This window comes from Comamonas sp. UBA7528 (assembly GCF_002479375.1).
GTDB lineage: Bacteria > Pseudomonadota > Gammaproteobacteria > Burkholderiales > Burkholderiaceae_C > Comamonas.
The window spans coordinates 186,394-242,735 of record NZ_DLMU01000005.1 but is presented as its reverse complement, the minus strand read 5'-3'; the positions used below and the strand labels follow the sequence as shown (position 1 = coordinate 242,735).

The following is a 56,342-nucleotide window of genomic DNA, read 5'->3' as shown; positions in this document are numbered from 1 at the left end:
GGCCAAGCCCAACGCGTCGAAATCGGCAAGGAAAACACCACCATCATCGATGGTGCTGGCCAAGCTGCTGAAATCGAAGCCCGCGTCAAGCAAATCCGCCTGCAGATCGAAGAAGCGACCAGCGACTACGACCGTGAAAAGCTGCAAGAACGCGTGGCCAAGCTGGCCGGCGGCGTGGCCGTGATCAAGGTCGGCGCTGCCACCGAAGTCGAAATGAAGGAAAAGAAGGCCCGCGTGGAAGACGCCCTGCACGCCACCCGCGCTGCTGTGGAAGAAGGCATCGTGGCTGGTGGTGGCGTGGCCCTGCTGCGCGCCAAGCAAGCCGTGGGCGCTCTGTCCACCGGCAATGCCGAGCAAGACGCCGGTATCAAGCTGGTGCTGAAGGCCGTGGAAGCCCCTCTGCGCGAAATCGTGTCCAACGCCGGTGGCGAACCCTCGGTGGTGGTGGACTCGGTGCTGAAGGGCCAAGGCAACTTCGGTTTCAACGCTGCCAACGACACCTACGGCGACATGCTGGAAATGGGTATCCTGGATCCCACCAAGGTGACCCGTACCGCGCTGCAAAACGCTGCTTCCGTGGCTTCGCTGCTGCTGACCACCGAGTGCATGATCGCTGACGCCCCCAAGGCCGAAGGCGCTGGTGCTCCCGACATGGGTGGCATGGGCGGCATGGGCGGCATGGGTGGCATGGGCATGTAATTGCCTGTTGACCGCTGTGACAAGGGTGGGGCGCAGGCCCTGCCCGTCCCAGACCGACACAACCCGCACGCCGCAAGGCCTGCGGGTTTTTTCATGTCCGCAAGAGGCCATCGCCTCTGCCGTGGGTGTACCACCCGGTCCGCGATGCCTTGGCCTGCCGGCTGCCCTACACTTGGGCGCAGACCTTTCCCGATTTCTGACTTCCTGCCCGCATGACCTCCGCTGCCCCGCTTGTCCCTTTCGCCTCTGCCACGGCCGACCAGGCCACCGTGCACATTGATCTGGGAGAGCGCAGCTACCCGATCCGCATTGCCGCCGGTCTGTTGGGCGATGCCGCCACCTATGCCGCTTTGCCCAAGGCGGCCAGTGCGCTGATCGTGACCAACACCACCGTGGCGCCGCTGTACCTGCAGCAGGTGCGTGTCGCGCTGGCGGGGCGCTACCCGCAGGTGCATGTGGTGGAACTGCCGGATGGCGAGGCCTACAAGGACTGGCAGACGCTGAATCTGGTTTTTGACGCCCTGCTGCAGCATGGCTGCGACCGCAAGACCGTGCTGTTTGCGCTGGGGGGCGGTGTGATTGGCGACATGACGGGTTTTGCCGCCGCCAGCTATATGCGCGGCGTGCCCTTTGTGCAGCTGCCCACCACGTTGCTGTCGCAGGTGGATTCCAGCGTGGGCGGCAAAACCGCCATCAACCACCCGCTGGGCAAGAACATGGTCGGCGCTTTCTACCAGCCGCAGCTGGTGGTGTGCGATCTGGCTTCGCTCGACAGCCTGCCTGCGCGCGAGCTGTCGGCCGGGCTGGCCGAAGTCATCAAGTACGGCCCGATTGCCGATATGGCGTTCTTCGAGTGGCTGGAGTCGAACATTGACCGTCTGCGTGCCGGTGACCGCGCGGCCATGGCCCACGCCGTCAAGCGCAGCGTGGAGATCAAGGCCTGGGTGGTCAGCCAGGACGAGAAGGAAGCCGGTCTGCGCGCGGTGCTGAATTTTGGCCACACCTTTGGCCACGCCATCGAAGCGGGCATGGGCTACGGCAACTGGCTGCACGGCGAAGGCGTGGGGGCCGGCATGGTGATGGCGGCCCAGCTGTCGCAGGAACTGGGTATGGTGGACGCGGCCTTTGTGGCACGCCTGACCCGCTTGATCGAACGCGCCGGCCTGCCCACGCGGGGTGCCGTGCTGGACGCGCAGGATAACGCCGGCGCCTACCTGGAACATATGCGGGTGGACAAAAAGGCCGAGGCGGGCGAGATCCGCTTTGTGCTGATCGACGGCCCGGGCAAAGCCACCATGCGCGGCGCACCAGATGCCCTGGTGCGCCAGGTCATTGACCGGTGCTGCGCACCCGCCTGACACGCTGGCGGGGGAGGGGGCTGCGCGGCGGCTGGCAGTGCCGTGAGCGGCTGTGATGTCTCTGAACAGAGGAGTGGTGGATGGCGATGCAGGCACTGGCCCCTTGGGCATGCGACCCGGCTCATACACGGGGCAGGCGTTTTGCGGAGGTGGCGGCGCCCACGCGCAGCGACCACCAGCGTGACCGGGATCGCATCGTCCACTCTAGTGCCTTTCGCCGCCTGGTCTACAAGACCCAGGTGTTTCTGAACCACGAAGGGGATCTGTTCCGCACGCGGCTTACCCATTCGCTGGAGGTGGCGCAGCTGGGCCGCTCCATCGCCCGTCCGCTGGGCCTGAATGAAGACCTGGTGGAGGCCATCTGTCTGGCCCATGACCTGGGCCACACTCCCTTCGGCCATGCCGGCCAGGACATGCTCAACGCCTGCATGCGGCCCTGGGGCGGCTTTGAGCACAATCTGCAGAGCCTGCGCGTAGTGGACCAGCTCGAGGAGCGCTATCCCGACTTCGACGGGCTGAACCTGACCTTCGAGGCCCGCGAAGGCATCCTCAAGCACTGTTCACAGGCCAATGCCCAGAAGCTGGAGGCACAGGAGCCGGGTGGCGTGGCGGCGCGCTTTCTGCAGGGTGGCCAGCCTTCGCTGGAGGCCCAGCTGTGCAATCTGGCCGATGCCATTGCCTACAACGCACACGATGTGGACGACGGTCTGCGTTCCGGCTACATCACCTGGGAGCAACTGCTGACGGTCCCTCTGGTGGCCCGCTACCATGCCCAGGCGTTGGCCCAGCACCCGCAGCTGGCCCAGGCCGAGCACCAGCGCCGCCTGCTGTACGAAACCATCCGTCGCATGCTCAGCGACCAAGTGTATGACGTGATTGCCACCACCCGGCAGCGGATTGCCGCGGCGGGGGTAGGCAGTGTGGCTGCGGTGCGCGCCCATCCGGAAAAACTGGTGGCCTTCAGCGTGGACATGGCCAGGGAAAGCCACGCGCTGAAACAGTTTCTGTTCCGCAACCTCTACCGTCATGCCGAAGTCACACAGACCATGGACCATGCGCAGACGGTGGTCCAGGACCTGTTCTCCCTCTACCTGGCCCGCCCGCAGGAAATGAAGCCGCGCCATGCCACCAAGGCCCAGGCTGCTGCAAGTGAAGCCGGGCGTGCCCGTGCTGTGGCGGATTTCGTGGCGGGCATGACCGACCGCTATGCCGCCCACCAGCACGAACGGCTGACCGGAAAACGCCTGCTGGTCTGAAACGCTGCAAAGCGTTACGCTTGCAGCCGGAGGAGTCACAGATACGCTGCTGCCACCAGAATCAGGCAGCCGAACCGGGTGCCGTATACCGGTGTGCTCGGGCTTTGCGTCAGCGCAAAGTCCGCACCGTGCACGCAAGAGCGGCAGCCCGATAGAATTCGCGCCACAGAATCGATGAGAGAGAGGGGGCGTTGCGCCCCCATTTGCTTTTTGGGGCCCACATGACCGATACCACCATCCAGACCGACGCAGACCAGCCATCCTTTCCCGAAGACATGGTGATCGCCGACACCGTGCGCTGGCTGGAGCGGGCCGTGATCGGCCTGAACCTGTGTCCCTTTGCCAAGGGCGTGCATGTGAAGGGCCAGATCCACTACGTCGTCAGCCAGGCCACCGATGCCGAAGGTGTGGCCAATGACCTGCACCGCGAGCTGGAAGCCCTGGCCGAGACCAACCCCGAAAAGCGCGATACCACGCTCCTGATGCTGCCCGAGGCGCTGCAGGATTTCCTGGACTTCAACGACTTCCTGGAAATCGCCGATGCCATGGTGGAAGAACTGGATCTGGGGGGCATTTTGCAAGTGGCCTCGTTCCATCCGCGCTTTCAGTTCGAAGGCACGGATGTGGACGATGTGACCAACTGCACCAACCGTTCACCCTATCCCACGCTGCACCTGATCCGTGAGGAGAGCATCGACAAGGCCGTGGAGGCCTTCCCCGAGGCCGAGATGATTTTCGAGCGCAACATGGAAGTGCTGGAAGACATCGGCCTGGAAGGCTGGCTGGATCTGGACGTGGGCGCACGCTGCCCGGTGGCCGGCCACGGCGAACCCCAGAAGGCAGGCAACTGATGGCCAGGCACGACAAGAAAGGCCAGGGCGCCGCGAACACCGCCCCCTCGGCCAAGCCGGCGGCCCAGGACATTGCGGCCCAGCTGGAGCTGAAACCCGGCCAGAGCATCGCCTTGCTCAAGGCCTTGCACATCCTCACGCGCGACGGCAAGCTCAACCAGGATTCGCGCCGCAAGCTCAAGCAGGTCTACCACCTGTACCAGTTCATCGAGCCCCTCCTCAAGGAGCTGGGCGCAGACGATCACGCCGTGACGCTGGCGGACCATGGCGCGGGCAAGTCGTATCTCGGCTTCATCCTGTACGACCTCTACTTCAAGGCCCAGGGCCAGGGCCGCATCTACGGCATCGAGACCCGCGCACCGCTGGTCGAGGCGTCACAGAAGCTGGCGGCCGATCTGGGCTTCGAGCGCATGGAGTTTCTGAACATGTCGGTGGCCGAATCCACCCAGGCCGACTTCATGCCCGAGCGCTTTGACGTGGTCACGGCCCTGCATGCCTGCGACACCGCCACCGACGATGCCATTGCCTTCGGCCTGGAGAAAAAGGCCAAGGCCATGGTGCTGGTGCCCTGCTGCCAGGCCGAAGTCGCGGCCTGCCTGCGCCAGACCAAGGCATTGAGCCTGGCACGCACGCCGTTGGCCGAACTGTGGCGCCACCCCATCCACACGCGCGAGATCGGCAGCCAGGTCACCAATGTGCTGCGCTGCCTGTACCTGGAAGCCAGTGGCTACCAGGTGACGGTGACCGAGCTGGTAGGCTGGGAGCACAGCATGAAGAACGAGCTGATCGTGGCCCGCTACACCGGCCACAAGAAACGCGCGGCGGCCGAGCGCCTGCAACAGCTGCTGGCCGAGTTCGGGCTGGAGGCATTGGCGCAGAGCCGCTTCAAGCTGCCGCAACACCCGGTCGCGCAGGCCGCATCGGTGGCTGCCGTTGCTGCGGAAAATGCAGCCTGAGTTGGCGTTGTCCAGAGTGCTGATGGCCTGCGCCTGAACGCTGGCGGCTTCCAGCGCGGTTAGCCGTACTTCACGGCGTTGGCACTTGCGGTATGGGCAAGGGCGCCGATGTACGGGGCACGGGCAGAGATGCTGCAGCGCCCTGCTCCGCCAGCGGCAGGCAGGCTTCGATCACGGTGTTGCCGGGGCGGGAGCGGACATGCAGTGCGCCCCCCATGCGCTCCATGCGCGCCCGCATGCTGGACATGCCGATGCCCAGGCCGGCGCGCAGTGCGGTCGGGGCATCAAAACCGATGCCGTCATCCTCGATGCACAGCACCAGTTGGGTCGCATCCGGATACCGCAGGTTGACCCGCACCATGCGCGCCTGGCTGTGTTTGACGATATTCGTCAGCGCTTCCTCGGCCACCCGGGCCAGCAGCATGCACTGCAGGGCGCTGGGCGGGGTATCCCATACTGGCGGCGCCAGCCATTCGGAATGCATGTCCAGATCGTCGAACAGGGTGGCAAAGCGGTAGCGCAGCGGAATGGTCCATTCCTCGGGCGTGGTCGGTGCGTTGGCACCGATGCTGCCATCGCTGTCCACCACCTGGCGCAGGTCATCGCGCAGCAGCTTGAGCATGGACAGATAGCGCTCCTTGGACGGCGGCGCATCGCTTTGCTCCACCAGCATGATGGAGCGCACGATCTGCCCGCCCAGTCCATCGTGCAGGTCCTGTGCCAGCTGCAGGCGTTCCTGCAGATGGGCGTTGGCCAGTGCCAGCGCATGTTCCTGGGAGAGTGTGGTGTTCAGCTCGTCGCAGGCACGGGCCACGGTCTCGCTCAGCTCCTGGTTGAAGCGCTCGATGCGTTGCGCATCCTGCAGAATGCGCCGGCGCATCAGCACCGCCGACAGCAGCATGAACAGCAGGGCGGTGTAGGCGCTGTAGAAATCGCGGCTGGGCCAGATTTCCACTACCACCAGCAGATCGCGCACGCCCATCGAGACCATCAGCAGCAGATAGACGGCCACGAACCGGTGCTGCAACTCCCCTGTGCGCCACGCATGGCGGATCACCAGCACGGTATTGCCCAGGAAGATCAGGGTGTAGAGATCGGCAGCACGCTGCATGGGAAACCACCCCGGGCTGGCCACCACCACGGCGAAGGCCACCAGGGTCAGCGCGCCCAGGCGTTGCAGCTGGACCCGTGACAAAGGGCTGGCAATCAGCTGCCAGCAGAACACCGCGAAGCTGGCAATGAAACCGATATAGGCCAGGTGGTTGGCCCGGGCCATGGTCAGGCTGTCTGGAAAAGGCCAGGTCTCGGTCAGCAGCACATTGCTGCCGAACAGCACCCAGCACAGCGACACCAGCGCATACCAGCCCAGCAGAGCTTGCTTGCGCCGCGGCAGCCACACCACCAGCGCCATGATGCCCAGGGTGGCGGACAGGGTGAGGTTCAGCTGGAACAGGGTGCGGGTGTTCCATTCATGGTGGCGCTGGCTGGCGAGCATGGCGTCGGGGGAGCCCACGTCCACCACGCCCAGGCCAGGGCTGAGCTCCGGCACTCCGACCACGCGGACCCAGATGGTGTTGCTTCCCTGGGGCTGCAGGGAGGATTGGGGCAGTACCCAGGTACGGGCAGTGGTCCAGGAGCGGGATAGCGGCTCCTGCAGATGGTGGTCGCGCCAGATCAGATCCTGGTTGCTGTAGACCTCGCCGGCCATGTTGATGGAATCCACGATCATGGCAATGGGCTCGGTTGAGGGGCAGTCCGAGCGCCAGGTGATGCGGTACCAGACCGGGCTGCTGTGGCCGGGCCAGCGGCGCGACCAGTTGTCCGGCAAGGTGACGGTTTCCCAGCCCTGGCTGGGGGGGCGGGTGGCATCGGTATCCGCACGGGCTGCCATGATGCTGTCGACCCGGGCGTTGCATGCCATGGCGGCGGCACTGGCATGGGCCGCCGGCAGCCAACACAGCCAGGCAAGCAGCAGACTGCACAGCCACCAGGAGCTGCGCGCCAGGCAGTGCCCGCCGAAACCTGTCATCGCGTCAGCAGTCCCCGTGCGCGGGCTTCGCTTACGGCACGCATGCGCGAGCTGACTGCCAGTTTGCGGTAGATGTTGCGTACATGGGCTTCCACGGTGTGGCGCGAGATGAACATGCGCTCGGCAATCTCACGGTGGGTCAGGCCGCTGGCCACCTGGTTGAGGATGTCGATCTCGCGTGTGCTCAGCACGGCATCGGAGTCCGCGGCGGCTGGGGGCTCGGCCGGTGCTTGCTGTTGCTGGAATTCGGTGATGACGCGGCGCGCGATAAACGGGTCGATGGGCGCGCCACCGCGCAGCACGCTGCGGATGGAGAGGGTGACTTCCAGGTCGTCGCGTTCCTTGAGCACATAGCCGGTGGCACCGGCGCGCAGGGCGTTCAGGATGGCTTCCTTGGTGCTCCAGGCGGAGATCACCAGAATGCCCATGACAGGGTCGCTGCTGCGCAGCTCGCCAATCAGTTCCGTGCCATTGCCGTCCGGCAGACCCAGATCGACCAACGCGAGGGCAAAGTGCTGCTGCGCTGCCAGCTGGCGCGCCGGGCCCAGGGCACAGGCGAAGTGCAGCATGTCAGGCTGGTAGCCCAGGCTGCCCAGGATCTGTCGCAGCCGTTGCTGGATCAGGGCGTCGTCTTCCACCACCAGCACAGGGGTTGGCAAAGGGGCGGGTGTGGCGGGTGGAATGGCGGACATGGTGTTCAAAGAGTGCGTGCAGGGCGCGTTGCGCGCACTATCGCTGCTGGAGCCGATGTTGCCAATCCCGAAACATAGGTAATTGCAGGGCGGTGCCGGGTGCTCAATACCGGTAGCGCAGCGTGGCCTGCCAGCTGCGCGGCGGTCCATAGGCGGTGAACATGGGCGCTTCGATGCTGCGGTAATAGCGCTTGTCCAGCAGATTGTGCACGTTCAGCTGCAGCTGCCAGTGTGGCGTGATCTGGCGTGCCGCCATCAGCCCCACCAGGGTGTAGGAGGGCTGGCGGATGCGGTACTGGTAGCCGCTCAGGGTGTCCAGACCCGCGTTTGCGGTGCTGCTTTGGCGGTAGAGGCTGCCGCCCACACGCCAGGCGCTGTCCGGCAGGCGGTAGACCGTGCTCAGCTGCCACTGCAGGCGAGGCAGTTGCGGCTCGTAGCGCTGGCCTTGTTTCTGCGGGTCCTGGGTATGGCGGCTGCTGACCAGGGTGGTGCTGGCCGACAGCTGCCAGGCAGGGGTGACCTGCCCTTGCAGCTGCAGGGTCACGCCGCGGCTGCGCACCTGCTCGATGCTGCGAAAGCACGCCACACCAGGGTAGCTGGGGCAGGTGACTTGCTGGTATTCCTGCTCCAGCGCATGGCGCTGGGTGGCCTGGAACAGGTGGATGCCAGCCTGCAGGCGCTGGTCCAGGTAGCGGCCCTGCAGGCCGGCGCCGTAGGTGCGCCCGGTGGTCGATGGCAGCACCTGGCCCGTCATGTCGCGTTCGGTGCGGGGCTGGAAGATGTCCGACGTCTGCAGGTAGGCGCTGTGCCGGGCATCCAGCTCCCACACCAGACCGGCGTAGCGGCTGAAGTGCTGCAGGCGGTCCTGGTCGGTGCGCTGCAATGGCATCCGGAAATTGTCGGCCACCAGCCCGGTATGGCGGTAGCGGTCCCAGCGCCCGCCCAGGGTCAGCTGCAGCCGCTCGTGCAACTGCAGCTGTGTGGCCAGCCAGGCTCCGGTCTGCGTAGGGTCCAGCGTCTGGCGGTAGCGGTAGGCATAGGCCGACAACAGGCCCAGATTCGGCGCCGCCACGTTGGCCATGGGGGCGTAGACGTTCAAGCCGGTGATCCAGTTGGGCGCTGTCCAGCCCTGGCCGGAGGTGTCGCCCCGGCGGTGGCTCAGGCCCAGCGCCAGTTGGTGGGTGCGTCCGGCAAAACGCCACGGGCCGCGCAGCGATACGGCGTAGCTGTTTTCTTCCTGGCTGGAGTTGTACTGTCCCAGGCTTTGTCGCATGGCCGTGGGGGTGCCGCCGTTCAGGTAGGTGCCCAGGTATTCCAGCTGGGAGTGCAGTCGCAGCAGGTCGGCGCGCAGGCGCCAGCCGCTGTCCCATTCATGTTCCAGCTGGGCAAAGGCGGTGTCGGTCTGCTGTCGCCAGTATTCCCAGTCGTAGCCCAGGTAGGTGGAGCGGGGCAGGTGCAGGTCGCTGCCGTCGGGGGCGGTGGGGATTTCGCTGAGCGAGTCGCGGTGGATGTTGCGCTGCTGGCTGGCCCCCAGGCGCAGCGTGGTCTGGGCGGCAATGTCGGCTTCGACCACGCCGTAGTAGCTGCGCTTGCGGCTGGCCATGCTGTCCATGTAGCTGTGGTGGTTGTTCGCGTCCACCACCGCACGGGCACGCAGGCTGCCGGCGGCATTCAGCGGTCCGGAGGCGTCGACCATGGCTTCGTGCTGGTTCCAGCGGCCGGCACGCAGCTGCAGTTCCACGCGCGGCTGGGCCGTGGGCAGCTTGCGTACCAGATTCAGCGCGGCAGAGGGAGTGCCCATGCCACTCATCAGGCCCGAGGCGCCCTGAACCACTTCCACCCGGTCGTACAGGGCCAGGCTCTGGCTCAGATCGAAATTCTTGTCGGAGCTGACGCTCATGCCGTCCACCATCCAGTGGCTGAGCGCAAAACCCCGGGCGTACAGTTGCCCGCGTGACGCGCTCAGGCCGGCCGAAAGTGCCGCCAGGTCCCGCACCGACTGCGCGTCCTGGTCGTTGAGCAGGCTGCGGGTCAGCACCTGCACGGGCTGGGGGGTGGCCTGGCTGCGCAGTGCCAGCCCGGTGGCCGTGGCACTGGGGGCAGTGCTCAGGTAGTGGTCACTGCCTTCGGTGGTGGCAGGTGCCGGGGCGGTGATGTCGACCGTGCCCAGGGTGGCTGCGGCCGGTGCAGCGTCCTGCTCCGCCAGTGCGGGCAGGGCTGCGGCCAGGCATGCCAGTGCCAGGATGGTGCGTGCACACGCCGGGCGGTCCACGGCAGGGAAAGGCAAGGCAGAGGGCGAGGCGGGGCAGCAGGACACGGCAGGGGACGCAAGTACGCAGGGGCAGCAGCAAAGGTGGGATGTTAGGTGACGACTGATGACAATTCGTCACGTTGTGATGCAAAAAGCACGCCTGCACTTTTCTTTGGCGGGCTGAGCTGTCCGTGCTTGTCTTGTGCCCCTGTTTTGTATACAGAATTTGGGGTGCCCATAAAAAACGCGCCTGCACAGCCCGCTACAGGCTGTGACAGACGCGCAAAGGAGGAGATATGTCGACGTCGCGGGACGTCGACGGCAGCGCAACCCGGGCGCTGCCGCGTCGGCGATCAGACCTGAGCGCCAGACTCCTTGACGACCTTGCCCCACTTGGCGGCTTCGGACTTGATATAGGCATCGAACTGGGCCTGGGTGTCGATCACCACATCGCCGCCCTGGTCCTCGATCTTCTTGACCACGGCGGGGTTCTTCAGCACCTTGACCAGCGCGGCGTGGAGCTTTTGCTGCACATCGGCAGGGGTCTTGACCGGGGCCCACAGGCCGAACCAGGAAGTGGCCTCGTAGCCCGGCACGCCGGCTTCGGCGATGGTCGGCACGTCAGGCAGTTCACGCGAGCGCTTGGCCGTGGTCACGGCGATGGGGCGCAGCTTGCCGGAGCGCACATGCTGGATGGCGGAGGGCATGTTGTCGAACATCACCGAGATCTGGTTGCCCAGCAGGTCGGTCATGGCTGGGGCGCTGCCCTTGTAGGGCACGTGCACCATGTCCACCTTGGTCATGGACTTGAACAGTTCGCCCGACAGGTGCACGGAGGAGCCGCTGCCCGACGAGCCGAAGTTCACCTTGCCCGGATTGGCCTTGGCGTAGGCGATCAGTTCCTTCACGTTCTTGAACGGCTGGGCGGGGTTGGCCACCAGCAGGTTGGGCACGGTGGCCACGCGGCTCAGCGGCGCGAAGTCCTTGATCGGGTCAAAGGGCATCTTGCTGTAGAGCGACTGGTTGATGGCGTGGGTGCCCACGGTGCCCATGAACAGGGTGTAGCCGTCGGCGGACGCGCGGGCGGCGGCCATGCCGCCGATGTTGCCGCCGGCGCCGGGACGGTTGTCGATGATCACGGGCTGGCCCAGTTCTTCACCCAGGTACTGGCCGACGATGCGGGCCAGGATGTCGGTGGTACCACCGGCCGAGAAGGGGACGATGATGTTGATGGGCTTGCTGGGGAAGGCGCCCTGGGCAGCCGCACCGCCGGCCACGGCCAGGGTGGCCGCGGCGGCCAGCAGCTTCAGACCATGGCGGCGCGAGAAAGAGCGGGTGGATTCAAACATCAAAGTCTCCAGTACACGAGGAAAAGACCCCTGCGCACCCTGCTGGCCAGGGCCAGGCACGCACGCCGGGGGTGGTGGCCGTGCATGCGTGGCACGGCCATCCGGGGGAATCGGGAAAGCGAAACAGGTGGCGGCAGATGGTCAGACCGGGGCCACGCCCAGCGTGGTTCCGCCGCACACATACAGCACCTGGCCGGTGACAAAGCCGTTGTCGGGCGACAGGAAGAACAGTGCCGCGCGGGCCACGTCTTCGGGCGTGCCCATGCGGCCCACGGCGATGCTGTTCAGGATGCGCTGCGTCTGCGGCGCGCCATCCGGGTTGCTGTTCTTGAACAGCTCGGTGGCAATGGGGCCGGGGCCGATGGCGTTGACGGTGATGCGGTCGCGGCCCAGCTCCATGGCCAGGGTGCGCGTCATGCCGATCAGGCCGGCCTTGGTGGCCGAATACACAATGCGTTCGCCCTTGCCCAGTGCGGCACGCGACGACATGTTGACGATGCGGCCTTCGCCGCAGGCGCGCAGCGCGGGCAAAAAGGCCTGCACCAGCAGCATCGGGGCACGCAGGTGCAGACCCACCACATCATCGAGCTGGGCCGAGGTGGCCGTGTCGATGGTGCCGGGTCGGGTGGCGCCGGCGTTGTTCACCAGTGCGGTCACGTTGTGTGCGGCCGCAATCTTTTCGGCTGCGGCCTGGGTGGACTCGGCGTTGGTCAGGTCGGCCTGGTAGGACACCAGGCGTTCATGGCTCCAGCTAGGCAGCACATAGTCCAGGTTGACCACGGTGCGGCCCTGGGCCAGCAGGGCTTCGGCGATCGAACGGCCAATGCCGTTGCTGGCGCCGGTCACCACGGTGCAGGCGGTCGATTGGGGGGCTCGGCTCATGCAAGGTCTCCTGAGCGATAAACGTTGTTGCCTGGTTCCGGTTCGGGGAAAAGGCTCAGACCTTTTCCAGAATCACGGCAATGCCCTGGCCCACGCCGATGCACATGGTGCACAGCGCATAACGGCCGCCCAGCGTGTGCAGCTGGTTCACGGCGGTGGTGGCGAGGCGGGCACCGGATGCACCCAGGGGGTGGCCCAGAGCGATGGCGCCGCCCCACTGGTTGACGCGCTGGTCGTCATCGGCAATGCCCAGGTCGCGCAGCACGGCCAGACCTTGGGCGGCAAAGGCTTCGTTCAGCTCGATCACATCCATGTCGGCCAGTGTCAGGCCGGTCTGGGCCAGCACCTTGCGCACGGCAGGGGCGGGGCCGAAACCCATGATGCGGGGAGCGACACCGGCGGTGGCCATGCCCACCACGCGGGCGCGGGGCACCAGGTTGTATTGCTGGGCGGCTTCTTCGTTGGCCAGCAGCAGGGCGCAGGCGCCGTCGTTCACGCCGCTGGCATTGCCGGCGGACACCGTGCCGTCGGGACGGACCACGCCCTTCAGCTTGGCCAGCGCTTCCAGCGTGGTGGCACGGGGGTGTTCGTCCTGGCTCACCACAATGGCATCGCCCTTCTTCTGGGGGATGACCACGTTGACGATTTCCTTGGCCAGGTAGCCGGCAGCGATGGCCGCGGCAGCCTTTTGCTGGGAAGCCAGGGCCATGCGGTCCTGGGCTTCGCGTTCGATCTTGAAGTCGTCGGCCACGTTCTCGGCGGTTTCGGGCATGGAGTCCACGCCGTACTGCTGCTTCATCAGCTTGTTGATGAAGCGCCAGCCGATGGTGGTGTCATACACGGCATTGCTGCGGCTGAAGGCGCTTTCGGCCTTGGGCATGACGAACGGGGCGCGGCTCATGGATTCCACACCGCCGGCAATCATCAGGCGGGCTTCGCCGGACTTGATGGCGCGGGCGGCAGAACCCACGGCGTCCAGGCCGGAGCCGCACAGGCGGTTGATGGTGGAGCCGGGCACATCGATGGGCAGACCCGCCAGCAGGCTGGACATGCGGGCCACGTTGCGGTTGTCTTCACCGGCCTGGTTGGCATTGCCGTACAGCACATCGTCCACGGCCTTCCAGTCCACACCGGGGTTGCGCTCCATCAGCGCCTTGATGGGCAGGGCGCCCAGGTCGTCGGTGCGCACGCTGGACAGTGCACCGCCGTAGCGGCCGAAGGGGGTGCGGATGGCGTCGCAGATGAAGGCTTGGGGGGTGTTGCTCATGGTGTTGTCTCCGATGTGCGGTGGCCGGTGGGCCGGTCGATGTTCAAGAAATGGGGCGTCCTGCGCGCCAGTCGAGCGACGGGCGCAGAGGAGGGGCGTTCAGGCCGCGACGGCGGCGGCCGGTGCGGCGATGGGCAGGCCGACGATGCGTTCCAGTTCGGCGTGGCTGAGACCGTCCACGGTGTCCACCAGGCGCAGGCCGGAAGGCGTGCATTCCAGCGTGCACAGGTCGGTGTAGATGCGCTTGACGCAGCCCAGGCCGGTCAGCGGGTAGCTGCAGGCGGAAACGACCTTGCATTCGCCGGTCTTGGTCAGCAGGTCCATCATCACCCAGGTGGCCTTGGCGCCGACGGCCAGGTCCATGGCGCCGCCCACGGCGGGAATGGCGCCGGGCTCGCCCGTGCTCCAGTTGGCCAGGTCGCCCGTGGCCGAGACCTGGAAGGCCCCGAGCACGCAGATGTCCAGGTGGCCACCGCGCATCATGGCGAAGCTGTCGGCGTGGTGGAAGAAGCTGCCGCCTGCCAGCAGCGTGACGGGCTGCTTGCCGGCGTTGATCAGGTCATAGTCTTCCTGGCCTTCGGCCGGGGCAGGGCCCATGCCAAGGATGCCGTTTTCCGACTGCAGCACCACCTCGCGGTCGGCGGGGATGTAGTTGCCGACCAGCGTGGGCTGGCCGATGCCCAGGTTCACATAGGCACCGTCGAAGATGTCTTGGGCGACGCGGGCGGCGAGTTCGTTCTTGCTGCGCTTTTGGTAGCTGCTCATGAGGTATCTCCTTGATTCGCGGCTTAGGCGGCTTGTTTGAAACCACCGGCCTGGGTGGCCACGAACGGAATCTGGACGATGGAGTTCACATAGATGCCGGGGGTGACCACGGCTTCGGGATCCAGCTGGCCCAGCTCCACGATCTCGTGCACGGTGGCGATGGTGTGCTTGGCAGCCACGGCGCACACGGGGCCGAAGTTGCGTGCGGCCATGCGGTAGGTCAGATTGCCCCAGCGATCGCCCTTCTCGGCCTTGACCAGTGCCACATCACCGTAGATGGGGTACTCCAGCACATAGTGCTTGCCGTTGATTTCGCGGGCTTCCTTGCCGTTGGCCAGTTCGGTACCGTAGGCCGTGGGGCAGAAGAAGGCACCAATGCCGGCGCCGGCGGCGCGCATGCGCTCGGCCAGCGTGCCCTGGGGCACCAGTTCCAGCTCGATCTTGCCGGCACGGTACAGGTCGTTGAACACCCAGCTGTCCGCCGTGCGCGGGAAGCTGCAGATGATCTTCTGCACCAGACCGCTTTGCAGCAGGGCCGCCAGACCGGTGTAGCCGTTGCCGGCGTTGTTGTTGACCACGGTGAGATTGCGGGCGCCATGGGCAATCAGACCGTCGATCAGCTCGTTGGGGTTGCCAGCGGTGCCAAAGCCGCCGATGAGGACCACGTCCCCGTCTTTGACGACCGAAACGGCTTCGGCAATGGTGTCGGTGATTTTGTTGATCATGTGTTGTCTCCTGCTGACATGAACCCTTCGCGGTGCGGGCGAAGGCGTTAAAATGTTCGCATATAGAACAAAAGTTCGCTAAAAGAATTATAGGGAAGGGCTTTGCCTTTCCGCGCCTGTAGAAACCACATCAGGGAAAACCCTTGTAGCTATGGAAAACGAAGCACAAAAACCAAGCGACAGCTACGTTCAGTCGTTTGCGCGGGGGCTGGAGGTGATCCGCTCCTTCAGCGCTCTCTCGCCAGTGCAGACACTCAGCGAGGTCGCCGCGCGCACCGGCATGACGCGCGCCGGCGCCCGCCGCATCCTGCTGACCTTGCAGACCCTGGGCTATGTGCACAGCGACGGCAAACATTTCCGGCTGACGCCGCGCATCCTGGACCTGGGCTTTGCCTACCTCAGCTCCATGCCGCTGTGGAGCCTGGCTGGCCCGGCGATGGAAGGCCTGGTGGATGCGGTGGGTGAATCCTGCTCGGCCGCCGTGCTCGACGGGCTGGATGTGGTCTATGTGCTGCGCGTGCACACCCACAAGATCATGAGCACCAACCTGGGGGTGGGCTCGCGCCTGCCGGCGTTCTGGACCTCGCTGGGCCGCGTGCTGCTGGCGGCCCAGCCCGATGCGCAGGTGCAGGCGCTGATGGACCGCTGCCCGCGCAGCCAGTTCACCCAGCTGACGCAGACCAGTGACGAGGCGCTGTGGGCCGCCATCCGCCAGACGCGCAGCCAGGGCTGGTGCCTGCTGAACCAGGAGCTGGAGGAAGGGCTGATTTCCATCGCTGCGCCGGTGCGCAACAGCCTGGGCCAGACAGTGGCAGCGCTCAATATCAGCGGCCAGGCCAACCGCACCAGCGCCGAGATGATGCAGCACCAGTTGCTGCCGCAGTTGCTACGCACCTGCGACACCATCTCGCAACTGCTGCGGGCGGCGGGGCGCTGAACAGGAGGGGCACTAGGAGTTCTGTGCGGGTCTGCCGTGCAAGGACCTTCTGGCCCATTGTCTGACCCGCCTGTCGGCGTGACCGACGGGCCACCGATTCTGATTCTGCTGCTCCCGGTGGATGCACCGCTGGAGCGGTCCTTGCGCTGCGTGCGCGCTTGCCACCGGCATGCTCTGGAACCGGTGGCGCCTGCACGCCGATCCGGTGTGGAGGTTGTCCATGTAGCGCGTTGCCCGCGCAAGCGCGGCGATGCGGTGTCGACTGCCGCGCGGGCGTATGGGGAGTGCCGTGGCTGCGTGGCAGCGGCGGCCACGCTGCCCGCAGCGCAGAGGTACAGGATGCTCCTGTTTTGATAGAGTGCAGCCAGGCTGTGCCGTGCGCTGTGGAGGCCGGGCTGCCATCCAAACGATGGGCTTGTGCCAGCCACACGGTGTGTGGGCGTCGTGTGGAGACAGGAACTCCTCCGACAAATGGTCACCGTTACGCTGCGCATAATGTATTTCAACCTTGTGCACTGCTGTTGATAGCCAAAACCTATTCTGGTCGGCGCACAGCGATGTGGTGTGCCCCCTCTTCAACCTGTGACGCTCCATGGCCCGCTTGCCCCGACTGACACTGCCTGGAATGGCCCATTACGTGATCCAGCGTGGGAACAATCTGCAGCCCATTTTTGAGGACGTGCAGGACTACGAGACCATGAAGGATCTGATGCGCGAGATGGCGCGGCGCTTCCAGGTCGATCTGCATGCCTATGTGCTGCTGCCGGCGCAGTTCCATGTGCTGGCCACGCCCGAGACGGAAGAAGGTCTGCCGTTGTTCATGCAGTCGGTGGGACGCAGCTATGTGCGCTATTTCAACAACCGCCATGGCCGCAGCGGCACCTTGTGGGAAGGACGCTACCGCTCCACCGTGCTGGAAGCCTCGGCGTATCTGCTGCCCTGCATGGTGGTACTGGAAACCCAGCCGGTGGCCGAAGGCCTGGTGGGGCGGCCGCAGGACTACGTCTGGTCCAGCTATGCGCACAACGCAGGCGTGCAGCAGGACAGCCTGGTGCGCTCCCATGCCCAGTACTGGGCGCTGGCCAATACCCCGTTCGCCCGGGAAGCCGCTTACCAGCGCACGGTGGAGCATGGGGTGTCGGCGGCCGTGGCAGAAGAGGTGCTGGCGGCGGCCAGCAAAGGCTGGGCCCTGGGATCGCCGGATTTTGTGGCGCAACTGCAGCACCAGACCCAGCGGCGCCTGACCCGGCGGCGTCCGGGGCGGCCGGCGCAGCGGCCGGTTGATGCCAGCCCGCCACAGGGAGACGACGCCAGTTCGTCACCATCTGCAACGGCAGCAGAGGCGGTGTTTGCCCCATATCGGGGCGGTTGATCTTTACTGTGTATTGAATTTGCACTTTATTGGTGCATTTCGGCGTGTGAGTAGGTGCTTGCGTGCTGTGCGGCTTTCTTTTGGTGCATTCGATATGTCCCTAATTAAAATGGAAATGAAGATTTTTATTTTTAATTAGTATCTGACCCCAATTAAATTTTCTTGCATAGGTTTATGCGGTGTCGTACTCTCGCGTTCCCTGCGATAGATAAATAGAGGAAAACCCCATGACTACGGCTGCCGAAATTGCCCACTTGCAAGAGCACGGGCTGTACGCCAAGAGCAATGAACACGACGCCTGCGGTCTGGGCTTCGTGGCCCATATCAAGGGGCAGAAGCGCCATGACATCGTCCTGGGCGCGCTGAAGATCCTCGAGAACATCGACCACCGCGGCGCCGTGGGTGCCGACCCGCTGATGGGTGACGGTGCCGGTATCCTGATCCAGATTCCCGACCAGCTCTACCGCGAAGAGATGGCCAAGCAGGGCGTGGAACTGCCGCCCGCCGGCGAATACGGCGTGGGCATGATCTTCCTGCCCAAGGAACACGCTTCCCGTCTGGCTTGCGAACAAGAGATGGAGCGCGCCATCAAGGCCGAAGGCCAGGTGCTGCTGGGTTGGCGCGATGTGCCGGTGAACCGCGACATGCCCATGTCGCCCACCGTGCGCGAAAAGGAACCCATCCTGCGCCAGGTCTTCATCGGCCGTGGCTCCGACGTGATCGTCCAGGACGCGCTGGAACGCAAGCTGTATGTGATCCGCAAGACCGCATCGGCCGCCATCCAGAACCTGGGCCTCAAGCACAGCAAGGAATACTACGTTCCCAGCATGAGCAGCCGCACCGTGGTCTACAAGGGCCTGCTGCTGGCCGACCAGGTAGGCGTGTATTACAAGGACCTGGCCGATGAGCGCTGCGTCTCGGCCATCGGCCTGGTGCACCAGCGTTTTTCCACCAACACCTTCCCCGAATGGCCGCTTGCCCACCCCTACCGCTATGTGGCCCACAACGGTGAAATCAACACCGTGCGCGGCAACTACAACTGGATGGTGGCGCGCGAAGGCGTGATGGCCTCGCCCGTGCTGGCCGACGACCTGCAGAAGCTCTATCCCATCAGCTTTGCCGGCCAGTCCGACACCGCCACCTTCGACAACTGCCTGGAACTGCTGACCATGGCTGGCTACCCCATCAGCCAGGCCGTGATGATGATGATTCCCGAGCCCTGGGAACAGCACGAAGCCATGGACGAGCGCCGCCGCGCCTTCTATGAATACCACGCGGCGATGATGGAGCCCTGGGACGGTCCCGCTTCCATCGTGTTCACCGATGGCCGCCAGATCGGCGCCACGCTGGACCGCAACGGCCTGCGTCCTTCGCGCTATGTGGTGACCGAAGACGATCTGGTCATCCTGGCTTCCGAAGCCGGCGTGCTGCCCGTGCCCGACAGCAAGATCGTGCGCAAATGGCGCCTGCAGCCCGGCAAGATGCTGCTGATCGACCTGGAACAGGGCCGCATGATCGAGGACGACGAGCTCAAGGCCAACGTCGTCAACACCAAGCCCTACAAGCAGTGGATCGAGAACCTGCGCATCAAGCTTGACCAGGTGCAGGTGCCGGCCGACTTTGTCGCGCCCGCCAAGCCTGCGCTGACGCTGCTGGACCGCCAGCAGGCCTTCGGCTTCACCCAGGAAGACGTCAAGTTCCTGCTGACCCCCATGGCCAAGAACGGCGAAGAGGGTGTGGGCTCCATGGGCAACGACAGCCCGCTGGCCGTGCTGTCGGACAAGAACAAGCCGCTGTACAACTACTTCCGCCAGATGTTCGCGCAGGTGACCAACCCGCCGATCGACCCCATCCGCGAAGCCATCGTGATGTCGCTGGTGTCCTTTGTGGGCCCCAAGCCCAATCTGCTGGACATCAACCAAGTCAACCCGCCGATGCGTCTCGAGCTGCAGCAGCCCATCCTCGACTTCGAGGGCATGGCCAAGCTGCGCGAGATCGAGAAGTACACGCACGGCAAGTTCAAGAGCGCCACCATCGACATCACCTACCCGCTGTCGTGGGGCCGTGAAGGCGTGGAAGCCAAGCTGGCTTCGCTGTGCGCCCACGCCGTGGACGAGATCAAGGGCGGCGCCAACATCCTGATCATCAGCGACCGCAACGTGAGCGCCACGCAGGTGGCCATCCCCGCGCTGCTGGCACTGTCGGCCATCCACCAGCACCTGGTGCGGGAAGGCCTGCGCACCACCGCCGGTCTGGTGGTGGAAACCGGCTCGGCCCGTGAAATCCACCATTTCGCCGTGCTGGCCGGCTACGGTGCCGAAGCCGTGCACCCCTATCTGGCGCTGGAGACCCTGGCCGACCTGTACCAGGAACCCGTGGACGGTCTGGATGCCGACAAGGCCATCTATCACTACGTCAAGGCGATCGGCAAGGGCCTGTCCAAGATCATGTCCAAGATGGGCGTGTCCACCTACATGTCCTATTGCGGCGCGCAGCTGTTCGAGGCCGTGGGCCTGAACACCGCCACCGTGGACAAGTACTTCACCGGCACCGCCAGCCGTGTGGAAGGCATCGGCGTGTTCGAGATCGCCGAGGAAACCATCCGCAACCACGTGGCCGCCTTCAGCGACGACCCGGTGCTGGAAACCATGCTGGACGCCGGCGGCGAATACGCCTGGCGCGCCCGTGGCGAAGCCCACATGTGGACGCCCGACGCGATTGCCAAGCTGCAGCATTCCACCCGTGCCAACAACTTCAGCACCTACAAGGAATACGCCCAACTGATCAACGACCAGAGCAAGCAGCACATGACGCTGCGTGGCCTGTTCGAGTTCAAGTGCGATCCCGCCACGGCCATTCCGGTGGACGAAGTGGAGTCCGCAGCTGAAATCGTCAAGCGTTTTGCTACCGGCGCCATGTCGCTGGGCTCGATCTCCACCGAAGCCCACGCCACCCTGGCCGTGGCCATGAACCGCATTGGCGGCAAGAGCAACACCGGTGAAGGCGGCGAAGATCCCAAGCGCTACCGCAACGAGCTCAAGGGCATCCCCATCAAGCAGGGCGAAACCCTGGCGTCCATCATCGGCAAGGCCCAGGTCGAGTCCGATATCGAGCTGCGCGAAGGCGACAGCCTGCGCTCCAAGATCAAGCAGGTCGCTTCCGGCCGCTTTGGTGTGACGGCCGAGTACCTGGTGTCCTCCGACCAGATCCAGATCAAGATGGCCCAGGGCGCCAAGCCCGGTGAAGGCGGTCAGCTGCCGGGCGGCAAAGTGTCCGAATACATCGGCATGCAGCGTTACTCGGTGCCCGGCGTGGGCCTGATTTCGCCTCCGCCCCACCACGACATCTACTCCATCGAGGATCTGGCCCAGCTGATCCACGATCTGAAGAACGTGGCTCCGCACGCCGACATCTCGGTGAAGCTGGTGTCCGAAGTCGGTGTGGGCACGATTGCCGCCGGCGTTGCCAAGTGCAAGAGCGACCACGTGGTGATCGCCGGTCACGACGGCGGCACGGGCGCTTCGCCGCTGTCGTCCATCAAGCATGCCGGCGGTCCCTGGGAAATCGGCCTGGCCGAAACCCAGCAGACCCTGGTGCTGAACCGCCTGCGCGGCCGTATCCGCGTGCAGGCCGACGGCCAGATGAAGACCGGTCGCGACGTGGTCATCGGCGCGCTGCTGGGTGCCGACGAGTTCGGCTTCGCCACCGCTCCGCTGGTGGTGGAAGGCTGCATCATGATGCGCAAGTGCCACCTCAACACCTGCCCCGTGGGCGTGGCCACGCAAGACCCCGTGCTGCGCGCCAAGTTCACCGGCAAGCCCGAGCATGTGGTGAACTACTTCTTCTTCATCGCCGAAGAAGTGCGCCAGATCATGGCCCAGCTGGGTCTGCGCAAGTTCGACGAACTGATCGGCCGCTCCGACCTGCTGGATACCCGCAAGGGCGTGGAACACTGGAAGGCCCAGGGCCTGGACTTCAGCCGCCTGTTCTACCAGCCGAGCGTGCCCGCCGAAGTGGCGCGCTTCCATGTCGACAAGCAGGACCACCTGCTGGACAAGGCGCTGGACGTGAAGCTGATCGAGCGCTGCAAGCCCGCGATCGAGCACGGCGAGAAGGTGCGCATCATGGAAGTGGCGCGCAACGTGAACCGTTCCGTGGGGGCCATGCTCTCCGGCGCCGTCACCCGTGCGCATGCCGAAGGCCTGCCAGACGACACCATCCGCATCCACTTCGAAGGTACGGGCGGCCAGTCTTTCGGTGCCTTCCTGTGCAAGGGCGTGACGCTGAACCTGACCGGTGAAGCCAACGACTACACCGGCAAGGGCCTGTCCGGCGGCCGCGTGGTGGTGCGCCCCAGCCATGAATTCCGTGGCAGCTCGGTGAGCAACACCATCGTGGGCAACACCGTGATGTTCGGCGCCACCCGGGGTGAAGCCTTCTTCAGCGGCGTGGCCGGCGAGCGCTTTGCCGTGCGCCTGTCGGGTGCCACGGCGGTGGTCGAAGGCGTGGGTGACCACGGCTGCGAATACATGACTGGCGGTACCGTGGTGGTGCTGGGCAAGACCGGCCGCAACTTTGCCGCCGGCATGAGCGGCGGCGTGGCCTATGTCTACGACGAAGACGGCAAGTTCGCCGAGCGTTGCAACACCGCATCCGTCAAGCTGGACAAGGTGCTGCCGCACGAAGAATTCGTCAGCAGCATCGACCCCGGTGTGTGGCACAACGGCCAGAGCGACGAGCAACAACTGCGCGCCATGGTCGAAGCCCACAGCCGCTGGACCGGTTCGCAGCGCGCCCGTGACCTGCTGGACAACTGGGCCGCAGCGCGTGCCAAGTTCGTCAAGGTCTTCCCGACCGAGTACAAGCGTGCACTCGGCGAAATCTATGAACGCAAACAGAAGGAAAAGCAAGCTGCATCTGCGCAAGCCACTCCCAAAAAAGAAGCGGTAGCGGCCAAGTAAACACGGCCCGAACGCGGCGGCCCAGGCGGGCCGTCGCACCGCCAGCGAACACAGATTTCAAGGAATACACACCATGGGTAAGACCACCGGCTTTATGGAATACGACCGCATCGAAGAGGGCTACGCCTCGGTTGCGGAACGTCTGAAGAACTACAAGGAATTCGTCATTGCACTGACGCCCGAGCAGGCCAAGATCCAGGGCGCGCGCTGCATGGACTGCGGCACCCCGTTCTGCAACAACGGCTGCCCGGTCAACAACATCATTCCGGATTTCAACGATCTGGTGTACCGCGGCGACTGGGAGAACGCGATCAAGGTGCTGCACAGCACCAACAACTTTCCCGAGTTCACCGGACGCATCTGCCCGGCGCCTTGCGAAGCCGCCTGCGTGGCCAACATCAATGGCGATGCCATCGGCATCAAGTCCATCGAACATGCCATCATCGACCGCGCCTGGGATGAAGGCTGGGTCACGGCCCAGAAGCCCAAGCTGCTGACCGGCAAGAAGGTGGCAGTGGTCGGCGCCGGCCCTGCGGGCCTGGCTGCCGCCCAGCAACTGGTGCGTGCGGGCCACGATGTGACCCTGTTCGAGAAGAACGACCAGGTCGGTGGTCTGCTGCGCTACGGCATCCCCGACTTCAAGCTGAACAAGTCCAACATCGACCGCCGTGTCGAGCAACTGGTGGCCGAAGGCCTGAAGATCCGCACCGGCGTGCTGGTGGCGGGCAAGGATGGCCTGGGCAAGGACAGCAAGGTCACCAACTGGGCCAAGGAAACCATCGCACCCGAAACGCTGATGGCCGAATTCGACGCGGTGCTGCTGACCGGCGGTGCCGAGCAGTCGCGTGACCTGCCCGTGCCCGGCCGCGATCTGAAGGGCGTGCATTTCGCCATGGAGTTCCTGCCCCAGCAGAACAAGGCCACGGCCGAAGGCAAGTACAAGGGCCAGATCCGCGCCGACGGCAAGCACGTCGTGGTGATCGGCGGTGGTGACACCGGCTCCGATTGCGTCGGCACCTCCAACCGCCATGGCGCCACCAGCGTGACCCAGCTGGAGTTGATGCCCATGCCGCCCGAGCAGGAAAACAAGCCCCTGGTGTGGCCGTACTGGCCGCTGAAGCTGCGCACCAGCTCCAGCCACCAGGAAGGCTGCGAGCGCGAGTTCGCCATCGGCACCAAGGAATTCATCGGTGAAAAGGGCCAGCTGACGGCCGTGAAGACCGTGCGCCTGGAGTGGAAAGACGGCAAGATGGCCGAGGTCGCCGGCTCCGAGCAGATCATCAAGGCCGACCTGGTGTTCCTGGCCATGGGCTTTGTTTCGCCGGTGCAGACCGTGCTGGATGCCTTTGGTGTGGACAAGGACCAGCGCGGCAATGCCAAGGCCACGACCGATCTGATCGGCGGCTATGCCACCAGCGTGCCCAAGCTGTTCGCCGCAGGCGACATCCGCCGCGGCCAGTCGCTGGTCGTCTGGGCCATCCGTGAAGGTCGCCAGGCTGCCCGTGCCGTGGACGAGTTCCTGGTGGGCGCCAGCCAGCTGCCCCGCTGAGCGCCGGTCTGGCCTGTGTGGCGGCCCGAGGGCCGCTGTGCAGGCCGCTGCCGTACAGCCCTCAGCCTTTGCGATGTCTGTCGCAAAGGCTTTTTTGCATTTCGGGCCAGCACAGGAGGCGGGGAGGGGACGGTGGACTCAGGCCGCGCCCTGTGCTGTCAGCGCAGCAGCAACAACCGGGGCACGGCGTCGCGGTCCACCGTCAGCACGGCGTTCTGCTCCCAGCGCTGGCCCCAGGCGCGGGACTGGGCGGCGTCCATGTGCCAGACCAGCAGGCTGTCTTCACCCGGCCACTGACCCAGCGGGTCACGGCCCAGGGCGGGGGCCCAGCTCCAGCCGTCCTGCTGCAGTGCCGCACGCAGCGCCTGCATGCGGCGTTCGTTGTCTGCGGGCGACAGTGCGGCGCCCAGCGGGTTGCAGGCCGTCAGCAGACAGGTCTGCCGGGCGTCGCACTGCTGCATGGCGTGCTGCAGGGCAGGCGAGTGCACATCCACTTGCAGCCTGCAGGCGATGGCATGGGCGGGCAGCGCCACGTCGTACCAGGCCTGGCGGTAGGCCTGCACCAGGGCTGCGGGCAGCAGGGTGGGGCGGCCGTCGGCACACAGGTGCGTGGGCTGGGTGGTGGATGCAGGACGAAGTGGCATGGGCTTGCAGGAAATGGGATGCGCGCCATGGCGCTCTGGGCGACAATAGCGGATTCGTCCGGCAGCGGAACAGCCTGGGGGCGTACACCACGCTTCTTGCAGCCAGTTCCGGTCGCGCCGTTTGCAGGTCTTTCATCACCTTTTCTTTCGACACCATGAAGAAACGCACCCTCCTGGCCACGGTGGCCCTGACTGCTTTGCTGGCCGCCTGCGGCAAGAATGAACCTGTCTCCACGGCAGCGGCCCCCGAAGCCGCTCCCGCACCGGCTGCCGTGAGCAAGCTGGTCGTTGGTCTGGACGACAACTTCCCGCCCATGGGTTTCCGTGACGACAAGAACGAGCTGGTCGGTTTCGATATCGACATGGCCAAGGAAGTCGCCAAGCGCGCCAATATCGAAGTGGAATTCAAGCCCATCGACTGGAACGCCAAGGAAGCCGAGCTGCTGGGCAAGCGCGTGGACGCACTGTGGAACGGTCTGACCATTCTGGAAGAGCGCAAGGAAAAGATCCTGTTCTCCGATCCCTACATGGTGAACAAGCAGATCATCATCGTGAAGGCCGGCTCGGACATCAAGGGCAAGCCTGACATGGCTGGCAAGACCGTGGGCGCCCAGGAAGGCTCCAGCGCCGTGACCGCCATGTCCAAGGACAAGGAACTGTCGGACAAGTTCAAGGAAACCAAGCTGTTCGGCGACAACATCGCGGCCCTGATGGACCTGGAAGCCGGCCGCCTGGACGTGGTGGTGGTGGATGAGGTGGTGGGCCGTTACCTGGTCAACAAGAAGCCCGACAACTACACCGTGCTGGCCGACGACTTCGGTACCGAAGACTACGGTGTGGGCTTCCGCAAGGACGACGAAGCCACCCGCAACAAGGTCAACGACGTGATCGCCGAGATGAAGAAGGACGGCAAGGCCGCTGAAATCGCCAAGAAGTGGTTCGGCGCTGACGTCATCAAGCACTAAGTCTTACCGACGGTGCTGTACCGGCAATGCCTGGCATTGCCGGTTTTTTTTGCTTTGCGACGACAATCGCGTCCTGGCATGCGGGTTGCACCCGCCATGTCCGGCGCCTGTGCCTGTGGCAGCTGCCCTTCACCCAAGCGCCACCTTGAAGGCCATCGATGGATTATGTAATTTCGCTTTTGGGGCCCATGTCTGCCGGTGCCCTGGTTACGCTCAAGCTGTTTGTCATCACGCTGATCCTGTCCATCCCGCTGGGATTGGCATTGGCATTGATGCGTATTTCCCGTTTCAAGGTGCTCAGCAGCCTGGTGGGCGGCTATATCTGGCTGATGCGCGGCACGCCGCTGATGCTGCAGATGCTGTTTATCTACTTTGCCCTGCCCTTTGTGCCGGTGGTCGGCGTGCGCCTGCCGGACTTTCCGGCCGCCGTGGTGGCGTTCGCGCTGAACTACGCGGCCTACTTCGCTGAAATCTTCCGTGCCGGCATCCAGTCGGTGGACCGGGGCCAGTATGAAGGCGCCAAGGTGCTGGGCATGAGCTATGGCCAGACCATGCGCCGCATCGTGCTGCCGCAGATGTGGTCGCGCATTCTGCCGCCGGTCAGCAACGAGACCATCACCCTGGTGAAAGACACCTCGCTGATCTATGTGCTGGCGCTGAACGACCTGCTGCGCGTGGCGCGCGGCGTGGTGCAGCGCGACTTCACGTTCACGCCCTTCATTGTGGCGGCCTGTTTCTATCTGGTGATGACGCTGGTGCTGACCTGGATCTTCCAATACCTCGAAAACCGCCATGCCAAGTACGAAGCCTGAAGCCATGTCCGAAGTGATGATTTCTGCCCAGGGCATTCACAAAGGCTTTGGCGGCACGCCGGTGCTCAAGGGCGTGTCGCTGGAGCTGGCGCGTGGCGAGGTGGTGGCCATCATCGGACCGTCGGGCTCGGGCAAGAGCACATTCCTGCGCTGCCTGAACCACCTGGAGACCATCGACCGCGGCACCATCACCATCGAAGGCGAGGTGCTGGCGCGCTCGGACGGCGAGGCCAAGGCCCAGTATGTGAGCGAGGCCGAAATCCGCCAGATCGGTCGCAAGATGGGCATGGTGTTCCAGTCCTTCAATCTGTTCCCGCACCTGACTGTGCTGGAGAACATCATCGAAGCGCCGATCATCGTCAAAGGCATGAAGCGCGACGCCATCGTGCCCAAGGCCGAGGCGCTGCTGCAGAAGGTCGGCCTGCTGGAAAAGCGCGATGCCTATCCCAACCGCCTGTCGGGCGGGCAGAAGCAGCGCGTGGCCATTGCCCGTGCGCTGGCCATGGACCCGGACATTCTGTTGTTCGATGAACCCACTTCGGCCCTGGATCCGGAGCTGACCGGTGAAGTGCTGCGCACCATGCGCGAGCTGGCCGAAGAGCACATGACCATGCTGGTGGTCACCCACGAAATGGGCTTTGCCCGCGAAGTGGCCAACCGCGTGATCTTCATGGACGGCGGCCACATCGTGGAACAGGGGCCGGCGGCAGCGTTCTTCGCCAACCCGCAGCAGGCCCGTACCCGCGCCTTTCTGCACAATATGTTGTGATGCAGCAACACTCTGCTCCGTGGCTGTCACAGCGCAGCCACAGGGCTGATGCCGTTGGCTATGCTGCGCCGCAGCGTGACAGGGCGGCCATGTGCTGCAACTGTCGATGCGAATAAACATACACTGATGTATGTTTATTCGCCAAATTGCAGCCAAGCCGGGCGCTTGTTTGCACAATAAGCCCCTTTGGGCCGTGGAAAACTTCAATCCCCATGTCTGATTCCCCTTCACTGGTAGAGCTGCGCAATGTCACGTTCGGCTATGGCGAACGCGTGATCCTGCGCGACCTCTCGCTGTCCGTGCCACGTGGCAAGGTGACGGCGCTGATGGGGGCTTCCGGCGGTGGCAAGACCACGGTGCTGCGCCTGATCGGCGGACAAAACCGTGCCCAGCAGGGGCAGGTGCTGTTCGATGGCCAGGATGTGGGCACCATGGACCAGACCCAGCTGTACGCCGCACGCCGGCGCATGGGTATGCTGTTCCAGTTCGGGGCCTTGTTTACCGACATGAATGTGTTCGACAACGTGGCCTTTCCGCTGCGCGAGCACAGCCAGCTGCCGCCGTCCATGGTGCGCGACATCGTGCTGATGAAGCTGCAGGCCGTGGGCCTGCGTGGCGCGCGCGATCTGATGCCCAGCCAGATCTCCGGCGGCATGGCCCGCCGTGTGGCCCTGGCCCGTGCCATGGCCCTGGATCCTGAACTGATCATGTACGACGAGCCGTTTGCCGGGCTGGACCCGATTTCGCTGGGCACGTCGGCGCGCCTGATCCGCATCCTGAACGATGCCATGGGCCTGACGACAATTCTGGTTTCCCACGATGTGGAAGAAACTTTCCGCGTGGCGGACCATGTGGTGATTCTGGGCGCTGGCGGTGTGGCCGCACAGGGCACGCCGCAGGAAGTGATGGACTGCCCCGATCCACTGGTGCAGCAGTTTGTCCATGCCCGTCCCACGGGACCGGTACCTTTCCACTATGCCGCCCCCTCGCTGGAGGCCGATTTTGGCGCCGCACACGGTGACGGAGGTGCACGATGAACTGGCTGCATCCCGCGCGCATCGGCCTGGCCGTGCGTTCCAAGCTGGCCGACATGGGCTATGGCGCCCGCCTGTTCGGACGGCTGCTTGCCCTGCTGCCGGAAGCGCTGCGGCGCTTTCGCCTGACGGGTGACCAGATCCATTTTCTGGGCAATTATTCGCTGGCCATCATCGGGGTGTCCGGCCTGTTCGTGGGCTTTGTGTTGGGCCTGCAGGGCTATTACATCCTGCAGCGCTACGGCTCGGCCGAGGCCCTGGGCATGATGGTGACGCTCAGCCTGCTGCGCGAGCTGGGCCCGGTGGTGACGGCCTTGCTGTTCGCGGGCCGCGCTGGCACGGCGCTTACCGCAGAAATCGGCCTCATGAAGGCCGGCGAGCAGCTGTCGGCGATGGAAATGATGGCGGTGGACCCGATCAAACGCATTCTCGCGCCCCGTTTCTGGGCGGGGGTGGTGGCCATGCCCCTGCTGGCGGCGGTGTTCAGTGCCGTCGGCGTGCTGGGCGGCTGGATCGTGGGCGTGCTGCTGATCGGCGTGGATGCGGGGGCCTTCTGGGGCCAGATGCAGTCCGGCGTGGATTGGTGGAACGATCTGGGCAACGGCGTCATCAAGAGCACGGTATTTGGGGTGGCAGTGACCTTTGTGGCACTGCTGCAGGGCTATGTGGCTAAGCCCACGCCGGAAGGCGTGTCGCGCGCCACCACCCGCACGGTGGTGATGGCTTCACTGGCGGTGCTGGGACTGGACTTCCTGATGACCGCTTCGATGTTCAGCATCTGAGGCACGGCGCCCAGGCAAACAAGGAATAGATCAAAAATGCAGCAATCCAAAAATGACATCTGGGTCGGCATGTTCGTGCTGATCGGGGCTGCCGCGCTGGTGTTTCTGGCGTTGCAGGCAGCCAATCTGCTGAGCCTGAACTTTCAGAAGGGCTACCCGGTGACCGCCCGCTTCGACAACATCGGCGGGCTCAAGCCCAAGGCGGCGGTCAAGAGTGCCGGCGTGGTGGTGGGGCGCGTGGACTCCATCACGTTCGACGACCAGACCTTCCAGGCCAGCGTGAACCTGGTGATGGAAGAACGTTACAAATTTCCCAAAGACAGTTCGCTGAAGATCCTGACCAGCGGCCTGCTGGGAGACCAGTACATCGGCATCGAAGCCGGCGCCGACGAGGAAAACCTCAAGGCCGGTGATCGCATCAGCTCGACCCAGTCGGCGGTGGTGCTGGAAAATCTGATCGGCCAATTCCTCTACAACAAGGCCGAAGAGGGGGCCGCCGCGCCTGCGCCCGCAACCAACGGAAACTGACCCATGATGCAGAAGAACAAGACATCCCCCATCGTGCGCTGGAGCGCCATTGCCGCCGTATCGGCCAGCACGCTGGTTTTGGGCGGTTGCGCGGCGACCGGCAGCAACCCGCAGGACCCGTACGAGTCGTTCAACCGCAAGGTGCAGTCGTTCAACGATGGCGTCGATGACGCGGTGCTCAAGCCCGTGGCCACGGCCTACCAGACCGTGACGCCCCAGCCGGTGCGCACCGGTGTGGGCAACTTCTTCGGCAACGTGGGCGATCTGTGGTCCATGGTGAACCATTTGCTGCAAGGCAATGGTCTGCAGGCCTACAACCACATGGTGCGCTTCACCACCAACACGGTGCTGGGCATTGGCGGTTTGCTGGACATCGCGACCGAAATGGGCGTGGACCGCCAGAAGCAGGACTTTGGCCGCACCCTGGGTGCCTGGGGCATCAAGCCCGGCCCGTACCTGGTGCTGCCTTTGCTGGGACCATCCACCGTGCGGGACACGGTGGCCCTGCCTGCGGACTGGAACGGGAATGTCCTGAGCGAGCTGCGTCCGATTTCGCACCGCAACGCGCTGGTGGGCCTGAAGGTCGTGGATGACCGTGCACGCCTGCTGAAGGCCGGTGACATTGTGGATTCGGTGGCGCTGGACCGCTATGTGCTGCTGCGCGATGTGTATCTGCAGTCGCGCCAGCCCAAGGGCGATGGTCGCGTCGAAGACATGGACGCTGGCAAGCTGCCGCCCGAAGAATGACGTTTCCCGGGCATGGCCCGCGCTGGCGCGGATGCATGGTGTTGCAAGACTTTACGCACGCCTTGCATGCTGTTGATCAGAATGCGGCACGCTGTGCCCAGGTGTGTTGCCCAGGCGCACACCCCCCACGGGCTGCGGCCCGTTGCTGAAAAGGATTACCCATGAAGATGAATCGACGTACCTCTGTGCACTCCCTGGTGGCTCTGGCCGCTGCTGCCTGCCTGCCGTTGGCGGCCCTGGCGGCCGAGGAAGCGCCGGATGCGCTGATCAAGCGTCTGTCGACCGACGTGCTGACCACCATCAAGGCGGATCCAGCCCTCAAGGGCGGGGACATGGCCAAGATCAATGCCCTGGTGGACCAGGTGGTGTTGCCGCATGTGAACTTCCGCCGCATGACCTCGGCGGCCGTGGGCCCCAAGTGGCGCCAGGCCACGCCGGCCCAGCAGGAACGCCTGCAAACTGAATTCAAGCAGTTGCTGATGCGCACCTACTCCGGCGCACTGGCCCAGGTGAGCGACCAGACCGTGGTGGTCAAGCCGCTGCGCATGGCGGCCGGTGACACCGACGTGCTGGTGCGCACCGAGGTGCGCGGCAAGGGCGAGCCCGTGCCGCTGGACTTCCGTCTGGAAAAGAAGGACGGCGCCTGGAAGGTCTACAACTTCAACGTGCTGGGCGTCTGGCTGGTGGAAACCTACCGCACCCAGTTCGCCGAAGAGCTGAACAAGACCGGCATCGATGGCCTGATCCAGACCCTGGCCAGCCGCGGCGCCATGCCGGCCAAGGCCGCCAACGCCCAATGAGCGTGATTGCACTGCCCGCCGATCTGGATGGCGACCAGGCCGCAGCCCTGCTGCCGCAGCTGCGCCGCCAGATCGCCGGTGGCGGCGCCGGTGCCGTGGTGCTGGATGCCGCTGCCGTGCGGCGTTTTGATTCCGCCGCACTGGCGTTGTTGCTGGAGTGCCGCCGTCTGGCCCTGGCCAGCCAGCGCACGCTGGAAGTGCAGCATCTTCCCGCCGGCCTGCAGTCCATGGCCCATGTCTACGGTGTGGACGGCGTGCTGGGCTTGCCGGTGAGCGCCAGCACGGGCGCAGATCCTCTGGTCTGACACCCGCTGGCGGCGGCGGCCATGCCGGTGCTGCGGACCGCTGTGCAGGCGCTGGCGTCGATGCCGGTGCGGGGTTGCAGCTGCCCCGATAAGGTTTATCGCCCAGCCCCCCGGGCACACAGCGGTGGACTGCCTTTAAAATGACCGGCTGCCATGCCAGCTGTCTCATTCCAATCCATCTCCAAGACCTACCGCACGCCCAAGGGCGAGTTCCAGGCCCTGCAACAGGTCAGCCTGGACATCGGTGAGGGCGAATTCTTCGGCCTGCTCGGTCCCAACGGCGCGGGAAAAACCACGCTGATCAGCATTCTGGCGGGATTGGCCAAGGCCACCGCCGGTCGTGTCACCGTCCAGGGCCATGACGTGCAAAGCGACTTTGCTGCAGCACGTCGCCAGCTGGGCGTGGTGCCCCAGGAGCTGGTGTTCGACCCCTTCTTCAATGTGCGTGAAACGCTGCGCCTGCAGTCCGGCTACTTTGGTGTGAAGCACAACGACGACTGGATCGACGAATTGCTGGACAGCCTGGGCCTGGCCGACAAGGCCACGGCCAATATGCGCCAGCTGTCGGGCGGCATGAAGCGCCGGGTGCTGGTGGCCCAGGCCTTGGTGCACAAGCCGCCCATCATCGTGCTGGACGAACCCACGGCCGGTGTGGATGTGGAACTGCGCCAGGCCCTGTGGCATTTCATTGCCAAGCTCAACAAGCAGGGGCACACGGTGCTGCTGACCACCCACTACCTGGAAGAGGCCGAAGCGCTGTGCAACCGCATCGCCATGCTCAAGCACGGGCAGATCGTGGCGCTGGACGATACCTCCAACCTGCTCAAGACGGCATCGGCCAATGTGCTGCAGTTCAAGAGCGACCAGGCCCTGCCCGAGGTGCTGCTGCCCATCGCCCGCGTCACCGGCCGGGTGGTGCAGCTGCCGGCCCAGGGCCCCAACGACATCGAACGCTATCTGGCCACCTTGCGCGAAGCGGGCGTGGCCATGGAAGACATGGAAATCCGCCGTGCCGACCTGGAGGATGTGTTTCTGCAGGTGATGAAAGGAGCGGCATGATGCAAGGCTGGCAGTCGCTGTTCTACAAGGAAATCCTGCGGTTCTGGAAGGTGAGCTTCCAGACCGTGGCCGCGCCCGTGCTCACGGCCGTGCTGTACCTGCTCATCTTCGGCCATGTGCTGGACGGGCATGTCAAGGTCTACGGCAGTCTGAGCTACACCGCCTTCCTGGTGCCCGGCCTGGTGATGATGAGCGTGCTGCAGAATGCGTTCGCCAACAGCTCGTCCAGTCTGGTGCAAAGCAAGATCATGGGCAGCGTGGTGTTCATCCTGCTCACCCCGCTGTCGCACTGGGCCTGGTTTGTGGCTTTTGTCGGTGCGTCGGTGGTGCGCGGTCTGGCCGTGGGGCTGGGGGTGTACATCGTCACGCTGTTCTTCACGCCGCCCGTTGCGGTGGCGCCGCTGTGGATTCTGGCCTTTGCCTTCCTGGGCGCGGCGCTTCTTGGCACACTGGGCCTGATCGCGGGGCTGTGGGCCGACAAGTTCGACCAGATGGCGGCCTTCCAGAACTTCCTGATCATGCCCATGACGTTCCTGTCGGGCGTGTTCTATTCCATCCACTCGCTGCCGCCGTTCTGGCAGCATGTGAGCCACCTTAACCCCTTCTTCTACATGATCGATGGCTTCCGCTACGGCTTCTTCGGCCTGAGCGACGTGTCCCCCTGGACCAGCCTGGCCATCGTGGGCGGCGCCTGGCTGCTGGTCAGCGCCCTGGCCGTGCGCCTGCTGCGCACCGGCTACAAGATGCGCCACTGAGCGGCACTGCCACCATGTGCAAGATTTCCACCCTTTCTGTCGCCCGCGCTGCGGGCGCTTTGGCCCATGACCGCTGACCAACTCCAAGCCATCATCTCTGCCGGCCTGCCTTGCGAACACATTGCGCTCGAAGGCGACGGCCGCCATTGGTATGCCACCATCGTCTCGGCCGCATTCGAAGGCCAGCGCCTTGTCGGCCGCCAGCGTCTGGTCTATGCCACGCTGGGCAACCGCATGGCCACCGACGAGGTGCATGCGCTGTCCATGAAGACCTACACGCCCGCCGAATGGGCGCAGCAGGCGGCCCAGTAAGCCGTCGCATTCATTCATTACTCACTCGCTGTGGGGGCGCATTCAGAGCGCGCCACAGCCTGATTGGACCCATAAGGCAGTTTTGCGATGGACAAACTCAAGATCCGTGGTGGCCGTTCGCTCAAGGGCGAAGTCCTGATTTCCGGTGCCAAGAACGCAGCCTTGCCCGAGATGTGCGCTGCGCTGCTGACCGCCGAGCCTGTGCACCTGCACAATGTGCCGCGCCTGCACGATGTGGCCACCATGCGCAAGCTGCTGGCCAATATGGGCGTGCAGACCGAGACCCACGGTGAGCGTGGCGGCATGAGCTTTGTCGCCCCCGACAGCCTGACGCCCGAAGCCCCGTACGAGCTGGTCAAGACCATGCGCGCCTCGGTGCTGGCGCTGGGCCCGCTGCTGGCCCGCTTCGGCCGTGCCAAGGTGTCGCTGCCCGGTGGTTGCGCCATCGGCTCGCGTCCGGTGGACCAGCACATCAAGGGCCTGCAGGCCATGGGTGCGATCATCACCGTGGAAAACGGCTACATGCACGCCAGCCTGCCCGCAGGCTGGACGCGCCTGAAGGGCGCGCGCATCACCACCGACATGGTGACCGTGACCGGGACCGAGAACTTCCTGATGGCCGCTGCGCTGGCCGACGGCGAGACCGTACTGGAAAACGCCGCCATGGAGCCTGAGATCCCCGATCTGGCCGAGATGCTGATCAAGATGGGGGCCAGGATCACCGGCCACGGCACCAGCCGCATTGTGATCCAGGGGGTGGACCGGCTGCACGGCTGCACCCATGACGTGGTCGCAGACCGCATCGAGGCCGGGACCTTCCTGTGCGCGGTGGCCGCTACCGGTGGCGAGGCCTTGCTGCACCACGCACGCGCCGACCACCTGGGTGCCGTGATCGACAAGCTCAAGGAGGCGGGCGTGACCGTGGAGTCCGTGCAGGCCGGCCTGCAGGTCCGCTCCAATGGCAAGCTCAAGGCCCAGAGCTTCCGCACCACCGAATACCCCGGCTTCCCCACTGACATGCAGGCGCAGTTCATGGCGCTGAACCTGGTGGCCGAAGGCGCCAGCGTGGTGACCGAGACGATTTTTGAAAACCGCTTCATGCACGTCAATGAGATGCGCCGTCTGGGTGCGCAGATCTCCACCGACGGCCGTGTGGCGTCCATCGAAGGCGGCAAGCGCCTGACCGGTGCCACCGTGATGGCCACCGACCTGCGTGCTTCGGCCAGCCTGGTGATTGCCGGTCTGGTGGCCGAGGGCGAGACCCTGGTGGACCGTATTTACCACCTCGACCGTGGCTACGACCGCATGGAAGAAAAGCTGCGGGGCCTGGGTGCAGATATCGAAAGAGTGTCGGAATGACGATCGCAACCCCTGTGACGATTGCCCTGTCCAAGGGCCGTATCTTTGAAGAAACCGTGCCCTTGCTGGCGGCTGCCGGCATCGCGGTGACGGAAGACGTGGAAAAGTCGCGCAAGCTGATCTTTGACACCAACCAGCCCCATGTGCGCGTGGTGCTGGTGCGTGCGTCAGACGTGCCGGTCTATGTGCAGTACGGCGGCGCCGATCTGGGCGTGTCCGGACTGGATTCGCTGATCGAGCATGGTGGCCAGGGTCTGTACCAGCCCCTGGACCTGCAGATTGCCCGCTGCCGCGTGAGCGTGGCCGTGCGCAATGGCTTTGACTATGCGCATGCGGTCAAGCAGGGCGCGCGCCTGCGCATTGCCACCAAGTACCCCGAGATCGCGCGCCATTTCTTCGCCAAGAAGGGGGTGCACGTGGACATGGTCAAGCTCTACGGCTCCATGGAGCTGGCGCCGCTGACCGGCATGGCCGACGCCATCGTCGACCTGGTATCCACCGGCAACACGCTCAAGGCCAACGACCTGGTCGAAGTCGAGCCCATCATGGACATCAGCTCGCGTCTGGTGGTCAACCAGGCATCGCTCAAGCTCAAGCAGGCCCCGCTGCGCCACATCATCGATGCGTTCGCCCAGGCCGTTGCGGCCAAGAACAACTGATTCTCTCCACTGGTAAATACTATGGAATTCGTAGCTGCTCCCGTCCGTCTATCAACCGCAGATGCTCAGTTTGAGCATGATTTTGCTGCGCGTCTGCATTGGTCGGCGGACACGGACGCCGCCATCGAACAGCGTGTGGCCGACATCCTGGCCGATGTGCAAAAGCGCGGCGATGCCGCCGTGCTGGAGTACACAGCCCGCTTTGACGGCCTGAGCGCCGACTCCATGGCCGCGCTGGAGCTGACCAAGGAAGAACTGAAGGCCGCTTTCGACAGCCTGCCCGCAGACCAGCGCGAAGCACTGGAATCTGCCGCGCGCCGGGTGCGCAGCTACCACGAGGCACAGAAGAAGGCCAATGGCGAAAGCTGGAGCTACCGTGACGAAGACGGCACCCTGCTGGGCCAGAAGGTCACGCCGCTGGACCGCGTGGGCATTTACGTGCCCGGTGGTAAGGCGGCCTATCCCAGCAGCGTGCTGATGAATGCCATTCCGGCCCAGGTGGCGGGGGTGGAGGACATCATCATGGTGGTGCCCACGCCGCAAGGCGCCAAGAACCCGCTGGTGCTGGCCGCCGCCTATGTGGCTGGTGTGCACCGTGCCTTCACCGTGGGCGGTGCGCAGGCGGTGGCCGCCTTGGCCTACGGTACGGCCACCATCCCCAAGGTGGACAAGATCACCGGCCCCGGCAACGCCTATGTGGCCAGTGCCAAGAAGCGGGTCTTCGGTCTGGTGGGCATCGACATGATTGCCGGCCCCAGCGAGATCCTGGTGCTGGCCGACGGCACGACACCGCCCGCCTGGGTGGCGATGGACCTGTTCAGCCAGGCCGAGCACGATGAGCTGGCGCAGTCCATCTTGCTGTGCCCGGATGCGGCCTATATCGATGCCGTCCAGGCGGAGATTGATCGCCTGCTGCCCGAGATGCCCCGCAAGGCCATCATCGCCAAGAGCCTGAGCGACCGTGGCGCGCTGATCCTCACCAAGGACATGGAAGAGGCCTGTGCCATCAGCAACCGCATTGCGCCGGAGCACCTGGAAGTCTCCAGCCGGGATCCGCACCGCTGGGAGCCGCTGCTCAAGCACGCCGGTGCCATCTTCCTGGGGGCGTACACCTCGGAAAGCCTGGGGGACTACTGCGCCGGCCCCAACCACGTGCTGCCCACCAGCGGTACTGCGCGTTTCAGCTCACCGCTGGGGGTGTACGACTTCCAGAAGCGCAGCAGCCTGATCGAGGTCAGCGAAGCCGGTGCCCAGATTCTGGGCAAGATCGCCGCCGTGCTGGCCTATGGCGAGGGCCTGCAAGGCCATGCCCGCGCGGCCGAGATGCGTCTGAAATAAAGCGGCATCGCACGCGTGTGCAAGCCGTGGCAGGTCCACGGCTTTTTTCTGCACGCGTTGCTGCGGCGTACGGGCCGCACCCGGGCCGCAACGGAGTGCGGTGCATCCAGATTCCAACCACCAGGGAGTGTGAACATGAACCCCACCACCACATCCAGGCTGCAGCGCTGCTGGCAGGCCCTGTGTGCACTGCTGCTGGCCGCTGGTCTGGCGGCGTGCGGCGCCCCGCAGTCCGGTCCCGACCCACTTGCCACAGTGGCCCAGCGTGGTCCCCAGGTGGAATCCACCTTGGGCACCCAGTGGGGGGAGGGGCGGGAGTCCGTGACCTACGATGTGGAAGCCACGCGGCTGCATCCGGAACATGCCCAGGCGCTGTCGCAACTGCGCTATTCCGATGAAGACAGCATCCGCCGTGCCCTGGGCGGCAGTGCCGACCGGCAGCTGAATGTGCTGCTGGCCGACGGTTCGGTGGAATGGTCCTTGCTGGATGGGCAGGGCCAGGCGCTGCCGGTGTACAGCCAGCGCGGCAGCAGCAGCTACCAGTTGGCGGGCCGCCATGGGGAGCGCTATGTGCTGGTGTTCACCAACCGCAGCAGCCGCAACTACGAGGTGGTGGCCACGGTGGACGGCCTGGATGTGCTGTCCGGCCAGGCGGGCAGCCTGCAGAACGCCGGCTACCTGCTGCGCGCGGGCCAGACCCTGCACATCGAGGGCTTTCGCAAGAACAGCCGCGAGGTGGCGGCCTTTCGCTTTGCCACCAAGGACCGGGCCTATGCGGCCAATACGGCTGCCGGTGATGCGCGCAACGTCGGCGTGATCGGAGCTGCACTGTTCGAGGTGCAACTGGCCGGCAGCCCCGCGGCGCAGCCGCCCCGCAGCGGCGCTGGTGCGCCAGCACCCCAGGCTTTCCCCGGAGACGCTGGCCGCGGTGGCTACGCGCCACCACCCCAGTACCGCTAAGGCAAGCCTCGGGTGCCGGCGCCACCCGGCTTCAGGGATGGCTTATGCCGGTGCATGGCTGCCCCGGGGCAGCAGCACCCAGCGCACCAGGGCCGGTGCATTGCCTTGCGCACCCAGGTAGAGCCGGGCAGGGCCTGGACAGTACAGGCGCTGTCCGGCTTCGGCAAACCGATCGCTCCACAGGTCTTGCTGCGTGAGCCACAGGAGGCCCTGCTGACATTCCAGCACTGCCATCCGTCCTTTGGGTACATGCAATGCCTGTACCGTACCGGCCGCCTCCAGCGACAGCGGCGTCCAGGGAGGGGGCGGGGTGCCGAGTTCTATGCTCAGCTGACCATTCGCACAGCGTGCCGATGCCATGGCGGGAGCGTGTGGGAGCGCATGGGGGGGGATGTGGGTCGCATACATACCCCCACTGTCGGCCAGCGCGCCTGGCAGCAACAGCGGCAGTCTGGCGTGAACCGAACCGGTACAGCAACCGGGCTCCGGGCCTCTGTGCTGTACGGCTGGCGGTGTCTCTGTACTGGAGTCTGTACGCCGAGCTAGTACAGAATATCGGCATGGAATCCGTTGCCTCTCTTCCCTTGTATCTGCAGATTGCCGAACCCCTGGCCCAGTGCATACGCCAGGGCACCCTGGCGCGGGGCGACAAGCTGCCTTCGGTGCGGGCGCTGGCGCGCCAGCATGGCGTGGCACAGACCACGGTGGTGCAGGCATTTCACTGGCTGGAAGATGCGCAGCTGATCACGGCCCGCCCGCGCTCTGGCTTCTATGTGGCGGCGCGCCCGGCACAGCTGCCGGAGCCCAGCACGGTCCAGCCCCTGCGCCGGCCCCGCGCGCTGTCCAAGGACTGGCTGGGGCAGCGCGTGCTGGGGCGCAAGCAGCCCGATGGGATGTTGTCATTCAGCAGCGGCACACCGGGGCCGGACTTGCTGCATACCGACCGCGTGCGCCGGGCTGTCACGCGTGCCGTGCAGCAGCACCGCCATCTGCTCTCCACCTACCCGGATGCCAGCGGCCATGAAGACGCACGCCGCGCCCTGGCCCGCTATGCGGTGGGCCTGGGGTGCAGCCTGGACCCGGAGCGCATTGTCATCACCGGGGGCTGCATGGACAGCGTGGCCCTGTGCCTGCGTGCGGTGACCCAGCCGGGTGACGTGGTGGCACTGGAGTCCCCTACGCACTTTTCGTTTCTGGAGGTGCTGCAGTCGCTGCAGCTCAAGGCACTGGAGATTCCCACACATCCACGCCATGGCCTGTCGGTGGACGCGTTGCAGCTGGCGCTCGATACCCAGCCGGTCAAGGCCCTGGTGCTGGTGCCCACCCTCAGCAATCCGCTGGGCAGCTGCATGCCGCAGGCCGAGCGCAAGCGCCTGGTGCAACTGGCGGCGCAGCATGGGCTGCCTGTGATCGAAGATGCCATCTATGCCGATCTGGCCGAGGGCGATGCCATGCGCCGCACGCTCAAATCCTATGACAGCAGCGGCCAGGTGATGCTGTGCCATTCATTTTCCAAGACGCTGGCGCCGGGTCTGCGTCTGGGCTGGCTGGAGGCTGGCCGCTGGACGGCGCAGGTGCGCCACATCAAGGAAATGCAGGCTGGAGGGCAGTCTGCCGTGCTGGAGCTGGCGCTGGCCGATCTGATCACCCAGGCCGGTCACCATGCCGCCATGCGCCAGTTGCGCGCTGCCATTGCGGTGCGGGTGGACCAGGCACGGCAGGTGATTGCCGGGCACTTTCCTGCGGGGACGCGCGTCAGTGATCCGCCGGGTGGGCTGCTGCTGTGGCTGGAGTTGCCGCAGGGTGTGGGGGCCGTGCAACTGCACGAGGCCTGTCTGGCCGAGCAGATCCTGATACCACCCGGGCGGTTGTTCGGCGCGGCAGGGCGCTTTCCGCAGGGGGTGCGCATCGGTCTGGGAGGGGACTGGACCGCACAGCATCTGGATGCCTTGCGGCGGGTGGGCGAGATGGCCCAGCAGCTGCTGCGCAAAGCGACCACGGACTGACACGTATCTGGTGTTGCACGAATTTCGTGTTGCACGAATTTCGTGTACGATAGGCGGCATGAAGAACCTCACCATCACCGTTGACGACAGCGTGCTCGAATGGGCGCGGGTGGAAGCGGCCCGGCGCGGCACCAGCGTCTCGCGCATGGTCGGAGACTTCATGGCCGAGATGATGCAGCGCGAGGATGCGTACGAGCGTGCCTACCTGGCCTGGCGTACGGACGAGCGCAGCTGGCAGGCAGGTCCGGCGCCGGTGGCCTCAGCCAGCGCCCAGGCGCGCCGCGCCAGTGCCCGGCGTGCCGGTGCCCCCCAGGACCTGAATTCCGGAGCGGCGGCATGAGCCCGGTGTTTGTCGATACCTCGGTGCTGATCGCTGCCGAAGACGTGGCCGGAGGCCCGTTGTACGCGGCCACGCTGGCCTGGCTGGACGTGCTGTGGCGCACGCGCAGCGGCCGTACCGGCAACCAGGCCCTGGTCGAGTTCTATGACCAGGTCACCGCCGCCGCCGTGCCGCTGCCCCAGGGCGATGCGCGTGCTGCCATCCGCCGCTACCAGACCTGGACGCCATGGAAGACCGATGCGGCCACGCTCGAAACGGCCTGGGCCGTGCAGGCGCGCCACCTGCTGGATTTCGGTGATTGCCTGGCCGTGGCCTGTGCCCAGCACAGCGGCTGCAGCCAGATGCTGAGCCTGCACCTGCCCCATGGTGCCGAATTTGGCGGCGTGACCGTGGTGCACCCACTGCGGCAACCCGCTCCCGGATTGGAAGGAGCCTGAGCGCCCACACCATTGCAGCCCTTGCAGTGCTGGCCAACGCAGGCATTCCGTGGAAAGACGACCATGACCCCACCAGACAACCAAACTCGCGCCCTGCAGCGCATCCGTGCCGATGTGCGCGCCATGTCGGCCTACCATGTCCAGCCCGCCCAAGGCCTGCTGAAGATGGACACCATGGAGAACCCCTACCGTCTGCCAGCCGCGCTGCAGCAGCAACTGGGGGCGCACCTGGGCTGCCTGGAAATCAACCGCTATCCCGGCGAGCGCCTGGAGGTGCTCAAGCAAATGCTGGCCGACTACGCCGGTGCCCCGGCCGGAACGGCGGTGCTGCTGGGCAATGGCTCGGATGAAATCATCACCTTGCTGGCGCTGGCCACGGCCCAGCCAAGCGAAGGTGGTCGCGCCACCATGCTGGCGCCCATGCCCGGCTTTGTGATGTACCCCCTGAGTGCCAAGCTGCAAGGGCTGGACTTTGTCGGCGTGGACCTGACGGCAGACTTTGACCTGGATGTGTCCGCCATGCTGCAGGCCATTGCCGCCCACCGGCCCGCCATCACCTATATCGCCTATCCCAACAACCCGACGGCCACACTGTGGGCCGAGGACAAGGTCCAGGCCGTCATCGACGCCGTGGCCGCTGTGGGCGGTCTGGTGGTGATGGACGAGGCCTACCAGCCTTTTGCCAGCCGCAGCTGGATCACGCGCATGCAGGCCGAGCCGGAGCGCAACGCCCATGTGCTGCTGATGCGCACGCTCAGCAAGTTCGGTCTGGCCGGTGCGCGCCTGGGTTATCTGATTGGCCCGTCCGCCCTGGTGAACGAAATCGACAAGGTGCGCCCGCCCTACAACATCAGCGTGCTCAACTGCGAAACGGCGATTTTTGCGCTGCAGCATGAATCGCTGTATGCCGAGCAGGCGGCAGCCATCCGCGCCGAACGCCAGCCGCTGATCGACGCCCTGGCGGCGTTGCCCGGGGTTGCCACGGTCTGGCCTTCCGAAGCGAATATGGTGCTGCTGCGGGTGCGCGATGCCGCCCACGCCCAGGCCCAGATGAAGGCGCGGGGCGTGCTGGTGAAGAATGTCTCGGCCATGCACCCGCTGCTGGCCAACTGCCTGCGCCTGACCGTAGGTACCGCCCAAGAAAATGCCCAGATGCTGGCTGCCCTGAAGGAATCGCTATGAGCAACGCACTCGTCCCCTCCACCGTGCCCGACGATGGCACCGCCCGCACTGCGGAAGTGCAACGCAATACCGCCGAAACCCGTGTGCATGTGCGCGTCGATCTGGACGGCACGGGCAAGGCCAGCCTGCATTCGGGCATCGGCTTTCTGGACCACATGCTGGACCAGATTGCCCGCCACGCGCTGGTCGATCTGCACATCGAGTGCGAAGGCGATCTGCACATCGACGGCCACCACACGGTGGAAGACATCGGCATCACCCTGGGCCAGGCCTTTGCCAAGGCCATTGGTGACAAAAAAGGCATCCGCCGCTACGGCCACGCCTATGTGCCGCTGGATGAAGCCTTGAGCCGCGTGGTGATCGACTTCTCCGGCCGTCCCGGCCTGCACATGGATTGCAAGTTCACCGCGGGCAGCATCGGCCAGCTCGATACCCAGTTGGTGTTCGAGTTCTTCCAGGGCTTTGTGAACCACGCCGGTGTCACACTGCACATCGACAATCTCAAGGGCTTCAATGCCCACCACCAGTGCGAGACCATCTTCAAGGCCTTCGCCCGTGCGCTGCGCTTTGCGCTGGAACGCGATCCGCGCATGGCCGGGGTGATTCCCTCCACCAAGGGATCGCTGTAAAAATGGGTGCTGCCTGTGCGCACCGCGTGCGACTCGGGCAGGGAGAGTATTTTGAAAACTGAGCTGCAAGCGCACAAGCTGCTATGAATGCTTTGAACAACACCGTGGCCGTGGTCGATTACGGCATGGGCAATCTGCGTTCCGTCTCGCAGGCGGTCATGGCCGCTGCGGCGGATTCCGCCGTGCGCGTGGTGGTCACCCAGGATCCGGCCGAAGTGCGCGCGGCCAGCCGCATCGTGCTGCCCGGCCAGGGCGCCATGCGCGATTGCATGGCCGCGCTGCGCGATTCGGGCATGGAGCAGGCCGTGCGCGAGGCCGCTGCCAGCAAGCCGCTGTTTGGCGTGTGCGTGGGCATGCAGATGCTGCTGGACCACAGCGAAGAGGGGGACACCCCCGGTCTGGGCCTGATTGCCGGCACCGTACAGCGCTTTGCGCTGGAAGGCCGCACCCAGGCCGACGGCAGCCGCTTCAAGGTGCCACAGATGGGCTGGAACCAGGTCCAGCCCCAGGCACACGGAGGCCAGCGCCACCCTGTCTGGGGCGATACGCCCGACGGCGCCTACTTCTATTTTGTGCACAGTTTCTATGCTCGGCCGGCACAGGCGGCGCATTGCGCATCGTTGACCGACTACGGTGGGCTTTTCGCATCGGCCGTGGCCCGCGATAATATTTTCGCCACCCAGTTCCATCCGGAAAAGAGCGCCGACCAGGGCCTGGCCCTGTACCGTAACTTCCTGGCCTGGAAGCCCTGAGGCTTTTTTGTTCCACCCCTGTCGGACCGCTTTTTGAGGCGGACCATTTTTTTCACCGCACACCATCATGCTGCTCATTCCTGCCATCGACCTCAAGGACGGCCACTGCGTACGCCTCATCCAGGGTGATATGGACCAATCCACCACGTTCGGGGAAGACCCCGCCGCCATGGCCGCCAAATGGCTGGAAGCGGGCGCGCGCCGCCTGCACCTGGTGGATTTGAATGGCGCGTTTGCGGGCCAGCCCAAGAACCTGGGGGCCATCAAGAGCATCCTGAAAGAGGTGAATGGTGAGATCCCGGTGCAGCTGGGCGGCGGCATTCGCGATCTGGACACCATCGAGCGCTACATCGATCTGGGCATTGAGTACCTGATCATCGGCACGGCAGCCGTGAAGAACCCCGGCTTCCTGCAGGATGCCTGCAGCGCCTTTGCGGGCCACATCATCGTGGGTCTGGACGCCAAGGACGGCAAGGTCGCTATCGACGGCTGGAGCAAGCTGACCGGCCAGGATGTGATTTCCACGGCCAAGCGCTTCGAAGACTGGGGTGTGGAGTCCATCATCTACACCGACATCGGCCGGGACGGCATGCTGACCGGCATCAATGTGGATGCCACCGTCAAGTTGGCCCAGGCACTGAAGATTCCCGTCATCGCCTCTGGCGGTCTGGCCGGCATGGCCGACATCGAAGCCCTGTGTGCGGTCCAGAAGGAAGGTGTCGAAGGCGTGATCTGCGGCCGGGCCATCTACACCGGTGATCTGGACTTTGCCGCCGGGCAGGACCGTGCCGACGAACTGACCGACGCCCAGGACGCCTGAGCGCCATGAGCGATTCCCCGCGTGCCGAGCGCATGGTATGGCGCGGGCTGGCCTGCACGCGCCTGGGCTTGTCCAACGGTGACAGTGCTGTGGTCTCGGACTTCGGTGCCCAGGTGCTGTCCTGGGAGGCCCAAGGGCAGGAGCGCCTGTTCCTCAGCCCTCTGGCCGTGCTGGACGGCAGTGCCCCCATCCGCGGCGGCATTCCGGTCTGCTTTCCCCAGTTCAACCAGCGTGGCCCTTTGCCCAAGCATGGCCTGGTGCGGCGGACCCCCTGGCACTACCTGGGCGTCGAAGTGCAAGAGGGCGCCATCGCCGCCAGCTGGTGCTGGGATGCGGTGCCTCCGCTGCACCCGGACTTCCCGCACGGCCTGCGCGCCGTGCTGCAGGTGCAGCTGACGCCCGCCGGTCTGCGGGTCCAGCTGCAGGCCACCAATACCGGCCTCATGGCGTTGGCTTTCACCGGCGCATTGCACAGCTATCTGGCCGTGCACGACGCCGAGACGGCGCGGCTGCAAGGGCTGGAGGGCGAGGCGTTCTGGGATGCTGCACGCGGCTTTGCACCGGCGGTGCAGGCCGGTAGCGTGGTGCTGGGCGAAGAGGTGGACCGGGTCTATGCCCGCAGCCACACGGCATTGCAGCTGCATGGCCGGTACGGGGTGCTGGACATTGCCCAGGATGGTGCCTGGCCCGAAACCGTGGTCTGGAATCCCGGTCCGGCGCTGTGTGCCCAGCTTGGAGACATGGCGGCGGACAGCTGGCGCCAGATGCTGTGTGTGGAGGCGGCGTTGGTCAACCAGCCGCAGGCGCTGGCACCCGGGGCCAGCTGGCAGGCCAGCCAGCATTTCCAGGTGAGATAGGCCGCGCTGCGGTATGGCGGCCCAGGCGCTGCTGCGGCGGTGTCGCACGGTCCCGGCCGCGCGCATCGGCAGGCTTTTCCGGGGGAGGCCAGGCTTGCGCGCTACGCCCCAGACCACGGGGCCTAGTGGAGGCCCGGCCCCTGTCTGCTGGGCTAGCGCTTCTGCATGCCCTGCAGACGGTTTTTTGATGCCACCAACCGGGCAAGGCTTTCCTTGGAGTCCGTGGCTTCGATCTCGGCATCCATGCAGGCGATCAGCTCCGCTTGCACACGCTCCCACTGCGCGGCATCTACCAGCTGAAAGGCGCTGTCCACGAAGTTGGCCTGCAGCCGTCTGGCCAGAGATAGCTTGCGGACGATGTTGATCGTGAATGGCGGACACAGCAGACACTCCAGGAACAACGACCAGGCATTTTGCGTGCTGACGCCAAGGTGCTTCTGGTGTCTGTACATCAGCATGCCGGCCCCAACGGGGATCAGGTAGATCAGGGCCAGGCAGGCCAGCAATGCGGGATCGCTGCGAAAGAAACAGTAGGTGATGGGGGTGATGACGAACAGGGCCAGTGCCATGCCGTAGGCTGGCAGGCCAAACCATCCATACAGTGATTTTTCTTTCTGCCACTCCACCGAGGCGGCTTGCGACATGCTTTCCGGCTGCCAGTGCAGTCTGAAAATGGGGCGATGGGGGAGAAGAAGATTGGGGATGAAAAGCTTTTTGCGCAGCAAAACCAATCCCCTGTGATGGGTTTGGGCGGTCCAGTTTTTCCAGGAGGGTGTGATCACGCCCTCATTGGAAAAAAGCAGGACACTGGAATCATAGATATAAAAAAGCACAGCCAGAATAAGCAGCTGTGCCTCCAGGGGAACCAGGTTCATTGCTTCTTCTTGAAGATGCTCGCAATGCCTGCCAAGGCCGCAATGACCGCAGCGACAATCACTTTCCAGAAAGCGGCGGCAGCGCCTGCAATCGCTGCCCAGAATCCTTTCTTGGTGGCCACGGCGGCGGCTCCACCCAGAATCAAACCCGTGAGTCCGTATCCGGCGACCTTGTCACCTGGCAAGAACTCGGCATAGGTTTTGCCCGGGTTGTAGGAAAAACCAGCCAGTGCCTGCTTGAAGCTGGTGATGTTCTGGTCCAGCATATCGTGATCTGCGACCAGAATGGCATTCATGAAACCTTCCCGACCCAGAATCCGGCTGGTGTAATTGACATTCTTCTGTCCGGAATCTGAATGCAGCTGTATGCCCCATTCCAGCTGTTTGGTCTTTTCATCGTAATGCGGCGGGATGACCCAGCCATCGGTATAGATGGCTTCCATCTTGAGACTTTTTCGTGCCTCGTTACTGGAAATATCTCCTTCTTTAATGGCCTTCATCAGAGCGTCGGAGTCAATCTTGTCATCGTCCGTGATGTATCCCGTGTCCGCAAATTCGAGAATGGCAAACCAGTCCAGGTTGTCGGGGGCAAGGGTGTAATTGTTGTCGTGCGGGGGATTGCCATTGAGTTCCAGGAATTTACGGGTGTTGGCTGCATCCAGGAATGCATGATTTTTCGGAATCTCAATCGACGCATTGCTGCCGATGCTTGCCTTGGACGGGCCATGCTGCCATTTCAAATTGACAATTTCCTGGTATCTTTTCTCGGCCTCGGTGGGTTGCGGGGCTGGACCTTGGGCGAATGCCAGAGTTGGAAGCAGCCAGAGAAGCAGCAAAAAACTTTTCATGATACGGAAAGCCTTGTTGTGTTTGGAGTGAATGTGCGGCTTGAAAAAGCCTTTGCAGTTTCCTGCAAAGGCATGAGTTTTTGCAACCGTTCATTCACCAGCCTGTCGGCTCAAAAAGCACACTTGGGGAGCGCGGCTTGCTGGAAAAGCGTTTTGCGGCTTATTGCAGCATGAAGGTTTTATATTCCAGCCGCCCGATTTCGCGGGACAGCAGGTGCAAGCCGGTACACAGCGTGATCAGCATGGCGCCCGCAAAGCCGTAGCCATAGAAGGCCGCTCCCAGTTCCAGTGACAGCGCCGTGAGCAGAATGTTCAGCACCAGCAGCTCCACGCAAAGCCAGACCACGATGCGGCGTTCATCCAGGTAGAAAAACACGTTCAGTACGGCCATCAGCCCCACCTGCAGCGCAGCCCCCACCACCTGCACATGCAGCAGGGGAAGGTAGAGCTCGGAAATGCCCAGCAGGCGCAGCACGGCAGGGCCGGCGACAAAGGTCACCAGCACGGCGAGGGTCTGGATCTTGGCGATTTCGCTCAGGCCGCTCTGGATGGCATACGCCATTTCGTCGCGCATGGTGTCGATTTCTTCCAGGGAGCCACCATGGCGCACGGCGGTGAAGAATTTGTCGTAGTACTCCACAAAGTCGGTCTCGATGCGGACCAGGAACACGGCCATGCCGGGGATGATGGAGAGGTAGGACAGGAACACCGGAATGTCGTAGATCAGTGACGCGCGCAGCCCGCCAATGATCACCTGGGAGGTGTCGGGATAGGCCCAGAACATCAGCTTGTCGGCCCAGATGCCCAGGTTGTAGAGAAAGCCGGTCAGCACCAGGGTGCCGTACAGCGATTTCGGCTGCAGAAAATCAAAGGCAATCAGGCGGCGATGGGGGTTGAACTCTCTGAGCACCAGTACCCACATGCCGCAAAACAGCAGCAGATGCCCGATCACAAAGCTGCCCAGCAGACCTTCCAGGCCGTAATAGCGCAGCACCAGGGAGATCAGCACAATCAGGGTGTAGCTCACCGCAAACAGCACGGTGATGGCCTTGTAGCGTTTCATGCCGGACAGCAGCACCGTCAGAATCCAGATGCCGCACAGCAAGGCGAATCCCGACAGCATCAGCATGCGGTAGAGCATGCTTTGCCCGGACAGCAGCGTGAAGCAGGCCGCTATCCCAATGAGGCATGCACTGCCCAGCACCAGTAGCAGCAGTCCATGGAGATTGGGCAGCACCATTTCCGCGCGCTTCTCGAACAGACGGTCGGAGATGAAGCGGGTGAAGGCCAGCTGGGCCAGGCCGGTCCAGATCAGACTGAACGCCACCAGGTAGGTGACCGACGTCTGGAACTGGGTCACCAGAAACGGCGGAGCGACCAGGCCCACGCTGAGCAGACCCATCAGCAAAATGCCGACGATGGAAAACACCCAGGGGCCGGAGCCGATCACGCTGGCATAGGCGTAGGTCTGTACCAGACTGAGCAGGGTGTTTTTGCGCAGCAGGCGGCGCAGTTCAAAACCGATACCGGCCATCAGCGTGCCTCCTTTCGGGATGCCAGGGCATCCTCATAGATCTTGCGGTAGCTGTCGAACATGCGGGTGTCGGTGTAGAACCGTTCCACGCGGGCGACAGCGCTTCGGCTGGCCGCTTGCCAGGCGGCGGTGTCGGTGAGCAGCTCCAGCATGGCGTCGGCCAGGCTCCGCGGGGAGGCAATGCCGATGACACGCCCGCTGGGGCCCAGGGCCTTGTCTTCGCCATCCAGCCCTTCCACCAGTTGGCGGCAGGACCCCACATCGGTGGTGACCACCGGAATGCCGGCGGCATAGGCCTCCAGCACCACCAGTGGCAATGCTTCGCTGATGGAGGAAAGCACCAGGATGCCGGCCTGGGGCAGGATGTCTGCGGTCTTCTGGAAGCCCAGGAATTTCACCTGTTGCTGCAGGCCCAGGCTTTCGGCCAGATCGCGGCATTCCTGGGCATAGAGTTCGTCTTCGTCGGTAGGCCCGACGATCCAGGCCTGGGCCTCTGGATGCTGGTTGACGACTCGGCGCATGGCGCGGATCAGGGTCTTGATGTCCTTGATGGGGACGACCCGTCCCAGCAGGCAGATTACGGGGGGAACGGGGGCGCCTTCCGGCCGCCGGCCGGCTGCAAACTGGGCAATGCGAATCCCGTTGGGAATGCTGAGCGTGCGTTCCTCCGGGGCGCCATCATGGATCTGACGCTGCCGGTTGGTCTCGTACAGGGCGACGATGGGGTTGGCCGCTGCGTAGCAATAGCGTCCCATCCATTCAAACAGGCTGATCCACATCTTGCGGAAGTGGGAGACTTCGCTGGCGTTGCGCTGGAAGATGTTGCGGTTGTCGCGGATCCAGTCGCTCTTGAGCAGGTCGATCTGCCGTTCCTTGGTGTAGATACCGTGCTCGGACAGCACGAAAGGAATGCCGCGGGTGTCATGGACCATGGCGCCCAGAAAGCCGGCATAGCCCGTGGAGGCACTGTGCACCATGCGCACCGGCAGCATGGACTGGGCCACCCGGGCCATGATCCACAAGGGCTGGAACATGATGCGCACGGTCCAGAAATAGTCCACGAACGAGGGGTCGGTGCAATAGTCTTCGTAGCTCTGGCGGATCAGCTCCCATGCGCCTTCGCTGTAGAGAAAATCATCCAGCGGGATCTGTCCGCCGGGCATGATTTCCTTGGTGACCGTGCGGATGGCGTCGACGACCTCGTCCGTGGAGGCCATTCCGGTGGCGTGGCGGCCCAGTGCATCGATCAGCACCTGGGCCTTGGCAAAGGCCTGGGAATGGCCTGCGCGGGCGGATGGAATGAAATTCGCCTGGAGGTGCTCATAGAGATAGTGCTCTTCGATGTGCACCACGTTCGAGGGCAGCTGGTAGCGCAGGCCTGCATAGTCATCGGCGCGGCTGCCGATGAAGATCAGCGCAAAGCGGTATTGCGGATAGGCCTGGACCATCTGGTGGATCCAGCTGGCCACGCCGCCGCTGACATAGGGGTAGGTGCCCTCGAGCAGGAGCGCAATGTCGGCCTCTGTGGCTTTGGGCAACGTCATCGGTTCAGCTCCAGTAATCAATCACGGGCCGCAGTTTGGGCAGGGCGTTGTGCTGCGCGATGCCTTGCATCATGGAACGCACCTGCACGAAATCACGCTGTGCGTAGCGGATCTGCGCCTGGTAGGGAATGACCTGGGTCGCCGGCATGCCCAGCTCCAGGGCCCGGGCATAGCACTGTTCGGCTTCCTGCTGGCGATCCATGGCGTGCAGCAGACGGCCGCGGCGCAGCACCAGCGGTGGTTCGTCGGGTTGCTGGCGCAGCACCATGTCGCAGTAGCGCAGCGACTCCTGCACGGCGAAGTCGTGCATATCGTCCGAGGCCAGCTCCTGGTACAGCAGTTCCCAGTACAGATCGGAAAGACGGTGTGCCGCTACCAGCCCTCGGGGTGAAAGCACAGCAGGCGCAGAGGCTTCTTGCTTGAGGACCTGCAGCTCTTCATGGATGGCGCGGGAGAGCTTTTGCTCCATGCGGTCCAGCATGCCGTAGGCCAGCAGACGCAGATCGTCACTGGGGTCGTCCAGCACGTCGCGCAGCAAGGGGGAGGCGATCCGCCCTTTGACATGGTTGAGCGTGACCAAGGCCTTGAAGCGCAGCTTGGTGGGCGCCTCGCGGTTGGACAGCAGCGACCGGATGCCCGAGGTCTGCGCGGTGCCTGGCAGGTGCTGGTGCTGGTCGAACTCGGGCAGCACCACGGACGAAAAATCCTCCGTCGGATCGCGCGAAGGGTAGACGCGGATGGTCAGCACCGCCAGGAAGGCCAGCACAAAACCCATGACAGGAATGACAAAGCAGAAGCACGCGATCAGGCTGACGACGGCCCAGCGGGGCTGGGTATGCTTGCCCAGCAGCAGCGGCAGCATGCTGAAAGCCAGCACGGCAGAGGCCAGGGCATGCAGCGCGAGGTAGCCCCAGAGTGCCGCATCCGAGCTTTGGGTCAGAAAGCCGGAGAACGTCCAGCTGGAGATTTCCAGCAGCAGTGCGACGAAAGCCAGTTTGAAGTTAGCCATGGCGCAGGCCTTCGATGCGTTGCAGCAGCTCCTGCGAGGTGTGCTGCTCCAGCAGGAGCACATGCGGAAAGATACCTGCTTCCATCAAGGAGATGTGCTGCTTGCTGCTGAGCGCCCATTGCTCCAGTCGCTGCAGAAAACCTTCGGCAGTGGCCGTGGTGCCCAAGGGCATCAGGATGGCGACCACCTGTTTGCCCGCCTGCGGCTCCGTCAGCCAGACTTCGTCCAGCATGCGCTTCATGCGCACCACCTGCTGGGGTACGTTGCGCGCAATGGCTTCCTGGGAGAACTCCAGGGCCAGCACCACGCTGCTGATGCCGGAGGATTGCTGCATGTGGGACAGGCGCTGCAGTTCCATGGCAAAGCTGTCGGGGCAGTCCGGGAACTGCGTGAGCACGGGCTTGGTCAGTTCGTGGGCGGACAGACCATCGGTGTAGTAGCTCAGCAGCAGGTTGATCACCTGCAGGTTCTCGGTCTGCAGCGCGAAGAACGGCATCTCCCTGACCACCAGCAGGGCGTAGAGATCGCCCTGCAGATCCAGCAGCGGCGCGGCCACCAGGTAGCGGCTGGTCTGGCCTTCGGCGGTGGATTCCACCACATGGCAGAGCCTGCGCATTTCCATCGCCTGGCGCACCAGGGCATCCTGCGTGTCCACGCTGTCCACGCTGTCCACGCTGTCCGGGCTTCCGATGTGCGCAATGGCATGGGGTTGCAGCTGCTCGTCTGTCACCGCATGCAGGCTGGCATCGGTGATCTGGCAGTACTGGGACAGCAGTTGCAGCAGCCTCTGGGTGGCATCGGCGGAGTCCGCGCTGGCATGCAGTTTCAGCAAGGCGTCGCGCATGGACATGGGCCGCCCGATCAGCTCCTGCTCCAGCCGGTCATGCGAGAGGCGCAGCAGGTAATACTGCCGCACCAGATGCTCCAGGCGCTGGTCCAGGTAGTGCTGTACCGATTCCGCGCGGCGGGTCTTGGCGCGCCATTGGCTGGCCACTTCACCCACCACCATGATAGTGATCAGCCCTCCCAGGAAGTACAGCTGGGGAAAGTCTTGCCACTGGCCCCGGTGAAAGTAAAACCAGGCGGCCAGCAAGATGGTCGAGGAGCCCAGCCCGGCCAGGGCACCATAGCGCAGGGCGATGATGATGGGGGCCAGCCAGGACCACGGGAACTCGGTGTTGACCCACAGCGGATTGGCGGGGGAGAACCACAGGCCCAGCAGCAGAAACAGCAGGGGGAGGATCACCACTTCACCGATCAGCACGCTGGTGCGCGTGCTGGGCAAAGCCAACTTGCCCAGGGGCGAGTTGGGGACCAAAGACGCCTGCAAAGGCCCTGGCTCCATTGACTGTCGGCGCGGCTCCATACTGGTGCTCCCTGGTTGCATGCGTGTTGTGCGGTGAGGAGGGTTAACGTACGTTGCCCAGACCGGAATCCAGCAGGCCGCGGATGAGCTTCTGGCCTACCGCAGACAGCGCTTCGCGGCTCCAGCCACTTTTCCCGCCGGCGCCGGTCCACAAGGTGGCGCCGGTTTTGACATCGATGATGCGCAGGGTCACGCCCGCGGCAGGCTCGCCATCGACCCCGACCTTGTAGCGCCACTCGTCGACGGCACCGGTCAGCGCATAGGCCACGCCCTGATCCCGTGCCCAGCCCAGGCCGCTGTCGCCGCCGGCACCGCCGGGCACGCCAAACAGCGGGTCCTGCTGGGCGGGGCCGGCATAGCGTTTGACCTCTCCCACGCCCCGGGCATGCAGCAGGGCGGCCGCAATGGCTTCGGCACGCTGTCCTGCCATGGGCGTCTCGGTGTGGTTCTCAAATGGCAGCACGGCCCAGCTGGCCTGGCGTTGCAGCGCCGGCGTGGAGCCGCGGTCGGTGGTGGAGCAGCCGGCCAGGGCACTGGCCAGTGCAAGACCTGCCAGGGTGGTGGCTGCAAGTGAGCGATGTGGGCGTGCGGTCATGGAAGTTCCCCTCGTGTGATGGCGTGGTGTCAGAAATGCCGGCGGTAGCTGACCTGCAGCTCACGCGTATGGCCGGTTGTCAAAGGACTGGACTTGGAAAAATTGAAGCCGACGCTGAGATGGTCCTGGCCCAGTACGCTGCCAGCCAGACCCACACTCAGGCCATAACCGGAGCCTTCGCGGCTGTGGCGTGTCAATGCCAGGCTGGCGAAGGGCCGGACGGCCCGGGTGTACTCTTCCATGAAGCGTTGATTGGTCGAGATCACCACGCCGTAGTACTGGAAGCTTTCCGGCAGCAGGTAGTTGGCTGGAATGGATGCAGGGGAGTCTGGCAGATAGCGCAGGATGTTCAGCTGGCGGCCTGACAGGCTCTGCAGATTGCGTTCGCTGAAATTGAAGTTGGACCAGAAGGCTCCGACATCCACACTGGGCGTTCCCCCGCGCAATGCATGCATGTACTGCAGTGTGGTGGTGTGGCCGCGGCCGATGTCGGCGCCCGTTTGCAGGTGGTAGCGGTCGCGGAAATGCTCCAGGCTGACGGTGTCCAGGCGTGTGGGCTGGTAGGTCAGCCCCACCCCCAGGCGGTCTTTCATGCCGCCCAGTCGCATGGCCGTGGTTTCTTCGGTCGGCAGCTGGCGGGCCGCCTCCAGGCGCAGGCGCAGGCGGTTGTCGATGCGCTGCTCCCACTGCAGCTGCAGGGGGTGGTAGGTGTCCAGACTCTCCCTGCGGCCGGCACGGAAGCTGGCCGAGCTGTTGCCGTTCTTCCAGCGCAGGTAGGCATCGATGCCGCGTTCGTCGTCCACAGCAGCCAGCTGGGAGCGGTCCCGGATGCTGCGCTGTGTGCGGCTGGCATCCAGGTCCACGGACCAGCGCGGGTTGAGGGCCCAGCGCAGGCGCGCCGTGGTCTGCTCTTCGGACAGTTCGTTGAGGCGCCGGCTGGCGTGCTGGATGCCGGCGTGGTCGCTGAAGGACAGCAAGGTATCCACCAACTGCTGGTTCAGCTGGTCGTCGTCGGGCTGGAAGGTCTGGGCTTCGAAGGCATCGCTCTGGGCGCGGCGCATGTCGCCCACCAGCACGGCGGCATTGATACGGTCATAGCGTGGGAGAGCGTCTTCATGCCGCTCCAGCAACTGGCCTGCCAGGGCCCGGTCGTCATTGGCCAGCGCCGTGGTGATCTCGGCCCACAAGGGAAGGTTGGCCGAGCGCTGCCGGCTGTAGCGTTCCCACAGGTGTGCACGCACCGCCTGGTACTCACCGGCTTCCTGGTACCAGCTGATGAGGGTTTCCGTCGCAGCCTCGGACAGCCGGGTTTTTTCTTGGCGGTCCAGGCGCAGGATCTCGCGCATGGCTGCCGTTCCGGTATCCCCGGGGCGCTGGGTCATCATGAGCCGATTGCGTGCCATGCGCCGCACGGCATCGTCCCCCGTGGCCTGCAGCCATTGCACCAGCTCGGCGCGCTGGGACGTGCCAGGACGCGGGCGGGATGCCCATTCCTTCTCCAGAAGCTGGCGGCGCAGGCGCCAGGCCTGGTCTGCCTGCTGGTTCTGCTCCAGGGCATCGGCATAGCCCATCAGCCACAGGAAGTCGTTGGCACGCTCTTGCACATGGGGCTGGAGGTACTGCGTGATGGCCACCTGGGGCAGCGACAGGGCCTGGTAGGCTGACGCCAGGGCATCGTGCATCGCCGGATCGTGCTTCCATTGCGCTTCATGCGTGGCGAGCAGCTGTTTCAGCGTATCCGTGTCGTTGCTGTCGATCGCCAGCCACAGCAGGGATTGGCGCAGGTCGATCGAGTCGGGAAACGCCTTCAGACCGGTCTGGTAGATGGCGCGTGCCTGCTCAGGCCGTTGCATGCCTTGGTAGTAGTGGCCCAGCAGGCTGAAATACAGCGGGTCGCTGCGCAGTTGCTGCACCGTGGCCGGCTCCAGACCGGAGGACAGCGAGTTCACGAGGGGCGTGGCTGACGCCCAATCCTGCTGCTGTCCATGCAGCATCAGGGCCTGCACGAAGTGTCGCGGCGCATGGTGCTTGTCCCAGGCCGTGCGCGACAGCGCCGCGGCTTCACGCATCTGGCCTTGCTGGCGCAGCAGGTCAATGAGGGCGTCGTAGTCTTCGGGGGTAGACGTCGGGTTGCGCAGCAGGCTCTGGTAGGCCGTTGCCGCCTCGCCGGTGGCGTTCTGGCGGCTGGCCAGTTCGGCGTACAGGCGCAGAAAGTCTGCCGCAGCCTCGGGGTCTGATGGCAACGGGCCCGATGCACCGCGCAACCACGCCAGCCCCTTGGCCCCTTGGCCGAGTCGCAAGGCCAGCACCGCGGCTTTCATGGCCCGCGCATGCGTGATGGTCTGGGGCTGCTGAAACAGGCTTTCCCACTGGCGCAGGGCTTTTTCGTCTTCGCCGGTGTGCTCGTACATGCTGGCCAGCGTCTCGCTTTGCTCGGGCGTGCGCTGTGGCAGGCTCTGGAGCAGGGCGATGGCTTGCTCCGGCTGGCCAATGCGCTCGTAGTTGCTGACCATTTCCGCAATCAGGCGCTTGTCGCCCGGTGCGCGGCGCAGCTGGTACTGCAGTCCATCGGTCAGGGCCTGGTACTCCAGCAGGCCGGGCGCCAGGCGCAGCACCTGCTGCCAGGCGGCATCCTCGTTGGTTTGCTTGGCGATGATGTGCCACTGCGTCAGGGCTTCCTGCGGGCGGTTGCTCCACTCCGCGACCTGCGCCAGGCGGCGGCGCCATGTGATGTTGCTGGGTGCCTGCTGCACCGCGGCTTTGGCCACGCGCAAGGCATCTTCCAGGTTGCGGTTTTCCAGGAAGACGGTGTAGCCCAGCTCATAGGTCTTGTCATCGAACGCCAGTTTCGGCGCAGGCCGGTCTGCTGTGGCCCGAAACGCCGGGTGGCGCGCCGGCCCTTCGTCATCCCAGAAAACCTGCGGCGGCAGCGGCCGTGCTGGCGTGCCGGATGCCCACTGTGCAGACCGTTCTGCCGGGTAGAGCTGTTCCAGCAGGGTGAGCTGCAGCAGCATCTTGGCGTAGCGCTGGGCCACTTCCGGGCGGCCTGCCGCGCGCGCAATATCGATCAGCTGGCGCAGAACGGCAGGATCGGCGGTGTACGCCGCCAGCTCCTTCTCTGCCAACGCCAATGCCTGTGCCGTGTGGTTGCCCGATTGCAGGACGGCCACAGCGCCTTGCAGATAGATTTTTTTCTGCGCCTCGGTATTGGTGCTGGCCTGGCTGGCCTCCAGATACCAGCGGGATGCCACGTCATACATGCCGTTGCCGAGTGCCGCCTTGGCGGCAATTTCCAGCACCTGTGGTGCATCGCTGGCGGATGCGCGCTGGAGCAGGATGTCAAAGCTGCGCCGTGCCAGATCGGCGTCCTGCATGGCCAAGGCGGCCTGCCCGGTGTAGAGCAGTTGGGCTTCGTTCAGCGCACCGAGCGGCAGCAGCTGTTGTTTGCGCACGGCATCCAGGCGTTGCGCTTCGCGTTGCGGTGTCTTGGCCGCTGTTTGCTGGAACTGGTGGTAGCTGGCTTCCCAGTCTTTCCACGCATCCTGTTGCGCCTGCTGCAGCGCTGTGGGTGGCGTGGTTTGGACTGCCAGTTGCTGTTGGTTTTTCTCTTTTTCGATGCGCTGCAGCAAGGCTTGCAGTTGCGCATTGTCCGGTTCGCTGCGCAGGAGATTGCGCAGATAGGACTCCGTCAGTTCAACGTTTCCGTGGGTGGCCTGCAGCCGCTGCTCCAGGTCATCGCGGGGATAGAGGACCCACAAGGCGCTGCCCACCAACCCTGCCAGCAGCAGGATCAGCCAGATGGGCGCGACCTTGGGTCGCTC

General features: G+C 64.6%; 53 protein-coding genes (3 of these 53 cut by a window edge). 34 read left to right on the top strand and 19 right to left on the bottom strand.

What is annotated here, in order from left to right; genetic code table 11:
* The 5 genes from groL to B3349_RS07000 all read left to right on the top strand — a co-directional run.
* A protein-coding gene (gene groL, locus B3349_RS07020; RefSeq protein WP_291587586.1) for a chaperonin GroEL crosses the window boundary here: on the top strand, nt 1-699 show its end. The gene continues 951 nt to the left of window position 1, outside the view; only the last 699 of its 1,650 coding nucleotides appear in the window; the start codon falls outside the window, past its left edge; its stop codon occupies nt 697-699.
* A 212-nt stretch (nt 700-911) separates the two neighbouring features.
* Nucleotides 912-2,057 (top strand): 3-dehydroquinate synthase, encoded by a 1,146-nt coding sequence (aroB, locus tag B3349_RS07015; RefSeq protein ID WP_291587585.1) that lies wholly within the window; start codon nt 912-914, stop codon nt 2,055-2,057.
* Nucleotides 2,058-2,137: 80 nt separating this feature from the next.
* Nucleotides 2,138-3,313: a deoxyguanosinetriphosphate triphosphohydrolase gene (locus tag B3349_RS07010; protein WP_291587584.1), complete on the top strand. Its 1,176-nt coding sequence runs from the start codon at nt 2,138-2,140 to the stop codon at nt 3,311-3,313.
* A gap of 221 nt (nt 3,314-3,534) precedes the next feature.
* On the top strand, nt 3,535-4,164 hold the full coding sequence (locus B3349_RS07005; RefSeq protein WP_291587581.1) for a DUF1415 domain-containing protein: 630 nt from the start codon (nt 3,535-3,537) through the stop codon (nt 4,162-4,164).
* Nucleotides 4,164-5,120 (top strand): class I SAM-dependent methyltransferase, encoded by a 957-nt coding sequence (locus B3349_RS07000; protein ID WP_291587579.1) that lies wholly within the window; start codon nt 4,164-4,166, stop codon nt 5,118-5,120. The genes B3349_RS07005 and B3349_RS07000 overlap by 1 nt, the downstream gene beginning before the upstream one ends.
* A 70-nt stretch (nt 5,121-5,190) precedes the next feature.
* Here the strand turns inward: B3349_RS07000 and B3349_RS06995 are convergent, their stop codons facing one another.
* The 8 genes from B3349_RS06995 to B3349_RS06960 form a co-directional block, all read right to left on the bottom strand.
* Nucleotides 5,191-7,149, bottom strand: coding sequence for a sensor histidine kinase (locus B3349_RS06995; RefSeq protein WP_291587577.1), 1,959 nt, complete (start codon nt 7,147-7,149; stop codon nt 5,191-5,193).
* On the bottom strand, nt 7,146-7,841 hold the full coding sequence (locus B3349_RS06990; RefSeq protein WP_291587575.1) for a response regulator transcription factor: 696 nt from the start codon (nt 7,839-7,841) through the stop codon (nt 7,146-7,148). Before B3349_RS06990 ends, B3349_RS06995 begins: the two co-directional genes overlap by 4 nt.
* A 103-nt stretch (nt 7,842-7,944) precedes the next feature.
* Entirely contained in the window at nt 7,945-10,128 is a 2,184-nt protein-coding gene (locus B3349_RS06985) for a TonB-dependent siderophore receptor (RefSeq protein ID WP_291587573.1), read from the bottom strand.
* Nucleotides 10,129-10,445: 317 nt separating this feature from the next.
* Complete coding sequence (locus B3349_RS06980; protein ID WP_291587571.1) at nt 10,446-11,441, bottom strand: Bug family tripartite tricarboxylate transporter substrate binding protein; 996 nt, start codon at nt 11,439-11,441, stop codon at nt 10,446-10,448.
* 141 nt (nt 11,442-11,582) lie between these two features.
* Nucleotides 11,583-12,323: an SDR family NAD(P)-dependent oxidoreductase gene (locus tag B3349_RS06975; protein WP_291587569.1), complete on the bottom strand. Its 741-nt coding sequence runs from the start codon at nt 12,321-12,323 to the stop codon at nt 11,583-11,585.
* Nucleotides 12,324-12,378: 55 nt separating this feature from the next.
* Nucleotides 12,379-13,590: a 3-oxoadipyl-CoA thiolase gene (pcaF, locus tag B3349_RS06970; protein WP_066540345.1), complete on the bottom strand. Its 1,212-nt coding sequence runs from the start codon at nt 13,588-13,590 to the stop codon at nt 12,379-12,381.
* A gap of 99 nt (nt 13,591-13,689) precedes the next feature.
* Nucleotides 13,690-14,355, bottom strand: coding sequence for a 3-oxoacid CoA-transferase subunit B (locus B3349_RS06965; RefSeq protein ID WP_066540347.1), 666 nt, complete (start codon nt 14,353-14,355; stop codon nt 13,690-13,692).
* Nucleotides 14,356-14,378: 23 nt separating this feature from the next.
* Nucleotides 14,379-15,080, bottom strand: coding sequence for a 3-oxoacid CoA-transferase subunit A (locus B3349_RS06960; protein ID WP_291587565.1), 702 nt, complete (start codon nt 15,078-15,080; stop codon nt 14,379-14,381).
* 151 nt (nt 15,081-15,231) lie between these two features.
* On the opposite strand from B3349_RS06960, the gene B3349_RS06955 reads away from it, so the two are divergent.
* From B3349_RS06955 to gltD, 4 genes are all read left to right on the top strand, one after another.
* A complete protein-coding gene (locus B3349_RS06955; RefSeq protein WP_291587563.1) occupies nt 15,232-16,017 on the top strand; it encodes an IclR family transcriptional regulator domain-containing protein in 786 nt (261 codons plus the stop codon).
* 592 nt (nt 16,018-16,609) lie between these two features.
* Nucleotides 16,610-17,389 (top strand): transposase, encoded by a 780-nt coding sequence (locus B3349_RS06950; protein ID WP_291587561.1) that lies wholly within the window; start codon nt 16,610-16,612, stop codon nt 17,387-17,389.
* A 227-nt stretch (nt 17,390-17,616) separates the two neighbouring features.
* Nucleotides 17,617-22,350, top strand: a complete 4,734-nt coding sequence (locus tag B3349_RS06945) for a glutamate synthase-related protein (protein ID WP_291587559.1) — start codon at nt 17,617-17,619, stop codon at nt 22,348-22,350.
* A gap of 73 nt (nt 22,351-22,423) precedes the next feature.
* Entirely contained in the window at nt 22,424-23,899 is a 1,476-nt protein-coding gene (gene gltD, locus B3349_RS06940) for a glutamate synthase subunit beta (RefSeq protein WP_291587557.1), read from the top strand.
* A 158-nt stretch (nt 23,900-24,057) separates the two neighbouring features.
* Here gltD and B3349_RS06935 read toward each other — a convergent pair whose 3' ends face one another.
* On the bottom strand, nt 24,058-24,543 hold the full coding sequence (locus tag B3349_RS06935) for a DUF3293 domain-containing protein (RefSeq protein WP_291587555.1): 486 nt from the start codon (nt 24,541-24,543) through the stop codon (nt 24,058-24,060).
* A 155-nt stretch (nt 24,544-24,698) separates the two neighbouring features.
* Here B3349_RS06935 and B3349_RS06930 point away from each other — a divergent pair, with 155 nt between their 5' ends.
* The 16 genes from B3349_RS06930 (at nt 24,699) to B3349_RS06855 (ending at nt 37,727) form a co-directional block, all read left to right on the top strand.
* A complete protein-coding gene (locus B3349_RS06930; RefSeq protein ID WP_291587553.1) occupies nt 24,699-25,508 on the top strand; it encodes an amino acid ABC transporter substrate-binding protein in 810 nt (269 codons plus the stop codon).
* A gap of 158 nt (nt 25,509-25,666) precedes the next feature.
* Nucleotides 25,667-26,320: an amino acid ABC transporter permease gene (locus B3349_RS06925; protein WP_291587551.1), complete on the top strand. Its 654-nt coding sequence runs from the start codon at nt 25,667-25,669 to the stop codon at nt 26,318-26,320.
* A 16-nt stretch (nt 26,321-26,336) separates the two neighbouring features.
* A complete protein-coding gene (locus tag B3349_RS06920) occupies nt 26,337-27,089 on the top strand; it encodes an amino acid ABC transporter ATP-binding protein (protein WP_291587931.1) in 753 nt (250 codons plus the stop codon).
* Nucleotides 27,090-27,301: 212 nt separating this feature from the next.
* Nucleotides 27,302-28,126, top strand: a complete 825-nt coding sequence (locus B3349_RS06915; RefSeq protein WP_066540368.1) for an ABC transporter ATP-binding protein — start codon at nt 27,302-27,304, stop codon at nt 28,124-28,126.
* On the top strand, nt 28,123-28,905 hold the full coding sequence (gene mlaE, locus B3349_RS06910; RefSeq protein ID WP_066540371.1) for a lipid asymmetry maintenance ABC transporter permease subunit MlaE: 783 nt from the start codon (nt 28,123-28,125) through the stop codon (nt 28,903-28,905). Before B3349_RS06915 ends, mlaE begins: the two co-directional genes overlap by 4 nt.
* Before the next feature lie 36 nt (nt 28,906-28,941).
* Entirely contained in the window at nt 28,942-29,433 is a 492-nt protein-coding gene (gene mlaD / locus B3349_RS06905) for an outer membrane lipid asymmetry maintenance protein MlaD (RefSeq protein WP_291587548.1), read from the top strand.
* Nucleotides 29,434-29,439: 6 nt separating this feature from the next.
* The gene (locus tag B3349_RS06900; RefSeq protein WP_291587929.1) at nt 29,440-30,180 is read left to right on the top strand and encodes an MlaA family lipoprotein; all 741 of its coding nucleotides are present in this window, start codon (nt 29,440-29,442) and stop codon (nt 30,178-30,180) included.
* 161 nt (nt 30,181-30,341) lie between these two features.
* Nucleotides 30,342-30,980 (top strand): MlaC/ttg2D family ABC transporter substrate-binding protein, encoded by a 639-nt coding sequence (locus B3349_RS06895; RefSeq protein WP_414646856.1) that lies wholly within the window; start codon nt 30,342-30,344, stop codon nt 30,978-30,980.
* The gene (locus B3349_RS06890; RefSeq protein ID WP_291587546.1) at nt 30,977-31,285 is read left to right on the top strand and encodes an STAS domain-containing protein; all 309 of its coding nucleotides are present in this window, start codon (nt 30,977-30,979) and stop codon (nt 31,283-31,285) included. Before B3349_RS06895 ends, B3349_RS06890 begins: the two co-directional genes overlap by 4 nt.
* Nucleotides 31,286-31,438: 153 nt before the next feature.
* Nucleotides 31,439-32,344, top strand: a complete 906-nt coding sequence (locus B3349_RS06885) for an ABC transporter ATP-binding protein (protein ID WP_291587544.1) — start codon at nt 31,439-31,441, stop codon at nt 32,342-32,344.
* The gene (locus tag B3349_RS06880; RefSeq protein WP_291587926.1) at nt 32,344-33,099 is read left to right on the top strand and encodes an ABC transporter permease; all 756 of its coding nucleotides are present in this window, start codon (nt 32,344-32,346) and stop codon (nt 33,097-33,099) included. The genes B3349_RS06885 and B3349_RS06880 overlap by 1 nt, the downstream gene beginning before the upstream one ends.
* A 66-nt stretch (nt 33,100-33,165) precedes the next feature.
* Nucleotides 33,166-33,411 (top strand): BolA family protein, encoded by a 246-nt coding sequence (locus B3349_RS06875; RefSeq protein WP_066540383.1) that lies wholly within the window; start codon nt 33,166-33,168, stop codon nt 33,409-33,411.
* Nucleotides 33,412-33,498: 87 nt separating this feature from the next.
* The gene (gene murA / locus B3349_RS06870; protein ID WP_291587541.1) at nt 33,499-34,770 is read left to right on the top strand and encodes a UDP-N-acetylglucosamine 1-carboxyvinyltransferase; all 1,272 of its coding nucleotides are present in this window, start codon (nt 33,499-33,501) and stop codon (nt 34,768-34,770) included.
* A complete protein-coding gene (gene hisG, locus B3349_RS06865) occupies nt 34,767-35,429 on the top strand; it encodes an ATP phosphoribosyltransferase (protein ID WP_066540386.1) in 663 nt (220 codons plus the stop codon). Before murA ends, hisG begins: the two co-directional genes overlap by 4 nt.
* Before the next feature lie 21 nt (nt 35,430-35,450).
* Complete coding sequence (hisD, locus tag B3349_RS06860; RefSeq protein WP_291587536.1) at nt 35,451-36,767, top strand: histidinol dehydrogenase; 1,317 nt, start codon at nt 35,451-35,453, stop codon at nt 36,765-36,767.
* 135 nt (nt 36,768-36,902) lie between these two features.
* Entirely contained in the window at nt 36,903-37,727 is an 825-nt protein-coding gene (locus B3349_RS06855; protein WP_291587534.1) for a hypothetical protein, read from the top strand.
* Between the two features lie 42 nt (nt 37,728-37,769).
* Here the strand turns inward: B3349_RS06855 and B3349_RS06850 are convergent, their stop codons facing one another.
* Nucleotides 37,770-38,087 carry a DUF2917 domain-containing protein gene (locus B3349_RS06850; protein WP_291587532.1) on the bottom strand — a complete coding sequence of 106 codons (318 nt, stop codon included), beginning with the start codon at nt 38,085-38,087 and terminating at the stop codon, nt 37,770-37,772.
* A 200-nt stretch (nt 38,088-38,287) separates the two neighbouring features.
* On the opposite strand from B3349_RS06850, the gene B3349_RS06845 reads away from it, so the two are divergent.
* The 8 genes from B3349_RS06845 (at nt 38,288) to B3349_RS06810 (ending at nt 44,750) form a co-directional block, all read left to right on the top strand.
* Nucleotides 38,288-39,733: an aminotransferase-like domain-containing protein gene (locus B3349_RS06845; RefSeq protein WP_291587530.1), complete on the top strand. Its 1,446-nt coding sequence runs from the start codon at nt 38,288-38,290 to the stop codon at nt 39,731-39,733.
* Nucleotides 39,734-39,791: 58 nt separating this feature from the next.
* Complete coding sequence (locus tag B3349_RS06840) at nt 39,792-40,073, top strand: DUF6364 family protein (protein ID WP_291587527.1); 282 nt, start codon at nt 39,792-39,794, stop codon at nt 40,071-40,073.
* Entirely contained in the window at nt 40,070-40,510 is a 441-nt protein-coding gene (locus tag B3349_RS06835) for a PIN domain-containing protein (RefSeq protein ID WP_291587525.1), read from the top strand. The genes B3349_RS06840 and B3349_RS06835 overlap by 4 nt, the downstream gene beginning before the upstream one ends.
* 63 nt (nt 40,511-40,573) lie before the next feature.
* Entirely contained in the window at nt 40,574-41,692 is a 1,119-nt protein-coding gene (hisC, locus tag B3349_RS06830) for a histidinol-phosphate transaminase (RefSeq protein WP_291587523.1), read from the top strand.
* Nucleotides 41,689-42,321 (top strand): imidazoleglycerol-phosphate dehydratase HisB, encoded by a 633-nt coding sequence (gene hisB, locus B3349_RS06825; RefSeq protein ID WP_291587521.1) that lies wholly within the window; start codon nt 41,689-41,691, stop codon nt 42,319-42,321. Before hisC ends, hisB begins: the two co-directional genes overlap by 4 nt.
* Before the next feature lie 83 nt (nt 42,322-42,404).
* A complete protein-coding gene (gene hisH, locus B3349_RS06820; protein WP_291587519.1) occupies nt 42,405-43,073 on the top strand; it encodes an imidazole glycerol phosphate synthase subunit HisH in 669 nt (222 codons plus the stop codon).
* 67 nt (nt 43,074-43,140) lie between these two features.
* Nucleotides 43,141-43,893, top strand: coding sequence for a 1-(5-phosphoribosyl)-5-[(5-phosphoribosylamino)methylideneamino]imidazole-4-carboxamide isomerase (gene hisA, locus B3349_RS06815; protein ID WP_066540413.1), 753 nt, complete (start codon nt 43,141-43,143; stop codon nt 43,891-43,893).
* 5 nt (nt 43,894-43,898) lie between these two features.
* Nucleotides 43,899-44,750, top strand: a complete 852-nt coding sequence (locus B3349_RS06810) for a D-hexose-6-phosphate mutarotase (RefSeq protein WP_291587516.1) — start codon at nt 43,899-43,901, stop codon at nt 44,748-44,750.
* Between the two features lie 152 nt (nt 44,751-44,902).
* Here the strand turns inward: B3349_RS06810 and B3349_RS06805 are convergent, their stop codons facing one another.
* Both B3349_RS06805 and B3349_RS06800 read right to left on the bottom strand, forming a co-directional pair.
* A complete protein-coding gene (locus B3349_RS06805; RefSeq protein WP_291587514.1) occupies nt 44,903-45,625 on the bottom strand; it encodes a hypothetical protein in 723 nt (240 codons plus the stop codon).
* Nucleotides 45,622-46,365 (bottom strand): DUF2167 domain-containing protein, encoded by a 744-nt coding sequence (locus B3349_RS06800; protein WP_291587512.1) that lies wholly within the window; start codon nt 46,363-46,365, stop codon nt 45,622-45,624. Before B3349_RS06800 ends, B3349_RS06805 begins: the two co-directional genes overlap by 4 nt.
* Between B3349_RS06800 and B3349_RS06795 the strand changes: the two genes are divergently transcribed.
* Complete coding sequence (locus B3349_RS06795) at nt 46,351-46,647, top strand: hypothetical protein (protein WP_291587510.1); 297 nt, start codon at nt 46,351-46,353, stop codon at nt 46,645-46,647. The genes B3349_RS06800 and B3349_RS06795 overlap by 15 nt on opposite strands.
* Here the strand turns inward: B3349_RS06795 and pelG are convergent.
* Nucleotides 46,634-48,007, bottom strand: a complete 1,374-nt coding sequence (gene pelG / locus B3349_RS06790) for an exopolysaccharide Pel transporter PelG (RefSeq protein ID WP_291587508.1) — start codon at nt 48,005-48,007, stop codon at nt 46,634-46,636. The two genes, B3349_RS06795 and pelG, sit on opposite strands and share 14 nt — an antisense overlap.
* Nucleotides 48,007-49,551 (bottom strand): GT4 family glycosyltransferase PelF, encoded by a 1,545-nt coding sequence (pelF, locus tag B3349_RS06785; protein ID WP_291587507.1) that lies wholly within the window; start codon nt 49,549-49,551, stop codon nt 48,007-48,009. Before pelF ends, pelG begins: the two co-directional genes overlap by 1 nt.
* A gap of 4 nt (nt 49,552-49,555) precedes the next feature.
* The gene (locus B3349_RS06780) at nt 49,556-50,560 is read right to left on the bottom strand and encodes a tetratricopeptide repeat protein (RefSeq protein WP_291587505.1); all 1,005 of its coding nucleotides are present in this window, start codon (nt 50,558-50,560) and stop codon (nt 49,556-49,558) included.
* Complete coding sequence (locus tag B3349_RS06775) at nt 50,553-51,890, bottom strand: PelD GGDEF domain-containing protein (RefSeq protein ID WP_291587503.1); 1,338 nt, start codon at nt 51,888-51,890, stop codon at nt 50,553-50,555. Before B3349_RS06775 ends, B3349_RS06780 begins: the two co-directional genes overlap by 8 nt.
* Before the next feature lie 79 nt (nt 51,891-51,969).
* The gene (locus B3349_RS06770; RefSeq protein WP_066540435.1) at nt 51,970-52,521 is read right to left on the bottom strand and encodes a penicillin-binding protein activator LpoB; all 552 of its coding nucleotides are present in this window, start codon (nt 52,519-52,521) and stop codon (nt 51,970-51,972) included.
* Between the two features lie 29 nt (nt 52,522-52,550).
* Nucleotides 52,551-56,342, bottom strand: partial view of a tetratricopeptide repeat protein gene (locus B3349_RS06765; protein ID WP_291587500.1) — the 3' portion only. The gene runs 39 nt beyond the window's last position; the window shows 3,792 of its 3,831 coding nt (coding positions 40-3,831); the start codon falls outside the window, past its right edge; its stop codon occupies nt 52,551-52,553.
* Nucleotides 56,341-56,342, bottom strand: a 2-nt sliver of a protein-coding gene (locus B3349_RS06760) for a bifunctional glycoside hydrolase/polysaccharide deacetylase family protein (protein ID WP_291587924.1). The gene runs 2,806 nt beyond the window's last position; a 2-nt sliver of its 2,808-nt coding sequence is all that appears in the window; its start codon lies off the right edge, out of view; the stop codon is cut by the window's right edge — 2 of its three bases fall inside, at nt 56,341-56,342. The genes B3349_RS06765 and B3349_RS06760 overlap by 41 nt, the downstream gene beginning before the upstream one ends.

Excerpts from the sequence above, each read along its gene's own strand:
- B3349_RS06780 (WP_291587505.1), bottom strand. The coding sequence starts at position 50,560 with ATGGCTAACTTCAAACTGGCTTTCGTCGCACTGCTGCTGGAAATCTCC.
- B3349_RS06945 (WP_291587559.1), top strand. The coding sequence starts at position 17,617 with ATGACTACGGCTGCCGAAATTGCCCACTTGCAAGAGCACGGGCTGTAC.
- B3349_RS06960 (WP_291587565.1), bottom strand. The coding sequence starts at position 15,080 with ATGATCAACAAAATCACCGACACCATTGCCGAAGCCGTTTCGGTCGTC.
- pcaF (WP_066540345.1), bottom strand. The coding sequence starts at position 13,590 with ATGAGCAACACCCCCCAAGCCTTCATCTGCGACGCCATCCGCACCCCC.
- B3349_RS06930 (WP_291587553.1), top strand. The coding sequence starts at position 24,699 with ATGAAGAAACGCACCCTCCTGGCCACGGTGGCCCTGACTGCTTTGCTG.
- B3349_RS06965 (WP_066540347.1), bottom strand. The coding sequence starts at position 14,355 with ATGAGCAGCTACCAAAAGCGCAGCAAGAACGAACTCGCCGCCCGCGTC.
- B3349_RS06990 (WP_291587575.1), bottom strand. The coding sequence starts at position 7,841 with ATGTCCGCCATTCCACCCGCCACACCCGCCCCTTTGCCAACCCCTGTG.
- B3349_RS06880 (WP_291587926.1), top strand. The coding sequence starts at position 32,344 with ATGCAAGGCTGGCAGTCGCTGTTCTACAAGGAAATCCTGCGGTTCTGG.
- hisB (WP_291587521.1), top strand. The coding sequence starts at position 41,689 with ATGAGCAACGCACTCGTCCCCTCCACCGTGCCCGACGATGGCACCGCC.
- B3349_RS06890 (WP_291587546.1), top strand. The coding sequence starts at position 30,977 with ATGAGCGTGATTGCACTGCCCGCCGATCTGGATGGCGACCAGGCCGCA.
- hisD (WP_291587536.1), top strand. The coding sequence starts at position 35,451 with ATGGAATTCGTAGCTGCTCCCGTCCGTCTATCAACCGCAGATGCTCAG.
- hisG (WP_066540386.1), top strand. The coding sequence starts at position 34,767 with ATGACGATCGCAACCCCTGTGACGATTGCCCTGTCCAAGGGCCGTATC.
- B3349_RS06975 (WP_291587569.1), bottom strand. The coding sequence starts at position 12,323 with ATGAGCCGAGCCCCCCAATCGACCGCCTGCACCGTGGTGACCGGCGCC.
- pelG (WP_291587508.1), bottom strand. The coding sequence starts at position 48,007 with ATGGCCGGTATCGGTTTTGAACTGCGCCGCCTGCTGCGCAAAAACACC.
- mlaD (WP_291587548.1), top strand. The coding sequence starts at position 28,942 with ATGCAGCAATCCAAAAATGACATCTGGGTCGGCATGTTCGTGCTGATC.
- B3349_RS07005 (WP_291587581.1), top strand. The coding sequence starts at position 3,535 with ATGACCGATACCACCATCCAGACCGACGCAGACCAGCCATCCTTTCCC.
- hisC (WP_291587523.1), top strand. The coding sequence starts at position 40,574 with ATGACCCCACCAGACAACCAAACTCGCGCCCTGCAGCGCATCCGTGCC.
- B3349_RS06770 (WP_066540435.1), bottom strand. The coding sequence starts at position 52,521 with ATGACCGCACGCCCACATCGCTCACTTGCAGCCACCACCCTGGCAGGT.
- mlaE (WP_066540371.1), top strand. The coding sequence starts at position 28,123 with ATGAACTGGCTGCATCCCGCGCGCATCGGCCTGGCCGTGCGTTCCAAG.
- hisA (WP_066540413.1), top strand. The coding sequence starts at position 43,141 with ATGCTGCTCATTCCTGCCATCGACCTCAAGGACGGCCACTGCGTACGC.
- B3349_RS06810 (WP_291587516.1), top strand. The coding sequence starts at position 43,899 with ATGAGCGATTCCCCGCGTGCCGAGCGCATGGTATGGCGCGGGCTGGCC.
- B3349_RS06895 (WP_414646856.1), top strand. The coding sequence starts at position 30,342 with ATGAAGATGAATCGACGTACCTCTGTGCACTCCCTGGTGGCTCTGGCC.
- gltD (WP_291587557.1), top strand. The coding sequence starts at position 22,424 with ATGGGTAAGACCACCGGCTTTATGGAATACGACCGCATCGAAGAGGGC.
- B3349_RS06900 (WP_291587929.1), top strand. The coding sequence starts at position 29,440 with ATGCAGAAGAACAAGACATCCCCCATCGTGCGCTGGAGCGCCATTGCC.
- B3349_RS06885 (WP_291587544.1), top strand. The coding sequence starts at position 31,439 with ATGCCAGCTGTCTCATTCCAATCCATCTCCAAGACCTACCGCACGCCC.
- B3349_RS07000 (WP_291587579.1), top strand. The coding sequence starts at position 4,164 with ATGGCCAGGCACGACAAGAAAGGCCAGGGCGCCGCGAACACCGCCCCC.
- B3349_RS06875 (WP_066540383.1), top strand. The coding sequence starts at position 33,166 with ATGACCGCTGACCAACTCCAAGCCATCATCTCTGCCGGCCTGCCTTGC.
- B3349_RS06950 (WP_291587561.1), top strand. The coding sequence starts at position 16,610 with ATGGCCCGCTTGCCCCGACTGACACTGCCTGGAATGGCCCATTACGTG.
- B3349_RS06845 (WP_291587530.1), top strand. The coding sequence starts at position 38,288 with ATGGAATCCGTTGCCTCTCTTCCCTTGTATCTGCAGATTGCCGAACCC.
- aroB (WP_291587585.1), top strand. The coding sequence starts at position 912 with ATGACCTCCGCTGCCCCGCTTGTCCCTTTCGCCTCTGCCACGGCCGAC.
- B3349_RS06835 (WP_291587525.1), top strand. The coding sequence starts at position 40,070 with ATGAGCCCGGTGTTTGTCGATACCTCGGTGCTGATCGCTGCCGAAGAC.
- B3349_RS06955 (WP_291587563.1), top strand. The coding sequence starts at position 15,232 with ATGGAAAACGAAGCACAAAAACCAAGCGACAGCTACGTTCAGTCGTTT.
- B3349_RS06805 (WP_291587514.1), bottom strand. The coding sequence starts at position 45,625 with ATGAACCTGGTTCCCCTGGAGGCACAGCTGCTTATTCTGGCTGTGCTT.
- B3349_RS06855 (WP_291587534.1), top strand. The coding sequence starts at position 36,903 with ATGAACCCCACCACCACATCCAGGCTGCAGCGCTGCTGGCAGGCCCTG.
- B3349_RS06840 (WP_291587527.1), top strand. The coding sequence starts at position 39,792 with ATGAAGAACCTCACCATCACCGTTGACGACAGCGTGCTCGAATGGGCG.
- B3349_RS06795 (WP_291587510.1), top strand. The coding sequence starts at position 46,351 with ATGCTGCCATTTCAAATTGACAATTTCCTGGTATCTTTTCTCGGCCTC.
- B3349_RS06920 (WP_291587931.1), top strand. The coding sequence starts at position 26,337 with ATGATTTCTGCCCAGGGCATTCACAAAGGCTTTGGCGGCACGCCGGTG.
- B3349_RS07010 (WP_291587584.1), top strand. The coding sequence starts at position 2,138 with ATGGCGATGCAGGCACTGGCCCCTTGGGCATGCGACCCGGCTCATACA.
- B3349_RS06935 (WP_291587555.1), bottom strand. The coding sequence starts at position 24,543 with ATGCCACTTCGTCCTGCATCCACCACCCAGCCCACGCACCTGTGTGCC.
- B3349_RS06925 (WP_291587551.1), top strand. The coding sequence starts at position 25,667 with ATGGATTATGTAATTTCGCTTTTGGGGCCCATGTCTGCCGGTGCCCTG.
- B3349_RS06980 (WP_291587571.1), bottom strand. The coding sequence starts at position 11,441 with ATGTTTGAATCCACCCGCTCTTTCTCGCGCCGCCATGGTCTGAAGCTG.
- B3349_RS06915 (WP_066540368.1), top strand. The coding sequence starts at position 27,302 with ATGTCTGATTCCCCTTCACTGGTAGAGCTGCGCAATGTCACGTTCGGC.
- B3349_RS06850 (WP_291587532.1), bottom strand. The coding sequence starts at position 38,087 with ATGGCATCGGCACGCTGTGCGAATGGTCAGCTGAGCATAGAACTCGGC.
- pelF (WP_291587507.1), bottom strand. The coding sequence starts at position 49,551 with ATGACGTTGCCCAAAGCCACAGAGGCCGACATTGCGCTCCTGCTCGAG.
- B3349_RS06995 (WP_291587577.1), bottom strand. The coding sequence starts at position 7,149 with ATGACAGGTTTCGGCGGGCACTGCCTGGCGCGCAGCTCCTGGTGGCTG.
- hisH (WP_291587519.1), top strand. The coding sequence starts at position 42,405 with ATGAATGCTTTGAACAACACCGTGGCCGTGGTCGATTACGGCATGGGC.
- murA (WP_291587541.1), top strand. The coding sequence starts at position 33,499 with ATGGACAAACTCAAGATCCGTGGTGGCCGTTCGCTCAAGGGCGAAGTC.